The sequence below is a fragment of the Pseudomonas sp. I8001 genome (genome assembly GCF_013385345.1).
Classification (GTDB): domain Bacteria; phylum Pseudomonadota; class Gammaproteobacteria; order Pseudomonadales; family Pseudomonadaceae; genus Aquipseudomonas.
The window spans coordinates 115,343-156,899 of the sequence record NZ_JACAQC010000043.1 but is presented as its reverse complement, the minus strand read 5'-3'; the positions used below and the strand labels follow the sequence as shown (position 1 = coordinate 156,899).

Annotated in this window: 35 protein-coding genes and 2 pseudogenes (1 of these 37 only partly in view); 22 read left to right on the top strand and 15 right to left on the bottom strand. The window is 61.4% G+C overall.

Features of this window, described 5'->3' with window-relative positions:
* Window positions 1-336, bottom strand: a 336-nt coding sequence (locus HX839_RS25900; protein ID WP_177067906.1) for a hypothetical protein, incomplete at its 3' end; no start/stop codon positions are given.
* Between HX839_RS25900 and HX839_RS25895 the strand changes: the two genes are divergently transcribed.
* From HX839_RS25895 to HX839_RS25875, 5 genes are all read left to right on the top strand, one after another.
* A complete protein-coding gene (locus HX839_RS25895) occupies window positions 286-2,259 on the top strand; it encodes a BapA/Bap/LapF family large adhesin (RefSeq protein ID WP_256344759.1) in 1,974 nt (657 codons plus the stop codon). The genes HX839_RS25900 and HX839_RS25895 overlap by 51 nt on opposite strands.
* Window positions 2,260-2,441: 182 nt before the next feature.
* Window positions 2,442-3,839, top strand: a complete 1,398-nt coding sequence (locus HX839_RS25890; RefSeq protein ID WP_173883061.1) for a TolC family outer membrane protein — start codon at window positions 2,442-2,444, stop codon at window positions 3,837-3,839.
* The gene (locus HX839_RS25885; protein ID WP_177067905.1) at window positions 3,836-6,019 is read left to right on the top strand and encodes a type I secretion system permease/ATPase; all 2,184 of its coding nucleotides are present in this window, start codon (window positions 3,836-3,838) and stop codon (window positions 6,017-6,019) included. The genes HX839_RS25890 and HX839_RS25885 overlap by 4 nt, the downstream gene beginning before the upstream one ends.
* 26 nt (window positions 6,020-6,045) lie before the next feature.
* Window positions 6,046-7,236 carry an HlyD family efflux transporter periplasmic adaptor subunit gene (locus HX839_RS25880; RefSeq protein WP_087693464.1) on the top strand — a complete coding sequence of 397 codons (1,191 nt, stop codon included), beginning with the start codon at window positions 6,046-6,048 and terminating at the stop codon, window positions 7,234-7,236.
* Window positions 7,237-7,271: 35 nt separating this feature from the next.
* A complete protein-coding gene (locus HX839_RS25875) occupies window positions 7,272-8,135 on the top strand; it encodes a S9 family peptidase (RefSeq protein ID WP_177067911.1) in 864 nt (287 codons plus the stop codon).
* Here HX839_RS25875 and HX839_RS25870 read toward each other — a convergent pair.
* From HX839_RS25870 to HX839_RS25860, 3 genes are all read right to left on the bottom strand, one after another.
* Window positions 8,132-11,185: a UDP-N-acetylmuramoyl-tripeptide--D-alanyl-D-alanine ligase gene (locus tag HX839_RS25870; RefSeq protein WP_177067904.1), complete on the bottom strand. Its 3,054-nt coding sequence runs from the start codon at window positions 11,183-11,185 to the stop codon at window positions 8,132-8,134. The two genes, HX839_RS25875 and HX839_RS25870, sit on opposite strands and share 4 nt — an antisense overlap.
* Window positions 11,186-11,424: 239 nt before the next feature.
* Window positions 11,425-11,625 carry a hypothetical protein gene (locus HX839_RS25865; protein ID WP_003212332.1) on the bottom strand — a complete coding sequence of 67 codons (201 nt, stop codon included), beginning with the start codon at window positions 11,623-11,625 and terminating at the stop codon, window positions 11,425-11,427.
* 557 nt (window positions 11,626-12,182) lie between these two features.
* Entirely contained in the window at window positions 12,183-12,527 is a 345-nt protein-coding gene (locus HX839_RS25860; protein WP_003212331.1) for a cupin domain-containing protein, read from the bottom strand.
* A 389-nt stretch (window positions 12,528-12,916) separates the two neighbouring features.
* Here HX839_RS25860 and kynB point away from each other — a divergent pair, with 389 nt between their 5' ends.
* Together kynB and kynA are read left to right on the top strand one after the other, a co-directional pair.
* Window positions 12,917-13,567 carry an arylformamidase gene (gene kynB, locus HX839_RS25855; RefSeq protein WP_087693454.1) on the top strand — a complete coding sequence of 217 codons (651 nt, stop codon included), beginning with the start codon at window positions 12,917-12,919 and terminating at the stop codon, window positions 13,565-13,567.
* The gene (gene kynA, locus HX839_RS25850) at window positions 13,564-14,421 is read left to right on the top strand and encodes a tryptophan 2,3-dioxygenase (RefSeq protein ID WP_008436669.1); all 858 of its coding nucleotides are present in this window, start codon (window positions 13,564-13,566) and stop codon (window positions 14,419-14,421) included. The genes kynB and kynA overlap by 4 nt, the downstream gene beginning before the upstream one ends.
* A gap of 177 nt (window positions 14,422-14,598) precedes the next feature.
* Here the strand turns inward: kynA and HX839_RS25845 are convergent, their stop codons facing one another.
* The 4 genes from HX839_RS25845 to antA all read right to left on the bottom strand — a co-directional run bounded on the left by HX839_RS25845 (window position 14,599) and on the right by antA (window position 19,131).
* Complete coding sequence (locus HX839_RS25845) at window positions 14,599-15,999, bottom strand: amino acid permease (RefSeq protein ID WP_003212324.1); 1,401 nt, start codon at window positions 15,997-15,999, stop codon at window positions 14,599-14,601.
* 71 nt (window positions 16,000-16,070) lie between these two features.
* Entirely contained in the window at window positions 16,071-17,078 is a 1,008-nt protein-coding gene (gene antC, locus HX839_RS25840) for an anthranilate 1,2-dioxygenase electron transfer component AntC (RefSeq protein WP_177067903.1), read from the bottom strand.
* A gap of 170 nt (window positions 17,079-17,248) precedes the next feature.
* A complete protein-coding gene (gene antB, locus HX839_RS25835; protein ID WP_003212320.1) occupies window positions 17,249-17,740 on the bottom strand; it encodes an anthranilate 1,2-dioxygenase small subunit in 492 nt (163 codons plus the stop codon).
* The gene (antA, locus tag HX839_RS25830; RefSeq protein WP_003212318.1) at window positions 17,740-19,131 is read right to left on the bottom strand and encodes an anthranilate 1,2-dioxygenase large subunit; all 1,392 of its coding nucleotides are present in this window, start codon (window positions 19,129-19,131) and stop codon (window positions 17,740-17,742) included. The genes antB and antA overlap by 1 nt, the downstream gene beginning before the upstream one ends.
* 313 nt (window positions 19,132-19,444) lie before the next feature.
* Between antA and HX839_RS25825 the strand changes: the two genes are divergently transcribed.
* Window positions 19,445-20,443: a helix-turn-helix domain-containing protein gene (locus HX839_RS25825; protein WP_008436676.1), complete on the top strand. Its 999-nt coding sequence runs from the start codon at window positions 19,445-19,447 to the stop codon at window positions 20,441-20,443.
* 139 nt (window positions 20,444-20,582) lie between these two features.
* Here HX839_RS25825 and HX839_RS25820 read toward each other — a convergent pair whose 3' ends face one another.
* Window positions 20,583-21,458 (bottom strand): LysR family transcriptional regulator, encoded by an 876-nt coding sequence (locus HX839_RS25820; protein ID WP_003212314.1) that lies wholly within the window; start codon window positions 21,456-21,458, stop codon window positions 20,583-20,585.
* Between the two features lie 114 nt (window positions 21,459-21,572).
* Between HX839_RS25820 and HX839_RS25815 the strand changes: the two genes are divergently transcribed.
* The 3 genes from HX839_RS25815 to catA are packed head-to-tail and all read left to right on the top strand — an operon-like array spanning window position 21,573 to window position 23,976.
* Window positions 21,573-22,697, top strand: coding sequence for a muconate cycloisomerase family protein (locus HX839_RS25815; protein ID WP_003212312.1), 1,125 nt, complete (start codon window positions 21,573-21,575; stop codon window positions 22,695-22,697).
* 16 nt (window positions 22,698-22,713) lie between these two features.
* Window positions 22,714-23,004 (top strand): muconolactone Delta-isomerase, encoded by a 291-nt coding sequence (gene catC, locus HX839_RS25810; protein WP_008436679.1) that lies wholly within the window; start codon window positions 22,714-22,716, stop codon window positions 23,002-23,004.
* A gap of 42 nt (window positions 23,005-23,046) precedes the next feature.
* Window positions 23,047-23,976 carry a catechol 1,2-dioxygenase gene (catA, locus tag HX839_RS25805; RefSeq protein ID WP_177067902.1) on the top strand — a complete coding sequence of 310 codons (930 nt, stop codon included), beginning with the start codon at window positions 23,047-23,049 and terminating at the stop codon, window positions 23,974-23,976.
* A gap of 124 nt (window positions 23,977-24,100) precedes the next feature.
* Here catA and HX839_RS25800 read toward each other — a convergent pair whose 3' ends face one another.
* Window positions 24,101-24,574, bottom strand: a complete 474-nt coding sequence (locus HX839_RS25800; RefSeq protein WP_003212305.1) for an Lrp/AsnC family transcriptional regulator — start codon at window positions 24,572-24,574, stop codon at window positions 24,101-24,103.
* A 142-nt stretch (window positions 24,575-24,716) separates the two neighbouring features.
* Here HX839_RS25800 and kynU point away from each other — a divergent pair, with 142 nt between their 5' ends.
* Both kynU and HX839_RS25790 read left to right on the top strand, forming a co-directional pair.
* Window positions 24,717-25,967, top strand: coding sequence for a kynureninase (gene kynU / locus HX839_RS25795; RefSeq protein WP_134325689.1), 1,251 nt, complete (start codon window positions 24,717-24,719; stop codon window positions 25,965-25,967).
* Between the two features lie 165 nt (window positions 25,968-26,132).
* Window positions 26,133-27,539 (top strand): amino acid permease, encoded by a 1,407-nt coding sequence (locus tag HX839_RS25790; protein ID WP_177067901.1) that lies wholly within the window; start codon window positions 26,133-26,135, stop codon window positions 27,537-27,539.
* Here the strand turns inward: HX839_RS25790 and HX839_RS25785 are convergent.
* On the bottom strand, window positions 27,485-28,381 hold the full coding sequence (locus tag HX839_RS25785; protein WP_177067900.1) for a LysR substrate-binding domain-containing protein: 897 nt from the start codon (window positions 28,379-28,381) through the stop codon (window positions 27,485-27,487). The genes HX839_RS25790 and HX839_RS25785 overlap by 55 nt on opposite strands.
* A 190-nt stretch (window positions 28,382-28,571) precedes the next feature.
* On the opposite strand from HX839_RS25785, the gene HX839_RS25780 reads away from it, so the two are divergent.
* The 5 genes from HX839_RS25780 (at window position 28,572) to HX839_RS25760 (ending at window position 33,633) form a co-directional block, all read left to right on the top strand.
* The gene (locus HX839_RS25780) at window positions 28,572-29,336 is read left to right on the top strand and encodes a sulfite exporter TauE/SafE family protein (RefSeq protein WP_177067899.1); all 765 of its coding nucleotides are present in this window, start codon (window positions 28,572-28,574) and stop codon (window positions 29,334-29,336) included.
* A 117-nt stretch (window positions 29,337-29,453) separates the two neighbouring features.
* The gene (locus tag HX839_RS25775) at window positions 29,454-30,044 is read left to right on the top strand and encodes an NAD(P)H-dependent oxidoreductase (RefSeq protein WP_008436691.1); all 591 of its coding nucleotides are present in this window, start codon (window positions 29,454-29,456) and stop codon (window positions 30,042-30,044) included.
* A 41-nt stretch (window positions 30,045-30,085) separates the two neighbouring features.
* Window positions 30,086-30,982, top strand: a complete 897-nt coding sequence (locus HX839_RS25770; protein WP_003212293.1) for a LysR family transcriptional regulator — start codon at window positions 30,086-30,088, stop codon at window positions 30,980-30,982.
* A gap of 104 nt (window positions 30,983-31,086) precedes the next feature.
* Window positions 31,087-31,980, top strand: a complete 894-nt coding sequence (locus HX839_RS25765) for an NAD-dependent epimerase/dehydratase family protein (RefSeq protein WP_177067898.1) — start codon at window positions 31,087-31,089, stop codon at window positions 31,978-31,980.
* 207 nt (window positions 31,981-32,187) lie between these two features.
* On the top strand, window positions 32,188-33,633 hold the full coding sequence (locus HX839_RS25760) for a SulP family inorganic anion transporter (protein WP_177021606.1): 1,446 nt from the start codon (window positions 32,188-32,190) through the stop codon (window positions 33,631-33,633).
* Between the two features lie 129 nt (window positions 33,634-33,762).
* Here HX839_RS25760 and HX839_RS25755 read toward each other — a convergent pair whose 3' ends face one another.
* The gene (locus HX839_RS25755; protein ID WP_003212286.1) at window positions 33,763-34,155 is read right to left on the bottom strand and encodes a lysozyme inhibitor LprI family protein; all 393 of its coding nucleotides are present in this window, start codon (window positions 34,153-34,155) and stop codon (window positions 33,763-33,765) included.
* 193 nt (window positions 34,156-34,348) lie between these two features.
* On the opposite strand from HX839_RS25755, the gene HX839_RS25750 reads away from it, so the two are divergent.
* From HX839_RS25750 to HX839_RS25735, 4 genes are read left to right on the top strand one after another with little or no spacing between them, the layout of a single operon-like run.
* Window positions 34,349-35,752, top strand: coding sequence for a gluconate:H+ symporter (locus HX839_RS25750; RefSeq protein WP_017478510.1), 1,404 nt, complete (start codon window positions 34,349-34,351; stop codon window positions 35,750-35,752).
* Window positions 35,753-35,767: 15 nt separating this feature from the next.
* Window positions 35,768-36,628 carry a MurR/RpiR family transcriptional regulator gene (locus tag HX839_RS25745; protein ID WP_102368042.1) on the top strand — a complete coding sequence of 287 codons (861 nt, stop codon included), beginning with the start codon at window positions 35,768-35,770 and terminating at the stop codon, window positions 36,626-36,628.
* A gap of 1 nt (window position 36,629) precedes the next feature.
* Window positions 36,630-38,093, top strand: a complete 1,464-nt coding sequence (locus HX839_RS25740; RefSeq protein ID WP_177067897.1) for an amidohydrolase family protein — start codon at window positions 36,630-36,632, stop codon at window positions 38,091-38,093.
* A gap of 29 nt (window positions 38,094-38,122) precedes the next feature.
* Window positions 38,123-38,491 (top strand): glyoxalase superfamily protein, encoded by a 369-nt coding sequence (locus HX839_RS25735; RefSeq protein ID WP_177021603.1) that lies wholly within the window; start codon window positions 38,123-38,125, stop codon window positions 38,489-38,491.
* A gap of 651 nt (window positions 38,492-39,142) precedes the next feature.
* Here the strand turns inward: HX839_RS25735 and HX839_RS31930 are convergent.
* The 3 genes and pseudogenes from HX839_RS31930 to HX839_RS25725 form a co-directional block, all read right to left on the bottom strand.
* Window positions 39,143-39,739: pseudogene (locus tag HX839_RS31930) on the bottom strand (methyl-accepting chemotaxis protein); the annotation flags it as partial.
* A gap of 258 nt (window positions 39,740-39,997) precedes the next feature.
* A pseudogene (locus HX839_RS31925) lies at window positions 39,998-41,029 on the bottom strand (methyl-accepting chemotaxis protein); the annotation flags it as partial.
* Between the two features lie 217 nt (window positions 41,030-41,246).
* Window positions 41,247-41,557 carry the final stretch of a membrane-targeted effector domain-containing toxin gene (locus tag HX839_RS25725; RefSeq protein WP_177067896.1) on the bottom strand. The gene runs 5,434 nt beyond the window's last position, so only the last 311 of its 5,745 coding nucleotides appear in the window; the start codon falls outside the window, past its right edge — the gene reads right to left on this strand; its stop codon occupies window positions 41,247-41,249.

Sequence of the window (41,557 nt, the reverse complement as noted above, 5' to 3'; positions counted from 1 at the left end):
GCCGATGCCGACGCCGACGCTGATGCTGATGCGGACGCCGATGCTGACGCTGACGCTGACGCGGATGCGGATGCGGATGCGGATGCGGATGCGGATGCCGACGCTGATGCTGATGCTGATGCGGACGCCGATGCCGATGCTGATGCCGATGCTGATGCTGACGCTGACGCGGATGCCGATGCCGACGCCGACGCCGACGCCGACGCCGACCTCGAAGCCTTCGACGACCTCGCTACCGGCGAAGTAACCATCAAACCCGTAACATCCAACACCGGCCTGGCCGATATGCGCGTGTTCACCCTGTTGGGTGTCGGCGGCATCATTCTGGGCGATCACACCAAGCAGCAGGAGTTCTCGGTTGCCGAGGGTTCCAGCGGAACGCTGAACCTGCAGTTTGCCCAGGCCGACCTGGTCTCGCTGTTGGGCGGTGGCTTCACTGCGACGCTGGAAGTGAGCGACGGTGCCGGTGGATGGTTGCCGGTGCAGCAAGGCAGCAACGGTTCGGGCTTGCTCGACCTGTTGGGGCTGTTCGGACAAAGCTCCAGCGCCAAAATCGAAGGCCTGGAAGCCGGGCAGTATCGCTTTACCCTCAAGCTCGACCCCAACCTGGTCAGCGTTGGTGCAGGGGCCACGGCCAAGTTGAGCGTCACCAATGACAGCCTCACCGACTTCACCGGGGAAGCAGGGCCGGATGTCACCGGCAACGTCATCACCGACCCGGGCATTGGCGGTAAACCGGATGAACCGGGAACCGGCGGGCCAGTGAAGGTGCAGGTCGAGGTCAACGGCGAATTCGTCGATGCCGACGCCACCACCGGCACGGTGCTGCAGGGTCAATATGGTCAGCTGACCATCTTCGCCAACGGCGAGTACAAGTACACCCCGAACGGCGATGTCGCCAGCATCGGCAAGGTGGATGCCTTCGAGTATCACCTGGTCAATGGTGCCGGTGCTTCGGCCTCGGCAACCTTGTATGTGCGTATCGACAGCCCGAGTGTCAACGTGGACTGGAGCGCTACCGATCCATCTGCGCCCGGCGTGATCAACACGGTTGCCAATGATGACCTGGGTTCGGCACAGATCGACATCGTCAACCTGGTCACCCAGGCCGACCTGGCGACCCTGAGCTACAACCTGGCACTGCTCGGCAGCAGTACGGGTACGGGTGCCGAGATCAACGTTGCCACGGGCACGACCGCAGAGCTTGCGATCAACGTCACCGTCACCGGCATTGCGTTGTTGCCAGGCACGACCGTCAATCTGCAGAAGTTCATCGGTAACGAATGGGTCACGCAGCAGACCACTACCCAGGCGAACCACACGTTCCAAGGGTTGGATGCCGGGACCTATCGCGTGACCGGGACGACCGGTGCCGTGCTGTCGCTGAGTGCGCTGCACATTGCGCAGAAGCTCACTACCACCTCCCTCACGGAGTTCGTGACCGGTGCAATGAGCAATGCGACTGGCAACCTGCTGTCCGACAGCTTGTCCGGGCCGGATGTCCTCGGTTCGCCGCTGACGGTACTCAGTGTGCTGGTCAACGGGGTCTATGTGATTCCTGGGCAAACGGGGACGAAAATCAACGGTGACCACGGCACATTGACCGTGTTTGCCGATGGTAAGTACGTCTACACCCCGCATGCCGGGCTGACGCTGGACGAGATTGGCCAGGTGGATAAATTCACCTACAAGCTCACCACGCCAACCGGCCAGGAAGACACCGCCGACCTCTACGTGCGCATCGACTCGCCGGATCGCGACCTGGTCTGGGACGACGCCAACCCGGGTGCGCCAGCCACTGAAGGTGCCGGCATTGCCGCTGCCCACAGTGCGGTGGACCAGGCGGCGGATGACGGCGCCAACGTTGACGGCGATCACCACGATGCCGTGGTGGCCGACGACACCGACTTCACCCATGTCGATGCTGGCGCGGGTGCAGACGGGTTGTTGTGGGAAGGCGGCGATGCAGCCATCAACCTTACCGACCTGATTGGCACAGTCAACGGGGTGCACAGCATCGACCTGAACGATGTCAGCGCCGTCGACCTGACCCTGAGCCTCGAAGACCTGGTGTCCATCACCGGGCCTGAGTCGGATCGCTTGATGATCCAGGGCGACGATCAGGACAGCGTGCACCTGACAGGTGACTGGAGCGCCGGTGCGACCCAGGTAGAGAACGGTCTTGAGTACGTGATCTACACCAGTCCGGAAGATGAAACCCATCAGCTCTGGGTGCAGAGCGGCATCAGCGTGGTGTAACGCCACCCCTGCCGGCCGGGCCGCGAGGCCCGGTTTTCCCTACCAACGGTAATGCAGCGATGGGCCGTGACGTCAGTCACGGTCCGTTGTTGTACTCATCAGGTTTGACAACAGTCAGGTGACTAGCAGTGAGGCAAAAGAGTTTGGCCAAGCAGCTGTCTGCCGTAATTCTGGCAGTCGCAATGATCGCGCCCGAGCGTGCGCCGGTCATGGCAGCGTCGTATATCGACGATGAAGAACGCGTCAACATCATCAGCCCGAGCAACCTGGGCACACATTTACCCGGTGGGCCAACGGGCGTCAGCGCACCGGTGGCACCCGAGCATGTCATACCGAGCAACCTTGACCTGACACGCGCCATTCAACTGGCGGTGGAATGGCACCCGGCAATTTCCGAGGCGATCGGCCAGCTGTACCAACAAAACGAGAACGTGAACATCGCCCGTTCCGGTTATTACCCGCAAGTCAGCGGCGGCTTCAACTCCGGCTACGACAGCGGCCTGAGGGGCAACGGCCAGAGCCGTGCGTTTTCGTTGTCGGCGTCGCAGATGCTCTATGACTTCGGCAAGGTCTCAAGTTCTGTCGACAGTGCGCTGGCGCGGGTCAGTGCCAGCCAGGCGTCGGTGTTGCTGTCGATCGATCAGGTGGCGCGCGATACCTCGTTCGCCGTGATCGAACTGCAGCGCTCGCAGTTGCTGGTGCAACTGGCTCGCGAGCAAATCGACGGCATTTCGGCGATTGCAGAGCTGGCCAAAAAGCGCAGCGACATGGGCGCCAGCACCCGTTCGGACCTGATCCAGGCCCGCTCGCGGGTCGAGGCCTCGGTGGCGACGCAATTGCAATTCACCGCGCAATTCAATCGCTGGCGCAGCACGTTGAGCAGCCTGCTTGGGTCGCAGGCGCCAGTGAGCGTGGCGAATGGTTTTCCGGCAAGCCTGGAGCAATCCTGCGTGGGCGTGGTACCCGATGCGGCAGTCACGCCGACCCTGCTGATCGCCCAGGCGCAGCGTGTCGATGCGCTGGCGCTGATTGCGCAAGCCCGTGCCGAGGCGTTGCCGACCGTGTCGCTGGACCCGTCCATCACGCACTACCTGGACAACAACGACGACAGCAACGTCCCCGGCGGCCGCGACCGTACCCGTTATGGCGTATTTCTCAACGTGAAAATGCCGCTGTACCAGGGCGGCGCAATCACCGCCCGCAAATCCGCCGCGCAACAGGCCCTGCGTTCCGCCGATGCCGCCAACGACGCCGCGCGCCTTGCGGTTCGCCAGGGGTTGCTGGAGGCGCGGGATCAAATCTCAAGCCTCAGCCAGCGGCTATCCACCCTGGATTTTCGTGAGCGCAGCATCTCCGAAACCCGCGACCTGTATCGCCAGCAGTACCTCGAACTGGGCACACGGCCGTTGCTCGACCTGCTGAATGCCGAGCAGGAAATTCACCAGGCACGCATGGACCGGGAAAACACCGCCGCTGACCTGCGCCGCCTGAAAATCGATTGCCTCTACAACACGGGCGCACTGCGCACGGCGTTCCACCTGGACAACAGCACCCTGCAAGGTGTGGAGATTCGGCCATGAATGATGCTGTGATGCTTGCGGACGAAACCAACGCAGTACAAACACCGCTGAACCCGGCGCCCGCAGTGGATTATGACGTGTGGCTGGAGGCCGTCCTGAGCGTGGCCCGGCATTACCGCCTGGAATGCTCGGCCCAAAGCGTGCGCATCGCCGCACAATGGACCGAAGGCGCTTCGGTGGAAGAGGTGGTACGGCAGATGGCCCGCCAGGCGGGGTTGAACTGCGTGATTGCCGACTTCAGCGAAACCACGCTGATGCAGCGCCAATTACCGGTGGTGCTGCAATTTGCCGACGGCCAGGTGGGTGTGCTCGAAACCCTCGGCGACGGCGACAACCTGGGCATCGCCTACAGCGGCGACGGCGGCCTGCAAAGCCGGCTCACCCGCCAGGACCTGTTGGAGCAAGCGCGCAAGAGCGTGATTCTGCGACCCATGGCGGCAATGCGTGACCGGCGTGTCGACGACTACATCAAGCCTTACGAGAAGGCGTGGTTCAAAAACATCGTGCTGCGCGACCTGCGGCCCTATGGCTATGTGATGCTCGCTTCGCTGGTCACCAGCGTGCTGGGGTTGGCCGGGGTACTGTTTTCGATGCAGGTGTACGACCGGGTGATCCCGGCCGAATCCATGCCCACCCTGTATGTGCTGTTTGGCGGGGTGATGCTGGCGCTGGTGTTTGATTTCATCATGCGCATCACCCGTGTGCGCATCACCGACATGCTCGGTAAACGCGCGGATCTGCGTGTTTCCGACCTGGTGTTCGGGCATGCCATTCGCTTGCGTAACAGCGCCCGGCCGAAGTCCACCGGCTCGTTCATTTCGCAGCTCAAGGAACTGGAACAACTGCGTGAGCTGATCACCTCCAGCACCGCCACGGCGCTGGCCGATCTGCCGTTCTTCCTGCTGTTTCTGGTGATCTACTGGTTGATCGCCGGCCCGCTGGTGGCGGTGCCAATGGTGGCTGTGCTGTTCCTGATAGTGCCCGGGCTGTTGGCGCAGAAAAAACTCGCGGCACTGGCGAATGAGTCGATGCGTGAAAGCTCGTTGCGCAGCGCCATGCTGGTGGAGACCATACAAGGCCTGGACGACATCAAGGCGTTGCAGGCCGAACAGCGCTTCCAGCAACAATGGAATCACTACAACGCCACCTGCGGCGACGCCAGCCTGCGCCTGCGCATGCTCACCAACAAACTGGTGGCCTGGAGCAACAATGTGCAGGGCTCGGTGTTTGCCGTGGTGGTGGTGTTCGGCGCGCCCATGGTCATGGCCAGCGACATGACCACCGGTAGCCTTGTCGCGGCGTCGATCCTGGCGTCGCGGATGATGGCGCCGATGTCCCAGATCACCCAGGTGCTGACGCGCTGGCAGCAGGCCAAGGTTGCGCTGCAAGGCCTGAACCGGATCATGGAATTGCCGGTGGACCATCCCGAGGGCAGCAAGCGCGTGCACCTGCCGGTGATCAAAGGCCAATACGCGCTGAGCCAGGCCACATTCCAGTATTCCGACGATGCCCCCGTACCGGCGCTGCGTGTGGCCGACCTGAAGATCCAGCCGGGCGAGCGCATCGCGATTCTGGGGCGTAACGGCGCGGGTAAATCTACGCTGTTGCAGGCATTGGCCGGGATGCTCGACCTCAAGGCCGGCACCATCAGCCTGGATAGCGTTGCCCTCAGCCACATCGACCCCGCCGACGTGCGCCGCGACGTGGGGCTGATGACACAAAACTCGCGGCTGTTCCACGGCACGCTGCGCGACAACCTGATCATGGGGGCGCCGCATGCCAGCGATCAGGAAATCCTCCAGGCCCTGGCGCTGACCGGTGCGGACGACTTCATCGGCAAGTTCGCCGACGGCCTGGACCACATGATCCTGGAAGGTGGCCTGGGCCTGTCGGGCGGGCAGCGTCAGTCGCTGCTGCTGTCGCGGCTGATGATTCGCCAGCCGCATATCGTGTTGCTCGACGAGCCCACCGCGTCCCTGGATGAAGCGACCGAGCGCCAGTTGATCCACAACCTCGACCGCTGGGCAGCCCACCGCACGCTGATTATCGCCACGCACCGCATGAGTGTATTGAGCCTGGTGAATCGGGTGATCGTGGTCGATAACGGCCAGATCATCGTCGATGACAGCAAAGCCAACGCGATTGCGCGCCTGTCCAAACCGAAGGGGAAAACCCAGTGAAAAGCCCTGCGCCGAAAACCATACCCCTGCTCGCCACCGAAGACGAAGGCGCCCGGCATACCCACGACGGCGTGGATGAACGCACCGTGGTGCGCGCCACGCGCGTGGTGGGCTGGGTGTTTGTCATGCTGATTGCGTTTGGTGCCTGGGCCTACTTTTTTGAAGTGGACGAAGTCTCGACGGGCAGCGGCAAAGTCATCCCGACCTCGCGTGAGCAAATCATCCAGTCGCTGGAAGGCGGCATCGTCACGGAATTGAATGTGGGGGAGGGCGATATCGTTAAAAATGGCCAGACGTTGGCCAGGCTTGACCCGACCAAGACCGAATCCAACTTTGATGAAAGTGCCGCCAAGTACCGGGCGTCGCTGGCCAGCGTCGCGCGTTTGCAGGCCGAGGTAGACGGTAAACCGTTACTGTTCCCCCCGGAGCTTGAGCGTTACCCCGCACTGGTGCGCGCCGAAACCGACCTGTTCAACACTCGGCGCAAGGGCCTCGAAGAATCGTTGGCCGGCGTGCGATCGTCGCTCGGGCTGGTGCGTAGCGAGCTGGAAATCACCGAAAACCTGGCCAAGGTCGGCGCCGCCAGCAACGTTGAGGTGTTGCGCCTCAAGCGCCAAAAGGCCGAGCTGGAGTTGAAACTGACCCAGGCCCGCTCCGAGTATATGGTGCGGGCCGGTGAGGACCTGGCGAAGGTCAATGCCGACGTCGAGACGCTGTCGTCAGTCATGCGCGGGCGCTCCGACTCGGTGACCCGCCTGACCCTGCGCTCGCCGGTGCGCGGTATTGTCAAGGGGATCGAGGTCACCACCATCGGCGGGGTTATCCCGCCCAACGGGCGCCTGATGCAGATTGTGCCCCTGGATGAGCAGTTGTTGATCGAGGCGCGTATCTCCCCGCGAGACATCGCCTTTATCCATCCCGACCAGGTGGCCAAGGTCAAGATCACCGCCTACGACTACGCCATTTATGGCGGCATGGACGGCAAGGTCGTGACCATTTCTCCGGACACTATCCAGGACGAGGTCAAGCCAGAAGTTTTTTACTACCGAGTGTTCATCCGCACCGACGCTGACACCTTGAAAAACAAGGCCGGCAAGTCGTTTTCGATTGTGCCTGGGATGATTGCCTCGGTGGATATCAAGACCGGCCAGAAAACCGTGCTCGACTATTTGATCAAGCCCATGAACCGTGCGCGGGAGGCCTTGCGCGAGCGTTAGGCGAGGTGGCTGTGGCCAGGTTTGCGTTGTGGTGGATGCTGTTGTGGGCCGGCGTGCCGGGCGCGTGGGCCCTGAGCGAGGGGTCGACACCGTTGCTTTGGAACACCCCGGCCGACCAGTCGACCTGCAACCAGGTCGACTCTGCACTCTGGGTCGAGTTGGCCGGGGGCGATGAGTGCATTCGCTATTTTTCCGGGGCGGTGCTGAGCCGTGCGCCCGTGGTGATCGTGATGTTTCATGGCGACCGCAACGTGGAAATGCACCGCTCGCCCGAGTCGATCCTTGGCAATACCCTGGCCGCCAAGGCCAGGCAGGCCAAGGCCCTGAGCCGGCGTGCGGGCGTACCGGTGGTGATTGTGGCGCGACCTGGCACCTACGGTTCCAGCGGCAACCATGGGCAGCGGCGCCAGGCGCGGGAATTCATTGTGCTGGACGCTGCGCTCAACGAGCTGCGCAAGCGTTACGGCATCGGGCAGTTTGTGTTGCTGGGGCACAGCGGCGGCGCCACGGTGGCCGCGGCGTTGTTGACCTTGGGGCGTACCGATGTGAAGTGTGCGGTGATGACTTCCGGCGCGTTTGCCCTGGTGCAGCGCGCGCAGATGTTGCGTCAAAGCAAAGGCCTGCCTTCGCGTCCGGGACGCGACACCAATGGTTTATTGCACCCCTACGATCCCCTGGAGCACCTGGCCGGCATTGCCGTTGCGCCTGCGCGGCAGTTGTTCGTGATTGGCAGCGTGGACGACCAGGTAACCCCATTTGTGTTGCAGGAGCGTTTTTACCGGGCGTTGATTCGCGCCGGGCATCAGGCGCAGTTGGTCAAGGCGCAGGGTGTGCCTGCGATGTTTCACCAACTGCGCAATGACATTGGCCTGAAGACAGCAGCGGGCTGCGCGGGCTAACCCGCCGGCACCGCCTGTTCGGTCGTGTTCAGCCAATCACAGATCTGCGACAACCCGGTACCACCGGAGCTTTTCACCAGTACCCAATCCCCCGCCTGGAACCACTGGCCGGGGTGGCGCGCCAACGCCTGGCCTAATGCCGTGGCATCCTCGAACCACTGCACTGACAGCTCACTGCGCAGCACCCGGTACACCTCACGCATCAGCGGTCCGCACAGCACCAAATGCCGGGGCGCCGCCGCGCGCAGCGAGTCAGCCAATTCCAGGTGGTAGCGCTGGGCGTCGGGGCCCAGTTCCAGCATGTCGCCCAACACTACTACCCGGTGCCGCGAGGCCACGGGCAGGTCGGCCATCGAGCGCAAGGCCGCAGCCATCGAGCCGGGGTTGGCGTTGTACGCATCGTTGATCAGCTGGAAATGCCCGTCGGTGCATTTGATCGAGCGGATATTGCCGCGACCTTCCACCGGTTGGAAGCCGGTCAGCACTTCCAGTGCCTGGTCGGCGTCAAGCCCGGCGGCGAACAGCGACGCCAGCACCCCCAGTGCGTTGAGCACCATGTGTCGGCCGCGAGCACTCAGGCTGAAATCCAGCCGTTGCGTGTCACGTTGCGCGGTGACGTAGACCCGGTCGGCCTCGCTGCACACGTCGAGCAGGCGCACATCGGCATCGGCGTGTTCGCCATAGCTGGTCACGTGCAAGCGCGCGACTTCGGCGGCCTGGGCGAACACCTCGTAGTGCGGCATATCGCGGCACAGCACCGCGTGCCCACCCGGTGCCATCGAGCGGAAGATCGCGCTTTTTTTACGCGCCAGGTTTTCCAGGGTGCCATGGTATTCCAGGTGCGCCGGAGCCAGCCCGGTCACGATAGCAATGTGTGGGCGCACCAGCTCCGAGTTAATCGGCATGCGGCCCACGGCCATTTCCAATACCCAGAATTTGGCCAGCCGGGGCATGCTCGCCAGGTTCCAGGCGATCCCATGGGGCAGGTTGGCGTTGGCCTCGGTGTGGCCCACTTCGCCCCAGTGTTTCAGGGCGTGGCCGAGCATGGCGACCACGGTGGTTTTACCGAAGCTGCCGGTGACGCCGAACACCTGGCCAGTGAATTGCTGCCTGGCGTATCGACCCATTTGCAGCATGGCCTCGCTGGTATCGGCGACCTGTAACACCGGCAGGCCGCTGTCCAGGTAGGGCGTCGGGTCTACACACAAGAACGCCGAGGGGCGCCGCTCAGGACTGGCCTGGGCCCAGCGCAGCGCTGACTGCACTTCGTTCGGTCCCACCTTGCTGGGGTGCCGATTGAGCATGCGCTGGGGTTTGAAAAACTGCATGGACGGCGTCAAACCCGACGTGTACCAACCGGGCGGCGGCTGTTTGGCCCAGGTGCCGTGTGTCACCCGAGCCAGGGTGTTGGCGTCCCAGACCCAGCCGAGGGGCGCTGCGTCCTGGGCCAGGCTCACTTGCGGCGCGCCGTCGAGCAGGTAGCGGTGGTAGGCAATCAGCCCCGAGAGGTAATGCTCCACGTCGTCGATGCGCACCCTGAACGCGTGGTGACGGATAAAAAACGAACCGGCAATGCGCGCAGGATTGGCGAAATACATCGCCGTTTCCGGCCAGAAATACCCGTTGAACAGATAGCGCGCACGATGATGCAGGGCGCGGTAAAACGCGTGCAGGTCGATCTCGGTGAGCAGGTGGCGCAATTGCGCTTGCTGGGCGATGCGTTCGAGCATCTGCTGCGCAGCCATCATCAATTCCAGTAGCGTCGGAAAGGTGGTGATGCGCTGTTGCACGAACCCCAGATAACCGGCGACGTTATTCAGGCCGAAGCGGAAATACTTTTCGTCAGGTCGGTAGCGGGTCAGTTCGTTCACGCAATAGCTGAGCCAGTGATCGTGCTCGCGCCAGTGCTGTTTTTCGATGAAGTAGTCGAAGGCTTTTTCCACCACGGTTAACCAGCGCTCATCGCCGGTGAGGCCGTACAGGCGGATCAACCCGAACGCGGCCTCGCCGTCATAGTAGATGATCCGGAACGCCTCTTTGACGGTAAGGTCACGGCCATGCAAGACGTGCACGAAGGCGCCGGTGGTCGCGTCCTGCATCCAGGCCATGCCATTGGCCAGGGCTTCCAGCACGGGTAGATAGTGGCGGGTGCCGGTGATTTCGCTGTATTTGACCAGCGCCAACAAACACACGGCATTGCCGCCCAGTTTGATCTCGTCACCGGTGTCCAGCAGATACGCCGCCACACTGCCGTCGGGCAGCGCGTAGGACTTGATCAGTTCCTGGGTAAGGTAGGCCAGCGAGCGGTCGATGGCGGATTTAAGCGCCTCGTCGCCGGTCAGTGCCCAGGCCTCGATCATCGAATAGGTGGTACTGGCGTGGCGCAGGGTGTTGTAGTTTTTTATCGCCCGGTCAAAGCACGGGAAGTAGCCGTAGACGAACTGGCCGCCGCCCTGCACCTGAGTGCTCAGGTAGCTTGCGGCGCTGATGATGCTCGCCTTTACCATGCCGGGCTCCAGCGCTGCGAGGGTGCGCCAGCCGGTTTCTGTCGGGCCAGGGTTCAGCGGGTGGGGCACGCCGTCTTCGGCACAAAAAACGCCCTTGGTGTCGAACAGGAACACGGGGGTCTCGGGTTCAAGTGTGGCGATCAGGTCGGCTGTATTGAGCCCGGTAAAACGGCGCCTGGCGTACACCGAAAAATTGCCGGCATTGAAGCTCGCGTGATTGATAGCGTTGCCGCCATACAGGATCGCGTTGGCGTTCAGTTCCTGTTCGGTGATCGCGATGTGCAGCGCCGCATCGAAGGCGATGCCGCGCCGGAAGTAATTACGCTTGTGGCGCTTGAAGCGCGCATTGAGTTCGGCCCAGGTGATGGCGGTTACGTTGATCGCGCATTCGACGCGTATCCATGAACGTTCGACGATGTTGCCTGACTGCGCACGGTCTCGTTCGTAGGCTCCCTGCAAGCGCTGCACACCGGTTTGCCAGGCGGCTTCGAAGTTATCTGCCGTGATATGAAAAACATGCGCGCGCTGGGTGCCGTCGCTCATGGAGAAAAACAAGGTACAGGGCTGCGCGGTGTCTGATGATACAGCAGGCCCATTCATTTCTTTGCTTAGATGAGCATAACAAGCAAGCCATTGCTGTTTCACAGGCATAGTTCATCACCAGTCTTTAACTTGGAGAGGGGTGGCGCGCAGTGTTCATGATTAAACTGCGCGCCAGCTGATAAATAAGCAGAAAGTTATGCCGCACAGTTTTATAAAGGCAAATTAACCAGGCTTATATATCAAGAGCAGAGCGATGAATCCTCTTTCTCCGGCTCCAGCACGGAGGGCGGGACTTGGCTCTCGTATTGCTGGAGATGGTCACGAATCAGCTTGCGAATAACCTGAGAAATAGTAAGGTCAACTTCCTCGGACAGCGACTCCAGACGCTGCTTGGTCGGGAAGTCGATGAGAATGGTCAGACGTGTTGTTTTTTCAGGCATTTTCTTGATCCTTTTACAAAAGCGCGGTCTCGACTGCCGCGTGCAGTAAGTGCTGGAAGACGTGTGGAGTCCTTAGAACAAACCAATGGGGTAATCAACTGATTCATTGGAGTCTAATTCAAATCGCTGCGCGTTTTCCATCAATGTGCAGTGAAGGTTGCGATTATGTGAAGTTCTGCACCTTCTCCGTACCTCTTATTATCATCGGGTTATAATGCTATGAGATTCGAGTATAGACCGGTTGCAAGAAAGCTATCTCAAAGTGTAGGGGGTGTCAAAAGTCAATCTTATCTATAACTAAAGTAGTGGTTGTACTGTTTGGTGAGTTTGATTATGTATTTTGCGCATTACGTCATGAGATTTTTTCAAGAACTTGGTGCTCACAATATTCTGTCACAAAATACTAATTGATTGTTTTCGAATATCAAGGGTTGTTGTCACGTATAACAGCGATTGTTATTGGAAGAGGGGCAGGGAGGCGCTGCTTTTATCAGAAGGGCGCGACGGTCGTCGTTGAGGTAAAAGGGGCCAGGGCGACCCCTTTCCAGGAGGTGGGGTCAGGCAAACACAAAATACTTACGCACCGTCTCGACCACTTCCCACGTCCCCTTCATCCCCGGCTCCACCACAAAGATATCCCCAGCCCGCAAATGGATCGGCTCCAGGCCGTCCGGGGTGATCACGCAGTAGCCTTCCTGGAAGTGACAGTATTCCCACTTCACATACTCCACCCGCCATTTGCCCGGGGTGCAGATCCAGGTGCCCATGATCTTGCTGCCGTCCTCGCTGGTGTAGGCGTTGAGGTTGACGGTGTGCGGGTCGCCTTCGAGTTTTTCCCATTTGCAGGCGTCCAGCACCGGCAGTGGATGGGTGTCGCGCAGTACGGTGATTGGCTTGGACATGATGATTCCGAGGCAGTGGAAGGGAAGTCCGAACCCTATCGCCTTGGGCGGCCCGCCAGTGGTCTGGACTCGACATCGGGATGCCCAGAAGCGCAGTCATTTGCACATCCGTGAATCACCGCCAACCCCTGTGGGAGCCGGGCTTGCCCGCGATGGCGGAGTGTCAGGCGATGGAAGGGCACGCTGTGCCGACCTCATCGCGGGCAAGCCCGGCTCCCACAGGGGATATTTGTTGTGTGAAGGATTGAGTCGGTACGAAATATCTGTGCGCCAATCAGCCATTTCCTCGCAGTAAGTGCGAAAGATTTCCCGCTTTGCGCTGGAATTCGCAAGAATATTTACAGCCGGCCCTCGTATCATTCACCCTAGTAACGACCGAGAGCCTTGAAATGAATCCAATAAAAACGTGGTGGGACATCAGCCCGCCCTTGAGCACCGCGACCCCGACCTGGCCGGGTGATACGCCGTTTCAGGAAGAGCGGGTCTGGCAGTTCGGCCCCGAGTGCCCGGTGAATGTCGGACGCATCACCCTGTCGCCCCACACCGGCGCCCATGTGGACGCGCCGTTGCACTACAGCGCGGACGGCGCGCCGATTGGCGAAGTGTCTCTGGATGTGTACATGGGCCCGTGCCGGGTGCTGCATTGCCTGGGCAGCGGCGCGCTGGTGCAGCCGCATCAGTTGGAAGGCCGCCTGGAAAACCTGCCGGAGCGTGTACTGTTGCGCACTTATCAACAGGCGCCGCTGGATGCCTGGGATTCGAATTTCACCGCCGTCGCCCCGCAAACGGTCGAGTTGCTGTTCAGCCTCGGTGTGCGCCTGATCGGTATCGACACACCGTCCCTGGATCCGCAGCAGTCCAAGACCATGGACTCCCACAACGCCGTCGCCCGGCATGGCATGGCGATTCTCGAAGGCATCGTCCTCGACGACGTGCCGGAGGGCGATTACGAGTTGATCGCGCTGCCGCTGCGTTTTGCCAACCTCGATGCCAGCCCGGTACGAGCCATTCTCCGCCCGCTCAAGGAGCCCACGCGATGAGCCAGTGTCCTTTCTCCCCTGACTACCAGCCGCCGGAAGAATGGCATAACGCCGAGCTGAATTTTTCCGAGTCCATGAGCTACGGCGACTACCTGGACCTGGGCAAAGTGCTCAGCGCCCAGCACCCGCTGTCGCCGGACCACAACGAGATGCTGTTCATCATCCAGCACCAGACCTCGGAGCTGTGGATGAAGTTGATGCTCCACGAACTCAAGGCCGCCCGCGAACACGTGCGCCTGGGTGAGCTGCCGCCGGCGTTCAAGATGCTGGCGCGGGTGTCGCGGATCTTTGACCAGTTGGTGCACGCCTGGGCGGTACTGGCGACCATGACGCCGTCGGAGTACAAGTCGATCCGCCCGTACCTGGGGCAGTCGTCGGGTTTCCAGTCGTTCCAGTACCGGGAAATCGAATTCATCCTCGGCAACAAAAGCGCGGCGCTGTTGCGGCCTCATGCCCACCGGCCGGAGTTGTTGAAGGAGCTGCAGGTGGCGATTGCCACGCCGTCGCTGTATGACGAGGCGATCAACCTGATGACCAAGGCCGGGCTGGCGATCGACCCCAAGCGCGCCGAACGCGACCCGACGGCGCCGACGGTTCACGATGATTCCGTGGAGGCGGCGTGGCGCGAGGTTTATCGCGATCCGAGCCGGTATTGGGACCTGTACCAATTGGCCGAAAAGTTTATCGACCTGGAGGATTCGTTCCGCCAATGGCGCTTCCGCCATGTCACCACGGTGGAGCGGATCATTGGCTTCCAGCCTGGTACGGGCGGCACCGAAGGCGTGGGTTACCTGCGCAAGATGCTCGACACCGTATTGTTCCCCGAGCTGTGGCGAGTGCGTTCCACGCTGTAATCAAGGCCCAACAAAAAGCCCCGGTACTCATCAGTACCGGGGCTTTTCATTTGGAATACGATCAAAATGTGGGAGCGGGCTTGCTCGCGAAAGCGGTGGGTCAGTCAATACATCAGGTGACTGACACGACGCCTTCGCGAGCAAGCCCGCTCCCACACAAGCCCGCTCCCACATGGGTTATTGCGCTGTTACTGCCTTCGCGTTGTTCAACCGCAACCGGTACGCCACATAGATGATCCCGACCCAGACCGGAATCGCATACACCGACGCCCGCACACCCGGAATCGCCAGCATCACGCAGATGATCATCAGCATGAACGCCAGGCACAGGTAGTTGCTGAACGGGAACCAGAAGGTCTTGAACGACGGCACCACGCCTTGCTCGCCCATGGCCTTGCGGAACTTGATGTGGGTCAGGCTGATCAGCGCCCAGTTGATCATCAGCGAAGCAACCACCAGCGCAAACAACAGCTCCAGTGCGTCATGCGGCGCGACGTAGTTGATCACCACACACAGCAGCGTCACCAGGGCCGAGATGCCCAGGGCACGCAGCGGCACGCCTTGCTTGTTCAACTTCATCAGCGCTTTCGGCGCGTCGCCTTGCTCGGCCAGGCCGAACAGCATGCGGCTGTTGCAGTACACGCCGCTGTTGTACACCGACAGTGCCGCGGTCAGGACCACGAAGTTGAGGATGTGGGCGGCGGTGTCGTTACCGATCAAGGAAAAGATCTGCACGAACGGACTGCCGCTGTAGGCATCGCCCGACGCGCCGAGGGTTTGCAGCAGTTGATCCCATGGGTACAACGACAGCAGCACGGTAAGGGCGCCGACGTAGAAAATCAGGATCCGGTACACCACCTGGTTGATCGCCTTCGGGATCACCTTGCGGGGTTCGCTGGCTTCGGCGGCGGTAATACCCACCAGCTCCAGGCCGCCGAACGAGAACATGATGAACGCCATGGACATCAACAGCCCCATGCCGCCATTCGGGAAGAACCCGCCGTGGCTCCACAGGTTGCTCACCGAGGCCTGCGGGCCGCCGGTGCCGCTGAACAGCAGGTAGCAGCCGAGCACGATCATGCCGACAATCGCCACCACCTTGATGATCGCGAACCAGAACTCGGTCTCACCGAAGAACTTCACGTTGAGGGTGTTGATCAGGTTGACCAGCACAAAGAACACCACCGCACTGACCCAGGTCGGAATTTCCGGCCACCAGAACTGGATGTACTTGCCCACCGCTGTCAGCTCGGCCATGCCCACCAGCACGTAGAGTACCCAGTAGTTCCAGCCGGCGAGGAAGCCTGCGTAACCGCCCCAGTACTTGTGGGCGAAGTGGCTGAAGGAGCCGGCCACCGGTTCCTCGACGATCATTTCGCCCAGCTGGCGCATGATCAGGAACGCGATGAACCCGGCTACCGCATAGCCCAGGATCATCGACGGCCCCGCCGACTTGAGCACGCCCGCCGAGCCGAGGAACAGCCCGGTCCCGATCGCCCCTCCCAAGGCAATCAGCTGAATATGCCGGTTCTTCAGGCCACGCTTGAGGCCCACCGGGTTAACCATGTCATCCGCCATTAACATTCCCTTCTACTTGTTTTTTTCAGGGTTGATCGCACACCGAACCAGCCCCTCAAACCGCTGAGGGGTCAGATATTACTCTCGGTAAACTTTTCGTAATACAGCTGAACGTCATCAAGTGCCTGATCCAGCAGCCATTGTTTGATGGATTCGACCATCGGAGGGGGGCCGCAGACGTACATATCTGCCGATTGATCCCGCAATTCGGCCAGGTCGAAATGCTCGGTGAGGTAGCCGCGTTTGCCGGCCCAGTCCGAAGGTGGGTCGCTGAGTACCTCGGTGTAGCGAAACCCCGGGATTGTATCGGCGTAGGCTTTTATGCGTGTTGCCTCGCATAAATCGGCCGCACCCCGCACGCCGTAATACAGGTGCACCGGCTGTTGGCAGCCGCTGGCGGCCAGGTCATCGAGCATGCCCAGCAGCGCGGATAAGCCGGTGCCGCCGGCAACCAGCACCAGCGGTTGGGTGACGTGCCTGAGGTAGAAAGCGCCCAGTGGCGCTTCCAGCAGCAGTTCATCGCCGACCTGGCAGCGTTCGCGGATGTAGTTGCTCATCACGCCATCGGGCAGCAGGCGGATCAGGAACTGCAACTGATTGCCCGGGCGGTTGGCGAAAGAGTAGGAGCGCCAACTGTCGGTGCCGGGAATCGACAGGCGGGCATACTGGCCCGGCAGGAAATCCAATGGTGCTTCAAGCTGCAGATGCAGGATCGCGGTGCTGGCCGAGACCTGTTGCACTTGGCTCACCGTACTGCGGATTTGTACTGGCCCCGGCGCGTTGCACAGGCTGGAATCAAAATCGAAATAAAACGCCGCGTCGGATTGGACCCGGGTCTGGCAGCTGAGCATTTTGCGTTGTTGCAGGTCGAGGCTGGAGAGGGCTTCCTCGTCTACGTAGTCCTGAGTGAAATCGCCGGACTCGCAGCGGCCCTGGCAAGTGCCGCAAACGCCTTCGCGGCAGTCGAGCGGGATCTTGATGCCGTTGCGCAACGCCGCATCCAACAGGATCTCATTGGCGCCCACCGGGAAAAACAGGGTCTTGCCGTCGGCAAAACTGAAGGCCACTTTGTGATTCATTCGCAGAACTCCGCGAGTTTGATTTTCTATGCCTGCGATTTACCTGTGGCGAGGGAGCTTGCTCCCGCTGGGCTGCGCAGCAGCCCCAAAAAGCCGGGAGCGCTACGCACTGGAGCGCCAACCCGGTCCAGCGGGAGCAGGCTCCCTCGCCACAGGTGTAATGCATCAGGTCACAGGTGATAGAAATCCAGCACCGAGTTGATGGTGTCGTTGAGCAGCAGCGCATGCTTGCGGGTGATCAACCAACTGTCGCCATCGGGCTTGAGGCTGTAAGTGGCGCTGCCGTAGAACTGCTCCGACGTCGCCAGCCGATAGAACAACGTATGCCAGTTCAACTTCACCTCCAGCAGGCCGTCCGGTTGCTCGGCAATCCGCACGTTGTTGATCAAATGCAGCGTCCTCGGCATCGGCGTGGCCGACGCGGCCTTGCCCGTGCGCAGGCGAAACACCCGATCCTCCAGCCCCGAGCGGTTGGCGTAGTAGATCAACGACATTTCGCGCTTCGGGTCGCGGGTGTAGACATGTTCCGAATCCCACTGCGGCAGGTGAAACTCGCTCTGCGGGTCGAACAACTGCACGTAGGCGTCCCAATCCTGGGCATCGCACAGCTCGGATTTACGATAAAAAAACTGCTCGATCCGGTACTGCAATTGCGCATTCATCATTCCACCTCCCGCAGTTTCAGGGCTTGCTGGTCGAGTCCGTCCAGCAGGAATTTCTGCCAGTTGCGGTGCTGGTTGACGTACAGCCCTTCGTGGGTGAATTCGGTGCCGGTCATCGCCGGCTGGATGCCGATGGATTCGCTGTTGGGTGTAGGCCCGGTTTCCCAGCGATGGCTGCCGCGGGAAATATCGCTCCAGCGCTCCAGGCGACCCTGGAAGCCGCGCTGGGCTTCGCGAAATTCCACCAGGTCATCCGGCGTGCCCATGCCCGAGACGTTGAAGAAATCCTCGAACTGGCGAATGCGGTTTTCTCGGTCGGCGTCAGACTCGTTCTTCACCCCCAGGCACTGGCTGATGATTTCGGTCTTGTTCCACGCGATGGGCCGGATGATCCGCAGCTGCGAACTGATCTGGTCGAGGAAGAACAGGCTCGGGTAGATGTTCAGGTTGCGCAGGCGGTGCATCATCCATTCGGCTTTTTGCTGGCCGTGTTCTTCGATCAGGCGCGGCATGATGGTGGCGTAGCCCGAACGCACGGTGGGGTTGGGCATGTCGCTGAACAACAGGCTGTGGCCATTGTTGAAGGCGAACCAGCCGTCATCGGTGTTCGCGTCGCCGGCGCCGAGTTTGCTGTAGTCCAGTGTCGTGCCCGAGCCGGTGCCGTTTTCCGTATTGACCTGCTGGCGATGCTGCACCGTGGCCACGTAGTTGTAGTGCACGGTGCTGACGTGATAACCGTCCAGGCCGTTCTCGTTTTGCAGTTTCCAGTTACCGTCGTAGGTGTAGGCGGACTTGCCCGGCAGCACTTCCAGCTCACCGGTGGCCGATTGGGCGACCATCATGTCGAAGAACACTTTGGCGTCGCCGAGGAAATCTTCCAGGCTGTTGGTGCCGTTCACGTCGAGGCTGATGAAGACGAAACCCTTGTAGCTCTCGATCCGCGCTTTTTTCAGGCCGCGAGTGGCCTTGTCGAAGCCTTCCGGGTATTCCCCCGGCGCCTTGACCTTCACCAGCCGGCCATCGCTCTTGTAGCACCAGGCATGGAACGGGCAGGTGAAGGTGGACTGGTTGCCCTTGCCGACTCGGGTCAGGGTGGTGCCCCGGTGCTGGCAGGCGTTGATCAGCGCGTTGAGCTGGCCTTCGCCGTCGCGGGTGATGATCATCGGCTGGCGCCCGGCGCGCATCGTCACGAAGTCGTGCTTGTTGGCCAGTTCGCTCTCGTGACAGGCATAGATCCAGTTTTTTTCGAAGATCAGCTCCATTTCCAGCTCGAACAACTCCGGCTCGGTGAACATGTCCCGGGCGATGCGGAACACCTCATCCACCGGACGGAAGTCCAGGCAGCCTTCGATAAAGCTTTTCCACTGCTCGACGCTTCTTGCACCACTCATGGGAGGCACCTTTTTTGATAATGGCTAAACGGGTAAGCCATTAAGAGGCTGCGGCGGGGCACCGGGCTATCCGGTTAATGGGGGAAGGTGGGCCACTTAGTTGGGCACGAAATACCCACGGCGGTGCAGGGCGGTGGCGGAATGCGCTACTGTCTTGCAAGGCGATTGTCGGAAAAGTCTGCTTGTTATCCACTTAGTCGACGGTTGCTATCCACCCAGTGGCGATCCCGCTGGCGTGGCGCAAAACTTGCTGTCGATCTACCAGGACGCGCCGTCAGAGCGCGCCGGCCACAATTGCCGTGGGTGCCCCGTGATGAGTAGCAATACACGCGATATACGTATCGAGCGCTTCGACCTTGAAGGCGCCTGCAGCTGGATGTCCGGCATTTGCGGGCCGCACCGCCTGCAAACCGCGACGCCGGAGCGCATCCGCTTTCACCACAGCGCCAATGTGTTCAAGTCCCGCGCCACGACGCTGGGGATTATCGAATACGGCACCGATGTCACCATCGACATCGAAGACGCCGAGCACTTCAGCAGCTACAGCCTGACCTTGCCGCTGGTGGGCGAGCAGGAACTGAGCAAGAACGGCGTACGGCTCAGCTCCAACCGTGACCAGGGCGTGATCATTTCGCCCAACGAACATCAGGTGCTGGAGATCTCCGGCGACTGCCGCAAGTTGCAGGTGGTGATCACCCGCGCGGCGATGAGCGAATCCCTGGAAGGCCTGCTGCAGCGGCCGATTGAAGCGCCGCTGCGCTTCGAGTCGGCGATGGACGCGGTGGACGGCGCTTCCGCGTCGTGGTGGCGCATGGCGCGGTATTTCATCGCCGAACTGGAGCGCAGCAGCGAGCTGTATGACCAAGTGGCGTTTACCCGGGACCTGGAAAGCTCGCTGATCAAGGGCCTGATCCTGGCCCAGCCGAACAACTATTCCGAAGAGCTGCGGGACGTGCTGGGGGTGAAACTGCCGCACTATTTGATTCGTGCCCGACAGTACATCCACGACAACGCCCGGGAAGCGGTGCACCTGGAGGATCTGGAGGCGGCGGCGGGCGTGTCGCGCTTCAAGCTGTTCGATGCCTTCCGCAAATACTTCGCCCTGTCGCCCATGGCCTATCTGAAGAAATACCGCCTGGGTGCCGTGCGCCAGCAAATCCTCGAACACGGCTCAACCCGTACTATCTCCGAAATCGCCCTGGGCTGGGGCTTTACTCATCTGGGGCGATTCTCGGCCGAATACCGCAAGCTGTTCGACGAATCCCCCAGCCAGACCCTGCAACGCAACGACGCCCGGCGTATGCGGGGGTGAACACCTTACGCAAAAACAACGGAGATCAACTGTGGGAGCGGGCTTGCTCGCGAATGCGGTGCATCAGCCAACTCATTCGGTGACTGACACTGCGCATTCGCGAGCAAGCCCGCTCCCACATTGGATGTGTGGTGTTCTTTTAAATCAACTCTTCCACCAGTTGCAGGCAATGACTGAGCCCCGGCGACTGGTCATTGATCCGCCGGCTGAGAATGATCGGCGAAGTGGCGGTGGCCTCCACCACCGGCGTATAGCCGATGTCCGCCCGATGCAGCACCTGCACCGAGGCCGGCACCAGCGTCACGCCCATGCCTGCGCCGACCAGACCAATGGCGGTCTGCAATTCGTTGGTCCACTGCGAAACCTTCAGGCTCAAGCCATGGGCATCGAACAGCGCGATCACATGGTCGGCGTAGCTCGGGCGCGGGTTGCCGGGATACAGCACGAAGGGTTCAGCGGCCAATTGCGCCAGGGTGGCCGGGGCGCCCAGCAGGGGATGTCCGGCGGGCAACACCGCCACCAACCGGTCCTCCACCAACACCCGCTGCACAATGGCCGGGTCGTCGATGCGAATCCGCCCGAAGCCCACGTCAATCCGCCCGGCCTTGAGAGCTTCAACCTGTTGCAGCGTGGTCATCTCCGACAGGCCCAACTCCAGCTCCAGGCCATCGTGGCTGCGCAGCCGGCGAATCAACTCCGGCAGCACGCCGTACAGCGTCGACGGCGCAAAACCGATGCCCAGCCAGGTTTTCTGCCCAAGGCCGATGCGCCGGGTGTTGTCACACACCTTGCCCAGTTGCTCCAGCAGCACATTGGCGTGCTCATAGAAAAACCGCCCGGCTTCGGTCAGGCGCAACGGGCGCCCACGCTCCAGCAGCACCACACCCAGTTCGTCCTCCAATTGCTGGATCTGCCGGCTCAACGGCGGCTGGGCAATGTGCAGGCGTTCGGCGGCGCGGGTGAAGTTGAGGGTTTCCCCCAGCACCTGGAAGTAACGCAGATGGCGCAGTTCCATAAAGACTCCATTCATACCTTAAGGGTATTGTTCGAGACTCATTCTATATTGGAAGCCAGCAGAGATCCGGAACAGAATCAGGCCAAATCTATAAAGAACCCAACGGGTATTGCCATGCCGATTTGCGCCATCGAGTCGATCGAGACCATCATCGTCGATCTCCCTACCATCCGCCCGCACAAACTGGCGATGCACACGATGCAGAACCAGACCCTGGTGATCATCCGCGTGCGCTGCGCCGACGGTATCGAAGGCATTGGTGAATCCACCACCATCGGCGGCCTGAGCTACGGCAATGAAAGCCCCGACAGCATCAAGATCAACATCGACCGGCACTTCGCGCCGCTGCTGCTCGGCCAGGACGCGAGCAACATCAATGCCGCCATGTTGCGCCTGGAGCGCAGCATCCGGGGCAACACCTTTGCCAAGTCGGGTATCGAAAGCGCCTTGCTGGATGCCCTCGGCAAACGCCTGAACCTGCCGGTCAGCGAATTGCTCGGCGGCCGCGTGCGGGACGCCTTGCCGGTGGCCTGGACCCTGGCCAGCGGCAACACCGAAAAAGACATCGCCGAGGCCGAGAAGATGCTCGACCTGCGCCGCCACCGCATTTTCAAATTGAAGATCGGCGCCGGTGAAGTCAGCCAGGACCTGGCCCACGTCATCGCGATCAAAAAAGCCCTGGGCGACCGCGCCAGTGTGCGGGTCGACGTCAACCAGGCCTGGGACGAAGCCGTGGCCCTGCGCGCCTGCAAGGTGCTGGGGGACAACGGTATCGACCTGATCGAACAACCGATCTCGCGCAACAACCGCGGCGGCATGGTGCGGCTCAACCTGTCGAGCCCGGCGCCGATCATGGCCGACGAGTCCATCGAATGCGTGGAAGATGCCTTCAACCTGGCCCGCGAAGGCGCGGCCTCGGTGTTCGCCCTGAAGATCGCCAAAAACGGCGGGCCGCGTGCGGTATTGCGCACCGCAGCGATTGCCGAAGCGGCGGGTATCGGCCTGTACGGCGGCACCATGCTTGAAGGCGGTATCGGCACCCTGGCCTCGGCCCATGCCTTTCTCACCTTGAACAAACTGGCGTGGGACACCGAGCTGTTCGGCCCGCTGCTGCTCACCGAAGACATCCTCGCCGAGCCGCTGGTGTACCGCGATTTCCACCTGCATGTCTCCACCGCTCCGGGCCTGGGCCTGGCCATCGATGAAGAGCGCCTGGCGTTCTTCCGTCGCGATAACTAACAAGAGGACACCTGCGATGTTGTTCCACGTAAAAATGACCGTGAACCTGCCCGTCGACATGAACCCCGAGCGCGCTGCCAGCCTCAAGGCTGAAGAAAAAGCCTTTTCCCAGCGGCTGCAGGAGCAAGGCAAATGGCGCCACCTGTGGCGCATCGCCGGGCTGTACGCCAACTACAGCGTGTTCGATGTCGACAGCGTGCAGGAACTGCATGACCTGTTGATGCAACTGCCGCTTTATCCTTACATGGCCATCGAAGTGAATGCCCTGTGCCGGCATCCATCGTCGATCCGTGAGGATGATCGCTGAGTCTGTTTTTTCACCTAATAATTACAAGATGAGGATTGCACCATGTCCATCCGACTTTCCCAGACTGCTCACGCCCAACAGTTTCTCGAAGAAGCCAGCGGCAACCTTAACGACGGCGGCAACCCACGGGCCAAGGCGCTGATCTACCGGATCCTGCGGGACACGGTGAACATCATCGAAGACCTGGAAGTGACTCCGGAAGAGTTCTGGAAGGCGGTCAACTACCTCAACGAACTGGGCAAGAACCAGGAAGCCGGCTTGCTCGCGGCAGGGTTGGGCCTGGAGCATTACCTGGACATGCTGATGGACGCGGCGGACGAGGAAGCCGGCAAGTCCGGCGGCACCCCGCGCACCATCGAAGGCCCGCTGTATGTGGCCGGTGCGCCGCTGTCCAAGTTCGAGGCGCGGCTGGACGACGGGCAGGACCCGGGCGTGCCGCTGTTCATGCAGGGCCAGGTGCGCGACACCAATGGCAAGCCGTTGGCGGGGGCGATTGTCGATGTATGGCAGGCCAATACCGGTGGTACGTATTCGTGGTTTGACAGCACGCAGTCGGAGTTCAACCTGCGTCGGCGAATCGAGACCGATGCCCAGGGCAACTACCGTTTTCGCAGCATCGTGCCGTCGGGGTATGGCTGCCCGCCGACCGGCCCGACCCAGCAGTTGCTGGACCAGTTGGGGCGCCATGGCCAGCGGCCGGCGCATATCCACTTCTTCATCTCGGCGCCGGGCCATCGGCACCTGACCACGCAGATCAACCTGTCGGATGATCCGTACCTGCATGATGATTTTGCCTATGCGACGCGGGATGAGTTGATCGCCGAAATTCGCTTCAGCGAGGGCGCAAACCTGGCGAAGGAATTTGGTGTGGAAGGGCAGTTTGCGCAGATTGATTTTGACTTTGAGTTGCAGCCTGCGGCGGCGCCTGTCGAACAGAAACGTATGCAACGAGTTCGCGCGCTCGAAGACTGAACGCGGTAAAAAAATGTGGGAGCGGGCTTGCTCGCGAATGCGGTGGATCAGTCAATATTTCCGGTGACTGACACTCCGCCTTCGCGAGCAAGCCCGCTCCCACATTGGCTCTGTATCGTTTGGCCTACTTGCGAACAACCAGATCGAGCAGATCATCCCGATCCTTGATCTTCTGCAGCACGATCTCCGACCGAATATCCATCACCCCCGCCGTGCGGTTCAGGTGGTTCACAATGAAATCCGAAAAGTGCTTGAGGTTGCGCGCCTGCACCCGCAGCACATAATTGCTCGCCCCGGTAATCACGTAAGCACTGGCCACCTCCGGCCACCCTTGCACCTTCTTGATAAACGTCTCGTGCCAATCCTCCACATCCTGGCGTAACGACAGGTGGACGATGGCCTCCAGCTCGATTCCCAGTTGCTCGGCGTTCAACACCGCCCGATAACCACTGATGATTCCCTCGCTTTCCAGCAGGCGCAAACGCCGCAGGCAGGCCGACGGCGACAGGGCGACTTTCTCCGCCAGTTCCTGGTTACTGATACGGCCATCCTGTTGCAGGAAATGCAGAAGGCGCAGGTCGGTGGCGTCGAGAATCATGGTTAGAATAAATCCGCGTGTTTGGGGGTTAAATTCGAATTTCCTACAGCTTAATTAGCCTGTTGCCCACCACTTTGCACGAAAATTCTCTAAAGCTTCGTTCATTATTTGGCTCATTGTTACTACAACAACAGGACTGACCATGACCACCCGCACCCATTGCCTGACCCTCGACGCCCAGGATCCGCTGGCGCCATTGCGCAACCAATTCGCCTTGCCGGCCGGGGTCATCTACCTCGACGGCAACTCCCTCGGTGCGCGCCCGGTAGCGGCACTGGAACGGGCGCAAGCGGTGATCGCCGAGGAGTGGGGCAATGGCCTGATTCGCAGCTGGAACAGTGCCGGCTGGGCCGACCTGTCCCAGCGCCTGGGCAATCGCCTGGCACCGCTGATCGGTGCCCGCGACGGTGAAGTGGTGATCACCGATACCACCTCCATCAACCTGTTCAAAGTGCTCAGCGCCGCGCTGACCGTGCAACGCGAACGCGCGCCAAGCCGCAAGGTGATCGTCAGCGAAGCGAGCAATTTCCCCACCGACCTGTACATCGCCGAAGGCCTCACCGAACTGCTGCAACAGGGCTACTCCCTGCGCCTGGTCAACAGCCCGGACGAACTGCCGAAAGCCATCGACCAGGACACGGCCGTGGTGATGCTCACCCACGTCAACTACAAGACCGGCTACATGTACGACATGCAGGCCCAGACTGCCTTGAGCCATGAATGTGGCGCGCTGGCGATCTGGGACCTGGCGCATTCGGCGGGCGCGGTGCCGATCGACCTGCATCAGGCCGGTGCCGATTATGCGATTGGTTGCACTTACAAATACCTCAACGGCGGGCCCGGCTCCCAGGCGTTTGTGTGGGTCAACCCGGCGCTGGTGGATGTGGTTACGCAGCCGCTGTCGGGCTGGTTCGGGCATACCCGACAGTTCGCCATGGAATCGCGTTATGCCCCGAGCCAGGGCATCGCCCGCTACCTGTGCGGCACCCAGCCGATTACCTCGCTGGCGATGGTGGAGTGTGGCCTGGATATTTTCGCCCAGACCGATATGGCCAGCTTGCGCTCTAAATCCCTGGCGTTGACCGACCTGTTCATCGAGTTGGTGGAAAGCCGTTGCGCCGCCCACGACCTGACCCTGATCACCCCGCGTGAGCATGCCCGACGGGGTAGCCACGTCAGCTTCGAACACCCGGAAGGCTACGCGGTTATCCAGGCCTTGATCGCTCGCGGCGTGATTGGTGATTATCGCGAGCCGCGCATCATGCGTTTCGGGTTTACCCCGCTGTACACCAGCTTTGCTGAAGTGTGGGATGCGGTGGAAATCCTGGGTGAGATTCTCGATCAGAAAACCTGGGACCAGCCGCAGTTCAAGGTTCGCCACAGCGTCACCTGAGTAAACGCAGAGCAAAAAATGTGGGAGCGGGCTTGCTCGCGAATGCGGTCTATCAGTCTCTGATGTATTGACTGGCACACCGCATTCGCGAGCAAGCCCGCTCCCACAGGGGACAGTGTTTCAACCAGAAAGCAGTGCAATCACAATAATAAAGGGGCACGCCACGTGACCACGCCAGACCAAGGCTTTGCCGAAATCACCAATCGCGAACTGGGCCTCAGGCGCCAGCTCACTTCCGGCCAGATGAGCATGATCGCCATCGGTGGCGCCATCGGCACCGGGCTGTTCATGGGCAGCGCCTACGCCATCGGCTATGCCGGGCCCAGCGTGCTGGTCAGCTATGCCATCGGTGCGCTGATCACTTTGCTGTTGATGGGCTGCCTGGCGGAGATGACCGTGGCGCATTCCACCTCGGGCTCCTTCGGCGCGTATGCCGAATTTTACGTCAGCCCGCTGGCCGGTTTCCTGGTGCGCTATGCGTACTGGGCGGCGATTGTGCTGGCGGTGGGCGCCGAGGTCACGGCGGTGGCGATGTACATGAAGTACTGGTTTGCCAACGTGCCGGAATGGGTGTGGATCGTCTCGTTTTCCAGCGTGCTGATCGTACTCAACGCCATCAGCGTCAAGACCTTCGGCAACTTCGAGTACTGGTTCTCTACGATCAAGATCAGCGCCATCGTTGGCTTCATCATCCTCGCGGTGTACGTGGTGTTCGGCTCCGGCAATCCGGATTACGGTGTGCAGAACTACACGGCCCACGGCGGCTTTTTCCCGAACGGGTTGAGCGGCATGTGGATCGCGGTGATCGTCTCGATCTTCAGTTACCTGAGCGTGGAAATGATCGCGGTGGCCGCCGGTGAAGCGGCCGACCCGGAGCAGGCGGTGAAAAAAGCCTTCCGCGCGACCATCGTGCGGCTGGTGGTGTTCTACCTGCTGACCCTGGCGCTGATGTTGGCCATCGTGCCGTGGAACCAGGCTGGCCACGCCCAGAGCCCGTTCGTCACGGTGATGCAGACCATCGGCATTCCCGGCGCCACCGGGGTGATGAACTTCGTGATCCTGATCGCTGCGCTGTCGGCGATGAACAGCCAGCTCTACATCACCACCCGCATGATGTTCAGCCTGTCCCGCGCCGGTTTTGCGCCCAAGTCCATGGGCGCCTTGAGCAAGAGCGGGATCCCGTTGAACGCCTTGTTGCTGTCCAGCTCGGGCATTGCCCTGGCGACCCTGCTGAACGTGGTGTACCCGGAAAGCTCGTTCACCCTGATGATGGCGATCTCGATGTTTGGCGCGATCTTCACCTGGTTCATGATCTTCCTCACGCACCTGTTTTTCCGCCGCTACCGCAAGCGTCACGGCGGGGCGAAGCTGTCGTTCCAGCTGGCGCTGTTTCCCTACAGCACACTGCTGGGCCTGGTGCTGATGGGCGCGGTGATGATCACCACGTTCTTCACCGATGCATTCAAGATGACGCTGGTGTTCGGGGTGCCGTTCCTGCTGATTCTGTCGCTGGTGTACTACGTATTCTTCCGCAAGGGCGCGGCCAAGGCATCGAACAAGGCTTTGGCATAACCCGGCAATTGCTCGAACTCGCGGGCGCATAACAGCAGTTTGCGACAGGCCCAATCCTCGCTCAGGGGTTGGGCCTTGAACCGCCGCTCCAACGGCCAGCGTTCCAGCGCGGCCAGGGGCACGATCCCCAGCCCGGCGCCCCGGGCGACCATGCGAATCAGCCCGTCAAACCCATCTGCACGGATGCGTGTCTGCAAGCGAAAGCCTGCGTGCAATGCCTGTTCCTCCAGGTACACCGCCAGCGCGCTGTCGGCGGCCAGGCCCACGTAGTCGTGCTGCAAGCTGTCGATAAAACTCACGGTGCGCCCGGCCAGCGGGTGATCCAGCGGCATGATCAGCACCAGCGGGTCGTCGCGAAAGGGCAGGGTTTGCAGGCCGTGGGTGTCTACTGCGTCGGAAATAATCCCCAGGTCTGCCGCGCCCTGGCGCAAGGCGTGGGTGATGCGCAGGCTTGGCAGTTCCTGCAGGTCGATGTCGAGGTTGGGGTGCTCGTGCAGAAAGTCCGCCAACAGTTCCGGCAGGTATTCGCTCAGGGCGGTGGTGTTGCACAGCAGGCGCACCTGGCCCTTGACGCCGTTGGCGTATTCCGCGAGGTCTTGCTGCAGGTGATCGGCTTGCTGCAACAGCAGGCGGGCGTGACGGGCGAGGGCTTTACCCGCAGCAGTCGGGGTGACGCCACGGCGGCCACGTTCAAGAAACTCGATGCCCAGGGAGGCTTCCATCGCCCGGATCCTTGCACTCGCCGCCGCCAGGGACAAATGGCTGCGGCTGGCGCCGGCGGTGATATTGCCGGTGTCGAGGATGTGCAGGTACAGGCGCAGGTCGATCAGGTCAAAGTGCATGGGCTGGGGATCTCAGTGTCTGGACGGGCCTCTTCGCGAGCAAGCCCGCTCCCACATTTAGATCTGTGAACCCTTTCAAAATGTGGGAGCGGGCTTGCTCGCGAAGAGGCCATCTGCCTCATGCAAAACAAGAGGCTGCCTCAGTATAAGGCGAATTTTCAGACATCACCCAAACCTGCAAAATCGACCCATGAATACCTTACTCGCGTTCTACCAAAACCTCGGCCCGGCCCTGACATTGCTGGTGATCGGCACCTTCCTGCTGGCCGGTACGGTCAAGGGCGTCATCGGCCTGGGCCTGCCCACCGTCGCCATGGGCATGCTCGGTCTGGCTATGTTGCCGGCGCAGGCTGCGGCGTTGCTGATCATCCCGTCGACGGTTACCAACCTCTGGCAACTGGCGTTCGGCGGTCACTTGAGCGCGTTGATCAAACGCCTGTGGCCGATGCTCCTGCTGATTTTCCTCGGCACCGGGCTGGGCTCGGTGTGGCTGGGCATGGATGGCGGGCATTGGGTGGTGCGGGCGTTGGGCGGCGCGCTGCTGGTGTATGCCTTGAGCGGGCTGTTGCTGCCGACGTTCAAGGTCAGCCCGGACACCGAGCGTTGGCTGGGCCCGCTGTGCGGCGTGCTGACCGGGGTGATCACCTCGGCCACCGGGGTGTTCGTGATACCGGCGGTGCCGTATCTGCAAGCGTTGGGCTTGAACCGCGATCAGCTGGTGCAAGCGTTGGGGCTGTCGTTCACCGTGTCGACGCTGGCGCTGGCAGCCGGGCTGTTCTGGCGTGGCAGCCTGGGCGGCGGTGAATTGAACGCCTCGTTGTTGGCGCTGGTTCCCGCGCTGCTCGGGATGTGGCTGGGCCAGGCCCTGCGCCAGCGCATCAGTGCCGTGCTGTTCAAGCGGGTGTTCTTTATCGGCATGGCCGCGCTGGGAGGTCATCTGCTGATCAGCGGTTAACAATATGCCGTTAATTCTTGCGCCTTGGTCAAATGTATTTTGCCGCCGGGACGCTTATTCCAACGGACAGACCCCGTTACCCTGCCTTCAGACATTTTTAATCTTTAGGCACCCCCTATGAAAAAAGTACTCCTGCTCAACGGCGGTAAGAAATTCGCCCATTCCGACGGTCGCTACAACAGCACCCTGCATGAAGCCGCCCTGGCGGTACTGGACCGTGGCGGCATCGACGTCAAGGAAACCCACATCGACGCCGGCTACGACGTGGCCGAAGAAGTCGCCAAATTCCTCTGGGCCGACGTGATCATCTACCAGATGCCCGGCTGGTGGATGGGCGCTCCGTGGATCGTCAAGAAGTACATCGATGAAGTCTTCACCGAAGGCCACGGCAGCCTGTACGCCAGCGACGGCCGCACCCGCTCCGACTCGTCGCAGAAATACGGCAGCGGTGGCCTGATCCAGGGCAAGCAATACATGCTGTCCCTGACCTGGAACGCTCCTCAGCAAGCGTTCGACGACCCCACCGACTTCTTCGAAGCCAAGGGCGTGGACGCGGTGTATTTCCCGTTCCACAAGGCCAACGAGTTCCTTGGCATGACCGGCCTGCCGACCTTCCTCTGTGTGGACGTGATGAAACGCCCGGCCATCGAAGCCGACGTGGCGCGTTACGAACAGCATCTGGCACAGGTGTTTAACCTGAGTCTGTAATGCGGCTAGTATCCGTGCAGCCGCTATAAAGAGGATTCACGTTGAAAGCCCGATCCGATGAGCTACAGATCTTCGTCTGCGTGATTGAATGCGGGTCGATTTCCGCCGCAGCCGAACAGGTCGGGCAGACGCCGTCGGCGGTCAGCCGCACCTTGTCGCGCCTGGAAGCCAAGCTCGACACCACCCTGATCAACCGCACCACCCGGCGCATGGACCTGACCGAAGAGGGCAAGTATTTCTTCGAGCGGGCCAAGGTGATCCTCGAGCAGATGGACGACCTGGAAGAACGTCTGTCGTCGCGCCAGCAAACCCCGTCGGGGCGCCTGCGGATCAACGCGGCGTCGCCGTTCATGCTGCATGCGATCGTGCCGTACATCGCCGAGTTTCGTGGCCTGTACCCGGATATCCAGCTGGAACTGAACAGCAACGACCTGATCATCGACCTGCTGGAACAGAGCACCGACATCGCGATCCGTATCGGTGCCCTGGCCGACTCGACGTTGCACGCCCGCTCACTGGGGTGCAGCCCGCTGCATATCCTCGCCAGCCCGGCGTACCTGGAACAGCACGGCACGCCCACCACCGTTGCCGAACTGGCCGAACACACGTTGCTCGGCTTCACCCAGACCGAAACCCTCAACCACTGGCCGTTGCGCCATGTGCACGGCGATCGCTGGCAAATCCAGCCCGGTGTCGCCGCTTCCAGCGGTGAAACCTTGCGCCAGCTGGCGCTGGAAGGGCAGGGCATCACCTGTTTATCGGACTTCATGACCGCCCAGGACATCAAGACCGGGCGCCTGATACCGGTGCTGGCCGAGTTCAACAGCGGCTATCGTCAACCGATCAATGCGGTGTACTACCGCAACTCGCAATTGGCCTTGCGCATCCAGTGCTTCCTGGACTTTATCCAGGGCAAGCTGGCCAGCTACGCCAGCTGATTCGTGACCTCTGCGCAAGATTGAATTGGGCAATACGGACTTATTCGGAATGGATAGGTCCGCAATACTGAGTCCATCAATTACTCACGCAGGGAGACACCTCCATGAACGTATTCATCACCGGCGCTGCCGGTTTTATCGGCGGTTCCATCGCCACTGGCCTGGTCAAGTCCGGCCATAACGTCACCGGCCTGGTGCGCAGCACCGAACAGGCTGCGGAAATGACGGCACTGGGTATCACGCCGGTGATCGGTACGCTGGATGACAGCGCGCTGTTGACCGAGCAGGCGAAGAAAGCTGACGCGGTGATCAACGCCGCCAGCAGCGACCATCGCGGCGCCGTGGAAACCTTGCTGGCCGCGCTGCGCGGTTCCAACAAAACCTTCCTGCACACCAGCGGTTCGAGCATCGTCGGCGATGCGTCGGGCGGTAAGTCCAGCGATGTCATCTACTTTGAAGACAACCTGCCGGCGCCGACTGTCGACAAGGCTGCTCGCGTGGCCATCGACAACCTGATCCTGGCTGCAGCCAAAGATGGCGTGAACTCGGCAGTGATCTGCAACACCCTGATCTACGGTCACAGCCTGGGCGTCAAGCGCGACAGCGTGCAGTTGCCACGCTTGCTCAAGCAGGCACGCAAAAGCGGTGTAGTGCGGCATGTGGGCACCGGGCAGAACATCTGGTCCAACGTGCACATTGAAGACGTGGTTGCGTTGTACCTGCTGGCGCTGGAAAAGAATGTGCCGGGCACTTTCTACTTTGTGGAGAGTGGCGAAGCGGCGTTTGTCGACATGACCACCGCGATTGCCGAAGCGCTGAAGCTGGGTAAACCACAGGATTGGCCATTGGCGGATGCCGAGGCCGAGTGGGGTTATGAAATGGCCAACTATGGCCTGGGCTCCAACAGCCGGGTGCGCGGCAAGCATGCGCGGGAATTGCTGGGATGGGCGCCGAAGCGGACCTCCGTAGTGGAGTGGATTCGCAACGAGATGGTGTGATGTTCGCTTGAGACCGAGGCGAGCCCTTCGCGAGCAAGCCCGCTCCCACACTTAACCGAGTTCCAACTTTGGAATGCGGTCAAATGTGGGAGCGGGCTTGCTCGCGAAAGGGGCGACTCGGTCCAACGGTCTTACCCAACACTAGCCCCACCCCGCCCAATTCCGTACCATCCCCAGCCTTATCCCCCGCAACTCCCCGGTACTTCAATGAACCTCACCCGTCTGCGCGCCGACGCCCTGGCCGGACTCACCACGTCTTTTGCCTTGCTGCCCGAATGCATCGCCTTTGCCCTGGTGGCTCATCTCAACCCGCTGATGGGCCTTTACGGCGCATTCATCATCTGCACCCTCACCGCGCTGTTCGGCGGCCGGCCTGGCATGGTCTCCGGGGCCGCCGGCTCGATGGCGGTGGTGATCGTCGCGCTGGTGGTGCAGCACGGCGTGCAGTACCTGCTGGCCACGGTGTTGCTGGGCGGGTTGATCATGGTCGCCTTCGGCCTGTTGCGCCTGGGCAAGCTGGTGCGCATGGTGCCGCACCCGGTGATGCTCGGGTTCGTCAACGGCCTGGCGATCATCATTGCCCTGGCGCAGCTGGAGCATTTCAAGAGCGGTGACACCTGGCTCAGCGGCACGCCGCTGTACGTAATGACCGGGCTGGTCGCGGCAACCATGGCCACCGTCTACCTGCTGCCGCGCCTGACCCGCGCCGTACCGCCAGCCCTGGTGGCGATCCTCGGCGTAGGCCTGGCGGTGTACCTGCTCGGCCTGCCGACCCGCACCCTGGGCGACATGGCCCACATCGCCGGCGGCCTGCCGACCTTCGCGCTGCCACAGATTCCCTGGACCCTCGAAACCCTGCACATCATCGCGCCCTACGCGATCCTGATGGCCATGGTCGGCCTGCTGGAAACCCTGCTGACCCTCAACCTCACCGACGAAATCACCGAAACCCGCGGCTACCCGGACCGCGAAAGCGTGGCCTTGGGTGCCGCCAACATGGTCTCGGGCCTGTTCGGCGGCATGGGCGGCTGCGCGATGATCGGACAAACCGTGATCAACCTCAGCTCCGGCGGGCGCGGGCGCTTCTCCGGGGTATTTGCCGGGGTGATGATCCTGTTGTTCATTCTGTTTCTGTCACCGCTGATCGAGCGCATTCCTCTGGCGGCGCTGGTGGGGGTGATGTTTGTGGTGTCCCAGCAGACCTTTGCCTGGGCGTCCCTGCGGGTGATCAACAAGGTGCCGCTCAACGACGTGCTGGTGATCATGGCGGTGACGGTGATTACCGTGTTCACCGACCTGGCGACGGCGGTGCTGTGCGGGATTGTGATTGCGGCGCTGAACTTCGCCTGGCAGCAAGCGCGCGAGCTGTACGCGGATGAGCACATGGAAGCGGACGGCAGCAAACTCTATCGGGTGCACGGCACGCTGTTTTTTGCCTCGACCACGCCGTTTTTGAATCGCTTCGATCCGGCCAACGACCCGGCCCAGGTGACGCTGGATTGCCGTCACTTGAGCTTCGTCGACTATTCGGCGATTGCTGCGTTGATGACCTTGCGCGAGCGCTACACCAAGGCCGGCAAGCATTTGCGGGTGCTGCACCTGTCCGAGCGCTGCCGCAAACTGCTCAAGCGCGCCCGGGTGCAGCACGACTGACCGTTGTTGAAGCGCAATGATCGTTCCCACGTTCTGCGTGGGAACGCCGCTTTGGACGCTCCGCGTCCGCTCCTAAAGTCGTGACGCGGAGCGTCACAGGATGCGTTCCCACGCAGAGCGTGGGAACGATCATGGTCCGACCAGGTTTTCCAGTTCCTGGGCGCGGGTCTGGGTCATGTCCAGCACGCAGCCGGAGCCGTTGACCTGATCAATGGTGCCGCCGGTGGCCGAGCCGATGAAGCCGCAGTTGGCATCGCGAAACTTGAGCCACTGGCGTTGTACGTCCTGCAGTTGCTGCTTGCGGTTGCCTTCCATCGCGGTCATCGCGGTTTTGTAGGCGGTATTCAGGCGCGCGTCCTGCACCTTGGTTTCCTTGGCGTTGCAATCGACCATGTCGGCGGTGGTGTTGGCACCGTCCATGCATTTTTTCAGGGCCGGGTTCTCGTCGGCCGAAGCCGTGCCGCACAAGGCCAGCAACAGTGCGCCGGCGGCGAAAGGAACAAGCAGGGGGTTACGATTCATTCTGGGTTTTCCTGGTCATGAGTCGGTGTGCAGTCTAAGACTCGGCCTGCGCAGTTGAGTTTCCAGCCCCGGCGATCTTCATGTAAGAACGCCCCCCGAATTTTCATCCACTGACCCTGGGCATATCCCTGCGCGACAGGGCTTGTCTGTGGGCGAAAATTACTTTCATAAAAATTGAAAATGCACCTCGGTAATGATTTATGACTTTCACAACCTATTCGACGTGACCCTTTCCGAGGAGTACCGCATGGCCGCATCACCGGGGTATTGGCTGTTGATCTACGCCGCCATCGCCATCATTGCATTGATCGTATTGATCGCGCGTTACCGGCTCAACCCGTTTATCGTCATCACCCTGGTGTCTATCGGCCTGGCGCTGTTGGCCGGGATGCCGGCGGACACGATCATGGGCTCCTACGAGGCGGGCGTCGGCAAGACGCTGGGGCATATTGCGCTGGTGGTCGCGCTGGGCACCATGCTCGGCAAGATGATGGCCGAGTCCGGTGGCGCCGAGCAGGTGGCGCGCACGCTGATCAACCGGTTCGGCGAGCGTAACGCGCACTGGGCAATGGTGTGTATCGCGTTCCTGGTGGGGCTGCCGCTGTTTTTCGAGGTCGGTTTTGTGTTGCTGGTGCCGATCGCGTTTACCGTGGCGCGGCGGGTGGGCGTGTCGATCCTGATGGTCGGCCTGCCGATGGTGGCGGGCTTGTCGGTGGTGCATGCGCTGGTGCCGCCGCATCCGGCGGCGATGATGGCGGTGCTGGCCTATAACGCCTCGGTCGGGCAGACGGTGCTGTATGCGATTTTGATCGGCATACCCACCGCGATCATTGCCGGCCCGCTGTACGCCAAATTTATCGTGCCGCACATTCACCTGCCTGCGGAAAACCCGCTGGAACGCCAGTTCATCGACCGCGAGCCGCGCACCCGCCTGCCGAGTTTCGCCCTGACCATGGGCACCATCCTGTTACCGGTGGTGCTGATGATGATCGGCGGCTGGGCCAACCTGATTTCCACACCGGGCACCGCCTTTAACCAGTTCCTGTTGTTTATCGGTAACTCGGTGATTGCGCTGCTGGTGGCGACCCTGGTGAGCTTCTGGACGCTGGGCCTGGCCCAGGGTTTCAACCGCGAATCGATCCTCAAGTTCACCAACGAGTGCCTGGCACCAACGGCCAGCATCACCTTGCTGGTGGGTGCGGGCGGTGGTTTGAACCGGATTCTGGTGGACGCCGGGGTCACCAATGAAATCCTTGGCCTGGCCCACGCTTTCAACCTGTCGCCTTTGGTGATGGGCTGGCTGTTCGCCGCGCTGATGCGCATCGCCACCGGCTCGGCCACCGTGGCCATGACCACGGCCTCAGGCGTGGTTGCACCGGTTGCGATGGGCCTGGGTTATCCACACCCGGAATTGCTGGTGCTGGCCACCGGCGCGGGTTCGGTAATCTTTTCCCACGTAAACGACGGCGGCTTCTGGCTGATCAAGGAATACTTCAATATGACGGTGATCCAGACCTTCAAGACCTGGACCGTGCTGGAGACCCTGATTTCGGTGGTCGCCTTCGGTCTGACTTATGGTTTGTCCTGCATCTTGTAACCCGGAGCCGAACCGATGGACATCCTCTACCAGATCCGCGCCCGCCAGGATTCCTTCAGCGCCGGCGAAGGGCGTATCGCCAAGCTGATGCTCGATGATGTCGGCTTTGCAGCGTCCGCCAGCCTGGAAGAATTGTCCCAACGGGCCGAGGTCAGCACCGCCACCTTGTCGCGTTTTGCCCGCAGCGTCGGCTGCCGCGACCTGCGTGACCTGCGCCTGCAACTGGCCCAGGCCAGCGGTGTCGGCAGCCGTTTCCTCGACCCGGCGGGCCTGCCGGAGCAGTCGGCGTTCCACCGGCAGATTCTCAGCGATATCGAGGCGACGTTGCGCCGGCACCTGTCCGGTTTCAACCAGCGCAGCTTTGTCGACGCCGTGAGCCTGCTGGGCAATGCGCGGATGATCCACGCGTTCGGCATGGGCGGGCCGTCGAGCCTGTGCAGCGACGAGTTGCAAGTGCGCCTGGTGCGCCTGGGCTACTCGATCAACGCCTGCCACGACCCGGTGATGATGCGCGTGACCGCCGCCACCTTGGGCCCGGAGCATGCGCTGATCGTCTGCTCGCTGACCGGCATCACCCCGGAGGTATTGGGCGTGGTGGCGCTGGCACGCAACTACGGCGCAAAAATCATCGCCATCACCCTGCCGGACTCCCCGCTGGCGCAGTTGGCCGACGTGCTGCTGCCGCTGCAACCGGCCGAAACCAGTTTTATCTACAAGCCAACGGCGGCGCGCTACGGAATGCTGTTGGCCATCGATGTGCTCGCTACCGAGCTGGCCTTGGCCATGCCGGACGACAACCAGGAACGCCTGCGACGGATCAAGCTGGCCCTGGACGATTATCGCGGCGGCCCTGACAGCCTGCCGCTTGGAGATTGAAATGAAGTACCACACGCTGATCCGCCAGGCGCTGATCATTGATGGCAGCAACACCCCCGGCTATGTCGCCGATGTGGCGGTGCACGAGGGCCGTATCGAGAAGATCGGCGACCTGTCCCGAGACAGCGCCGAGCATGAAATCGACGCCACCGGGCGCGTATTGGCGCCTGGGTTTATCGACGTGCACACCCACGACGACACGGTGGTGATCCGTCACCCGCAGATGCTGCCCAAGCTGAGCCAGGGCGTGACCACGGTGATTGTCGGCAACTGCGGCATCAGCGCCTCGCCCGTGAGCTTGCAGGCTGATCCGCCGGACCCGATGAACCTGCTGGGCACCGCCGAGGCCTTTGCCTACCCACGGTTCAGCGATTACCGCGCGGCGGTGGAAAACGCCCACCCGGCCGTCAATGTGGCGGCGCTGATCGGCCACACCGCGCTGCGCAGCAACCATATGGACGACCTGCACCGTACCGCCACGCCGGGTGAAATCACCGCGATGCGCGTGCAGTTGCAGGAGAGTCTGGCGGACGGTGCCCTGGGTTTATCCACCGGGCTTGCATACGCGAGCGCCTTCAACGCCGAGACCGATGAAGTGCTGCAGTTGAGTGAAGAACTGACGGCTTATGGCGCGGTGTACACCACCCATTTGCGCAGCGAATTCGAACCGGTGCTGGAGGCGATGGACGAGGCTTTTCTGATCGGCCGGCATGCCAAGGCGCCGGTGATCATTTCCCACCTCAAGTGCGCGGGCGCCGGTAACTGGGGGCGTAGTCCGCAGTTGTTGGCCTCGCTGGAACACGCGGCGAAGACCCACCCGGTGGGCTGCGATTGCTACCCGTATGCGGCCAGCTCTTCGACCCTGGACCTCAAGCAAGTCACCGATGCGTTTCGCATCACCATCACCTGGTCTGCGCCGCATCCGGAAATGGGCGGGCGGGATCTGCAGGACATTGCCGCCGAGTGGGCGGTGCCGCTGATGGACGCCGCCCGCCGCCTGCAACCCGCCGGGGCGGTGTATTACGGGATGGACGAGACCGACGTGCAGCGCATCCTGGCACATCCGCTGTCGATGATTGGCTCGGATGGTTTGCCGGAAGATCCGTTTCCTCATCCACGTCTGTGGGGCGCGTTTCCCCGGGTACTGGGGCATTTCAGCCGGGACCTTGGCTTGTTCCCGCTGCACACCGCCGTGCACAAGATGACTGGCTTGTCGGCAGCGCGCTTTGGCTTGGCCGAGCGCGGTGAAATCCGTGAAGGACACTGGGCCGATCTGGTGCTGTTTGATCCGTTGCGGGTGCGGGATGTGGCGGACTTCAAAGAGCCGCAGCGCGCGGCGGAAGGGATTGACGGTGTGTGGGTCAATGGCGTGCTCAGCTACAGAGACGGGCAGGCCAACGGGCAGCGTCCCGGACGATTCCTGGCGCGCAGTGGGGATTTGCGAAAGGGATTTGCGGCCGTATAGTGGCCGCTCTCAAATACGGAGCAATCGCCATGCACTTAGGAAAAGTCACCCCCATCTTGCGCAGTTTCGACGAGGCCAAAACCCTGGAGTTCTACGTCGATTTCCTGGGGTTCAAGGTCGATTGGCAGCACCGGTTTGAAGACAACTTTCCGCTGTACTTGCAGGTGTCGCTGGGGGACTGCGTGCTGCACTTGTCCGAGCACCATGGCGATTGCACGCCAGGTGCGGCGGTGCGGATTCAGGCTCAAGGGTTGGAAGCGTACCAGCAACAATTGCTGGCCAGGAATTACCGCAACGCCAAGCCCGGTATTGAAGACACGCCGTGGGGCAGCCGCGAGATGAGCATCAGCGACCCGTCTGGGAACCGGTTGGTGTTTGTTGAAGAAGTCAGCAGCTGAGGCTGCGCGCATAAATCGCAGGCAATAAAAAACCGCCTTAGTAGGGCGGTTTTTTATTGCAATCCCAGTTCGCGGCTGGGGTTGCGCCTCACCGGAAGCATTGACCTGCTGACCGGATACTACTGTCGGTTCAGGCATCACGCAAGGCCTGGTGACACTCGGTGTTTTCAGTTCTTTGAGATCTACGCTATTTAAGGACGACTGCAAAAACTGGCAATAAATTCTTGGAGCGTTACCGGTGGATTAGTTCTCCCAGGTCACACCTTTGAGCGGGATGTTCGTTAGTATCGCCCCCGTTCTGTGTATGTCGTTTGTAGGTGGGCTGGGTACGCGCGCGAATTTATGGACCGAACGCCACGGGCTAGTAATCCGTGCCGGATTCATGCGGGAGGACCCAAAGCCCGGCCGCCTCACTGGAAGCATTGACCTGCGTCCGAAGGCTCACGTGTTCCGGTAAGTGCGCTGGAGGTAGGCCCAACTGATGGAGGGCCGAGTATGTCCAAGTTTGCACGACGTACGTGGGACCTCGTAGTGAACTCCCTGCGTGTTTATCACGTGTGGAAATTCCTGCGGGACAGCTTTGATGACCGTTAGGGTCTGAGAAGTGGGCCGCCCCGGTTTCGACCGGGGCGGCTTTTTTGTGCCTGGGATTTACACCCGGAAATGGCTGACCATCTGCTGCAACTGCCCGCCCAAACGCGCCAGTTCCACACTCGACTTGGCCGTCTCGTCACTGGCCGCTGCCGTCTGCTCCGACACGTCCCGCACATTCACGATACTGCGGCTGATCTCTTCCGCCACGGCACTCTGCTGCTCGGCGGCTGCGGCGATCTGCTGGTTCATCGACTGGATATTCGATACCGTACGGGTGATGTTTTCCAGTGACACACCGGCCTTGCGCGTCAGTTCGACGCTGCTGTCGGTGAGGCTGCGGCTGTTGTTCATCACGGCGGCCACTTGCTGGGTGCCGTTCTGCAAGCCGGCCACCAGGCCTTCGATTTCTTCGGTGGATTTCTGGGTGCGCTGGGCCAGGCCGCGCACCTCATCGGCGACCACCGCAAAACCGCGACCGGCTTCACCGGCACGCGCTGCTTCGATGGCGGCGTTGAGCGCCAGCAGGTTGGTCTGCTCGGCCACGGCCTTGATCACGTCCATCACGCTGCCGATCTTGTTGCTCTCTTGTTGCAGGTGCGTCATGGCGTCGGTGGAGCGTGCCACTTCAGCTGCCAGGCGCTCGATCTGGGCGATGGCTTCGGCCACCACCTTGTCACCGGCACGGGCTTCACCGTCGGCGGCCGAGGCAGCCTGGGACGCTTGTTCGGCGTTGCGTGCGACTTCCTGCACGGTGGCAGTCATTTCGTGCATGGCGGTGGCCACTTGATCGGTCTCGATCTTCTGGCTGTTGACCCCGGCACTGGTCTGTTCGGTCACGGCCGACAGCTCTTCGGCGGCGCTGGCGATCTGGGTCACGCCGTCACGGATGCCGCTGATCAGTTCACGCAGGGTGGTGCCCATGCGCTGGATGCCCTGTTGCAACACGCCGAGTTCGTCGCGGCGGGTCACCTGGATGTTGTGGCTCAGGTCACCGGAAGCGATGCGCTCCACCACCGCGAGGGTCTCGCGCAATGGGCGGGTGATCTGGCGGGTGATGATCACGGCCGCCACGATGCCCACCAGCAAGGCCAGCAATGTGCTGATCAGTTGCAGGCTGCGGGCCTGGGCGCTTTCGGCGTCGCGGCGTTGCAGCTGGATGTCGTACAGCTTGTCGCTGATGGTGACAATGTCGGTGCCCTGGGTGGTCATTTCTGCCCGGGCCGAGACGATGTTGGCGTTGGCCGCCTTGTAGTTCTGCACCGCGCTGCGATAGGCGCCGAGGGCGGTTTCCAGGGCCGTCAGTGCAGGCTGTTGGCTGGCGCCAAACGCTGCGTGCAGGCCTTTCAGACCGTCGATGGCTTTCTCGATCTGCGCGGCGGCACGGGCTTCAGTCTCGGCGTTGACGTTGCCGGTGTAGCCGCGCACTTCGTAGCGGGCCAACTGGAACTGTTCCTTGGCGCTGGTCACGGCCTCGAACTGGGCAAAGCGCTCGGTGCTCTCGGGCATCTGGCGCACGCTGGCGTCCAGGGCACTGATCTGCGCATTGGCGATGTCAGCCTTGTCGCCCATGACCTGGCGCGCGGCGTTACCGTTGCGGTAGGCCTCGCGCATTTTGTTCAAGGACTGCTGGTAAGCGGTGATGATCGCTTTTTGCTCATTGAGCAGCTTGAGGTTGTCCGGGCTCTTGAAGCTGTCCAGCAGCTTCTGTTGCTGGGCCACAAAACTGTCGAGGCTGGTCTGCACGTTTTGCGCCACGGCTTCGTCGCCGTTGGCCAACATGTATTGCAGGCGCACGATGCGCAGTTTGGTCAGCGAAGCGTTGAGCTGGGTGATGTCGCTCATCCAGTTGCTGCGGTCGATCAGGCCGCCCAGGCTGGTCCAGCCGGTGAGCGCGAGGATCGAGGTGAGGACCAGTACCAGGCCGAAGCCCAGGCCCAGTTTCATATTGACGCTGATGTTGCCGAACCAACTATTCATCGCATTCCTCCAGGAACAGATTTGCGGGTACATCCGGTTGCTGGAAGTAGCGACCAGCCGATGGGTAGTCAGGAGGTATCGGCAGCCCTGGCGAGAGCTGAAACGGTTTTTTCGTGAGGGCAGGATTTATGGAACGTGAGCGACGAGCGGTCGCACCGCCCTCATGCAGAGGGCGGTGCGAGGATCAGTGGACTTGGCGCATTCTTTTGCTGGTGGTGATGATGTCGATCAAGGCTTCCCTGCTGCTGAAACGGCGGTCATCCAGGTTCCAGCGATTGACGAAGTGCCCCCTGGCATCCTGCTGCAACGCGGTGTGGACCAGTACGCCGTCGCGGTTTTTATGGACCATCTCCAACCCGTCGTCCAGGGTGCGCTGAAGCAGGTAGTCGCCTTTGCGCCGCAGGCGTTGTTCGAGGCTGAGGGATGGCGCGGGCATGACAGGTGGCGGTAATGGCGCACCGGGGACTTCGACGTTTTTCTTGAAGTCGTAGCGCA

Coding starts and splice junctions, on each gene's coding strand:
- HX839_RS25895 (WP_256344759.1), top strand. CDS start 286: ATGCGCGTGTTCACCCTGTTGGGTGTCGGCGGCATCATTCTGGGCGAT.
- HX839_RS25890 (WP_173883061.1), top strand. CDS start 2,442: ATGATCGCGCCCGAGCGTGCGCCGGTCATGGCAGCGTCGTATATCGAC.
- HX839_RS25885 (WP_177067905.1), top strand. CDS start 3,836: ATGAATGATGCTGTGATGCTTGCGGACGAAACCAACGCAGTACAAACA.
- HX839_RS25875 (WP_177067911.1), top strand. CDS start 7,272: ATGCTGTTGTGGGCCGGCGTGCCGGGCGCGTGGGCCCTGAGCGAGGGG.
- HX839_RS25870 (WP_177067904.1), bottom strand. CDS start 11,185: ATGAGCGACGGCACCCAGCGCGCGCATGTTTTTCATATCACGGCAGAT.
- HX839_RS25865 (WP_003212332.1), bottom strand. CDS start 11,625: ATGCCTGAAAAAACAACACGTCTGACCATTCTCATCGACTTCCCGACC.
- HX839_RS25860 (WP_003212331.1), bottom strand. CDS start 12,527: ATGTCCAAGCCAATCACCGTACTGCGCGACACCCATCCACTGCCGGTG.
- kynB (WP_087693454.1), top strand. CDS start 12,917: ATGAATCCAATAAAAACGTGGTGGGACATCAGCCCGCCCTTGAGCACC.
- kynA (WP_008436669.1), top strand. CDS start 13,564: ATGAGCCAGTGTCCTTTCTCCCCTGACTACCAGCCGCCGGAAGAATGG.
- HX839_RS25845 (WP_003212324.1), bottom strand. CDS start 15,999: ATGGCGGATGACATGGTTAACCCGGTGGGCCTCAAGCGTGGCCTGAAG.
- antC (WP_177067903.1), bottom strand. CDS start 17,078: ATGAATCACAAAGTGGCCTTCAGTTTTGCCGACGGCAAGACCCTGTTT.
- antB (WP_003212320.1), bottom strand. CDS start 17,740: ATGAATGCGCAATTGCAGTACCGGATCGAGCAGTTTTTTTATCGTAAA.
- antA (WP_003212318.1), bottom strand. CDS start 19,131: ATGAGTGGTGCAAGAAGCGTCGAGCAGTGGAAAAGCTTTATCGAAGGC.
- HX839_RS25825 (WP_008436676.1), top strand. CDS start 19,445: ATGAGTAGCAATACACGCGATATACGTATCGAGCGCTTCGACCTTGAA.
- HX839_RS25820 (WP_003212314.1), bottom strand. CDS start 21,458: ATGGAACTGCGCCATCTGCGTTACTTCCAGGTGCTGGGGGAAACCCTC.
- HX839_RS25815 (WP_003212312.1), top strand. CDS start 21,573: ATGCCGATTTGCGCCATCGAGTCGATCGAGACCATCATCGTCGATCTC.
- catC (WP_008436679.1), top strand. CDS start 22,714: ATGTTGTTCCACGTAAAAATGACCGTGAACCTGCCCGTCGACATGAAC.
- catA (WP_177067902.1), top strand. CDS start 23,047: ATGTCCATCCGACTTTCCCAGACTGCTCACGCCCAACAGTTTCTCGAA.
- HX839_RS25800 (WP_003212305.1), bottom strand. CDS start 24,574: ATGATTCTCGACGCCACCGACCTGCGCCTTCTGCATTTCCTGCAACAG.
- kynU (WP_134325689.1), top strand. CDS start 24,717: ATGACCACCCGCACCCATTGCCTGACCCTCGACGCCCAGGATCCGCTG.
- HX839_RS25785 (WP_177067900.1), bottom strand. CDS start 28,381: ATGCACTTTGACCTGATCGACCTGCGCCTGTACCTGCACATCCTCGAC.
- HX839_RS25780 (WP_177067899.1), top strand. CDS start 28,572: ATGAATACCTTACTCGCGTTCTACCAAAACCTCGGCCCGGCCCTGACA.
- HX839_RS25775 (WP_008436691.1), top strand. CDS start 29,454: ATGAAAAAAGTACTCCTGCTCAACGGCGGTAAGAAATTCGCCCATTCC.
- HX839_RS25765 (WP_177067898.1), top strand. CDS start 31,087: ATGAACGTATTCATCACCGGCGCTGCCGGTTTTATCGGCGGTTCCATC.
- HX839_RS25760 (WP_177021606.1), top strand. CDS start 32,188: ATGAACCTCACCCGTCTGCGCGCCGACGCCCTGGCCGGACTCACCACG.
- HX839_RS25755 (WP_003212286.1), bottom strand. CDS start 34,155: ATGAATCGTAACCCCCTGCTTGTTCCTTTCGCCGCCGGCGCACTGTTG.
- HX839_RS25750 (WP_017478510.1), top strand. CDS start 34,349: ATGATTTATGACTTTCACAACCTATTCGACGTGACCCTTTCCGAGGAG.
- HX839_RS25745 (WP_102368042.1), top strand. CDS start 35,768: ATGGACATCCTCTACCAGATCCGCGCCCGCCAGGATTCCTTCAGCGCC.
- HX839_RS25740 (WP_177067897.1), top strand. CDS start 36,630: ATGAAGTACCACACGCTGATCCGCCAGGCGCTGATCATTGATGGCAGC.
- HX839_RS25735 (WP_177021603.1), top strand. CDS start 38,123: ATGCACTTAGGAAAAGTCACCCCCATCTTGCGCAGTTTCGACGAGGCC.